Genomic DNA, 57,671 nt, shown 5'->3' on the forward strand with positions numbered 1-57,671 from the left:
GGAGCTTCAGTAGTTGTTGGAGCTTCAGTAGTTGTTGGAGCTTCAGTAGTTGTTGGAGCTTCAGTAGTTGTTGGAGCTTCAGTAGTTGTTGGAGCTTCAGTAGTTGTTGGAGCTTCAGTAGTTGTTGTAGCTTCAGTAGTTGTTGGAGCTTCAGTAGTTGTTGGAGCTTCAGTAGTTGTTGGAGCTTCAGTAGTTGTTGGAGCTTCAGTAGTTGTTGGAGCTTCAGTAGTTGTTGGAGCTTCAGTAGTTGTTGGAGCCTCAGTAGTTGTTGGAGCTTCAGTAGTTGTTGGAGCTTCAGTAGTTGTTGGAGCTTCAGTTGTAGTTGGAGCTTCAGTTGTAGTAGGAGCTTCAGTTGTAGTAGGAGCTTCAGTTGTAGTTGGAGCTTCAGTTGTAGTAGGAGCTTCAGTTGTAGTTGGAGCTACAGTCGTAGTAGGAGCTTCTGTTGTAGTAGGAGCTTCTGTTGTAGTAGGAGCTTCTGTTGTAGTAGGAGCTACAGTCGTAGTAGGAGCTTCTGTTGTTTCGTCACTATTATAAACTTGAGCATCTGCTGAAGCAGCTTTGTTAACCCAGTTATTTTCTTTCGAAACAGAAGTTTTGTGTTGATCACTTGTTAGAGAAGCAACGTTTGTTACGCTCTTGATTCGATCAGCATGTTGTAGAAGTGTTTGGTATGATAGTGTAATTTCGTCAGTAGATTCAACTTTAAATTTGTCGCTGATCTTAGTCAAATCAAGTTTAAATCCACGGGCTGTCCACTCAATGTATGGTTCTAATCCAAGACCTGCCATTGGTTTTCCATCAACTACAAAAGTTTTTCCGTTAACTTTTAAGTCGAATGATGCAGGCAAGTAGTATCCACCTTTGAAGTATTGAGAAACATCTTGTCCTTTAGCTGATGTTAGACGGCTAAAGTCAAGCGCTGGTAGATTTGGCATTTGGTCAGTAAATACGATTCCTGATGCTGGTGCTTTTTTATCAACTGCGCTATTGACTGAGATATGCCAGTATAAGAAACCATCTTTAGCTGGATCTGTTACTGTGAGAGTGTCTCTCCAGTCTGGAATTCCCAGAGGTCCCCAGATTTTTTGAGCATGCTGGAGTGTTGTATGGTCAATTCCACCTGAGTTGTACTTCTTGATTGGAAGTAATACTGGAACTGGTCCAGTTCCAGAACGTTTTACGATTACAGACTCTGAACCAACTTTAAGAGTTCGGTCCTGGTCTTTACCAGTTGTGTTTTCTTTGTCCCATTTATACCAGAAAGATACATTACCTGAAGCTCCTTTATTTCCTCCTTTAACGAAGGTAATAGTAAGAGTCTTACCATCTTCTGATACTTGTCCTGTTGCAATCTCTTCGCCACTAGCATTTTTCATTGAGCTAAAGACTTTTGACGCAAAACTAACATCTTCTGGCATGGAAATTTTGAATGTATCTCCAACTTCCACACCTCCATCAATTTCCCAGTGATAAGAAATCTTATCCCCTTCAGCTTGAAGCTGAGAAATCTTCACTTGGCTGGTTAATTCTTTTGCTTGCGTTCTATATGCACCGATAGAAATTAGAAGTGCAAGGGCCGCAAACGCAGAAAAAACAGCAAAAAATAATTTTTTCATTGGTCCTCCTTATTATTTAATATACCAAACAAACCAATTTTAGCACTAACCTCTTCATTAGTCAACGAAATAGATGTAAAATTCCTATTATTTTTGGTGTTTTTTGGCTTTTTTTGATGAACTACCAAAACAGGCTTGAAATATAGAAAATTTAGGCGTTTACAAAATTTTTTCTTATTATTTAAGTTCATAAAGACAAAAATTGTATAAATGAACTTTCAAAGCTTTTTTCTGACTTAGAATATGATAAAATAGGTATGTTTGAAATAGAGCCCATGCTCAGAAATTTAGAATAGGAGAATATGATGCAAGCAGTAGAACATTACATTGAAAAATTTGTTCCTGAACATTATGATTTATTTTTGGACTTGAGTCGCGAGACCAAGACTTTTTCAGGGAAAGTAACCATCACTGGTCAAGCTAAAAGCGACCGTATTTCCCTTCACCAAAAAGACTTGGAGATTGCTTCTGTAAAAGTAGCTGGTCAGGCTCGTCCATTTACAGTTGATAATGAAAACGAAGCTCTTCATATCGAACTTGCGCAGGCAGGTCAAGTTGAATTGGTTCTTTCATTTTCAGGTAAAATCACAGACAACATGACAGGAATCTACCCATCTTACTACACAGTTGATGGGGTTAAGAAGGAAGTCTTGTCAACTCAGTTTGAGAGCCACTTTGCCCGCGAAGCCTTTCCATGTGTGGATGAGCCAGAAGCTAAAGCAACTTTTGACCTATCTCTTCGTTTTGACCAGGCAGAAGGCGAATTGGCCTTGTCAAACATGCCTGAGATTGACGTTGAAAACCGCAAGGAAACTGGTATCTGGAAATTTGAGACAACTCCACGTATGTCTTCATACTTACTCGCTTTTGTGGCTGGAGACTTGCAAGGAGTTACGGCTACAACTAAGAACGGTACTCTTGTAGGAGTATACTCAACCAAAGCACACCCACTCTCTAACCTTGACTTCTCACTAGACATCGCTGTTCGTTCGATCGAATTTTACGAAGACTACTATGGAGTCAAATATCCAATTCCTCAATCTCTCCACATTGCTCTCCCTGACTTCTCAGCAGGCGCTATGGAAAACTGGGGTCTTGTCACTTACCGTGAAGTTTACTTGGTTGTGGATGAAAACTCTACCTTTGCTAGCCGTCAACAAGTAGCTCTTGTCATTGCCCATGAACTTGCTCACCAATGGTTCGGTAACCTTGTAACGATGAAGTGGTGGGATGACCTTTGGCTCAATGAAAGTTTCGCTAACATGATGGAATACGTCTGTGTGGATGCCATCGAGCCAAGCTGGAATATCTTTGAGGACTTCCAAACAAGTGGTGTCCCATCAGCTCTAAAACGCGATGCGACAGACGGTGTTCAGTCAGTTCACGTAGAAGTCAGTCATCCAGACGAAATCAATACTCTCTTTGACCCTGCAATCGTTTATGCTAAGGGTAGCCGTCTCATGCATATGCTTCGTCGTTGGCTAGGAGATACCGATTTTGCGAAAGGATTGCATGCCTACTTTGAAAAACACCAATATGGAAATACTATTGGTCGTGACCTATGGAATGCTCTTGGTCAAGCATCAGGTCGCGACGTAGCAGCCTTTATGGATTCTTGGTTGGAGCAACCTGGTTATCCAGTATTGACTGTCAAGGTTGAAAATGATGTCTTGAAGATTTCACAAAAACAATTCTTCATCGGTGAGCACGAAGATAAGAACCGTCTATGGGTAGTACCACTTAACAGTAACTGGAAAGGTTTGCCAGATACTCTTGAAACTGAAAGTATCGAGATTCCTGGCTATGCTGCTTTGCTTGCTGAGAACAAAACAGCCCTTCGACTAAACACAGAAAATACAGCCCACTACATTACAGATTATCAAGGTGAGTTGCTGGATGCTATCCTTTCAGAATTAGTAGAACTTGATAATACAAGTAAACTTCAAATCGTCCAAGAACGTCGTTTGTTGGCTGAAGCTGGTCACATTTCATTTGCGGACTTGCTTCCGGTTGTAGATCAATTGGCACAAGAAGAATCTTACCTAGTTGTTGCAGCAGTTTCTCAAGTTATTTCAGCTCTTGAACGCTTTATCGATGAAGGAACTGAGACTGAGAAAGCCTTTAAAGCACTTGTTGCGAAACTTGCTCGTTACAACTATAATCGCCTTGGATTTGAAGCAAAAGATGGAGAAGCAGATGAGGACGAATTGGTTCGTCAATTGACAATCTCAATGATGATTCGCTCAAATGATGAGGAAGCGAGCCAAGTCGCAAGTCAAATCTTTGCAGCTCACAAGGACAATCTTGCAGGTCTTCCAGCAGCTATTCGTTCACAAGTTCTCATCAATGAAATGAAACAACATGAGACTAAAGACTTGGTAGCTCTTTACCTCGACTTATATACTCATGCTACAGATGCAGTCTTTAAACGTCAGTTAGCTGCAGCCCTATCATACAGCACAGACGCTGAAAATATCCAAACGCTTCTTGCAACTTGGAAGGATAAATTTATCGTCAAACCACAAGACCTGGCATTGTGGTACCTCCACTTCCTTGGACACAAGGCTACTCAAGAAACTGCTTGGACATGGGCGCGTGAAAACTGGGATTGGGTTAAGGGAGCTCTTGGTGGTGATATGAGCTTTGATCGATTTGTCATCTACCCTTCTAACGTCTTTAAGACGGAAGAACGCTTGGCAGAATACAAAGCTTTCTTCGAGCCACAAGTATCTGACCTAGCCCTTAGCCGTAATATCCGCATGGGTATCAAGGATATCGCAGCTCGCGTTGAATTGATTAAGCGTGAAAAAGCAGCCGTTGAAGCAGCAGTTGCACAATATAGCAAGGCTTAACACATTCAAGTCTAAATAGATGATAAAAACTCAACTTTTTCCTAGAAAAACAAGGAAAGTTGAGTTTTTTTTAAGATATTTTTGTTATAATAAGCTTAATAAGGAGGAATTTTTGATGATCAAAATTCTATTAGTGGAAGATGACCTAGGCCTGTCAAATTCAGTCTTTGATTTTTTGGATGATTTTGCTGATGTCATGCAGGTTTTTGATGGAGAAGAAGGTCTTTATGAGGCTGAAAGTGGCGTGTATGATTTGATTCTATTGGACTTGATGTTGCCTGAGAAAAATGGATTCCAAGTCTTGAAAGAATTGCGTGAAAAAGGTATTTCGACTCCTGTTCTCATCATGACAGCAAAGGAAAGTATCGATGACAAAGGACATGGATTTGAACTTGGGGCAGACGATTATCTAACAAAACCTTTCTATTTAGAAGAACTCAAGATGCGTATCCAAGCCCTCCTCAAACGTTCTGGAAAATTTAACGAAAATACTCTTTCATATGGCGACTTGACAGTCAACCTCTCTACAAATGAAGTTAAGGTTCATGATAGCTCTGTTGAGTTACTCGGTAAGGAATTTGAACTCTTGGTCTATTTCCTCCAAAACCAAAATGTTATCCTACCTAAGACACAGATTTTTGACCGTCTATGGGGATTTGATAGTGATACGACTATTTCAGTAGTAGAAGTTTATGTATCAAAAGTTCGTAAGAAATTAAAGGGGACAGCCTTTGCTGAAAATCTCCAAACCTTGCGTAGTGTTGGGTATATTTTAAAACATGTTTAATAAGTTAAAAAAGAATTGGTACGCAGAGGATTTCAGCTACTTTATCCGTAATTTTGGAGTTTTTACACTGATTTTCTCTGCAATGACCTTGATTATCCTGCAGGTTATGCACTCCAGTCTTTACACGTCTGTAGATGAGAAACTTATAGCGCTTAGCAATAATCCTCAGGATATTATTCAATTGGCAGTCAATCGTGCAACAGAAGATGTAAAGGATATAAACGGTGGAAATGTCACCACAAATCCGGATAAAAGAGTCACAATTAGCTCCAATACGGAAGTCATTTTGCTGGATTCAAATCTGAATCAATTAGTGACTGGAAATCGCTTTTTAGGATTAGATAGGATAACCTTCAATAAAAAGGATTTAAACCATATTCGCCAACTTCATATTGTCAATAGCTATGGTCAGGATGAGGTTTACCGTGTTGTCCTGACGGAAATGAATATTGATTCGGTTTCGACTAATATCAAGTATGCTGCAATCTTGGTAAACACTAGCCAACTAGAGCAGATTAGTCAAAATCACGAGCAGTTAATTGTGGTGGTCATGGCAAGCTTCTGGATTCTATCTATCTTAGCCAGTCTCTATCTTGCTCGTGTCAGTGTTAAGCCCCTACTCGAAAGTATGCAAAAGCAGCAGAGCTTTGTGGAAAATGCCAGTCATGAATTACGCACTCCACTAGCAGTTCTTCAAAATCGTCTGGAAACACTTTTTAGAAAACCAGAAGCGACTATTATGGAGTCTAGTGAGAGCATTGCTTCGAGTTTGGAAGAAGTTCGAAACATGAGATTCCTAACGACGAATTTGCTCAATTTAGCGCGTAGAGATGACGGGATTAAGCCGGAGCTTGGAGAAGTCGAGCCCGACTTCTTTAATACAATCTTTACCAACTATGAAATGATTGCATCTGAAAATGATCGTGTCTTTCGTTTCGAAAACCGTGTGCATCGAACCATTATTACAGATAAACTTCTCCTCAAGCAGTTGATGACCATTCTGTTTGACAATGCTGTCAAGTATACGGAAGAAGAAGGAGATATATATTTTGAGATTTCAACGACGGAACGCAGTCTATATTTAACAGTAGCAGATAATGGAATCGGGATTTCTGCAGCAGATAAAAAGAAAATCTTTGACCGATTTTATCGTGTTGATAAGGCACGTACACGTCAAAAGGGAGGTTTTGGTCTTGGTTTGTCATTAGCCAAGCAAATCGTTGATGCCCTTAAGGGAACTATCAACGTTAAGGACAACAAACCAAATGGAACCATCTTTGAAGTCAAGATAGCTATCTCAACTCCATCAAAACGTAAAAATAAATAAAAAAACCTTCGATTTATCGAAGGTTTTTATTTGAATTTTTTCTTGATAAACGTACGCTGAAATTGCAATGCTACAAGACTAAGGCCGATAGCCAAAGCAAATGATAAAACAGTATTGACTTTTAGTGATAAGAACAAAAAGCTAAAGATAGCTAAAAAGACGCAGAAGCAAGCAATGTTCACAAAAAATAGGACTTCCTTTACGCTAGCGACAGAAGCACTTTCTGGAACATATTCTTGGAATTGAGCGGTTTTTACACTTTCTTGTTCTAACTCATACGGGTGTAATTTTCTAGCGGGCATATTTCTCTCCTTAACAATACATTACTATTTTATCACTTTTTAAAGAGAGAATTATTACAGGATTGTTACAAATTGCATAAAATCTGTTATCAAGGGCAATTTCAGTTTTCTTGACATGCTGATGGGAAAATGATAGGATGAGTAAACCGTTTAAACTTTATTATTTTTCTCTTATTTCAACGAGGGGAAATTTGATAGTTGAAACGAATAAAAATCATACACAGATGCAAATAAATTCAATTTTGAAGTAAGGACAGGATTCTTTTAAATTGATTCTAGTTGTTCATGACGAGATAGTTTTCTATCTTTAGTGCTATGGTGAAGAGGAGATTTGTTCCCTCGACAACAGAATACTTAAAGGAGATTGGCATGTATCTTGCTATCAAAGAAATTTTACAGAATAAACTGAGATACAGTTTAATTCTAACTACCATTTTTCTCATTGCTTTTATGGTCTTTTTTATGACCAGCTTGGCTCTTGGGCTTGTTCGAAATAATAGGGCTGCTATCGATAATTGGCAAGCAACAGGAGTTGTTCTATCCGATTATGCAAATGACAATTTGACTGCATCCTTTATACCTGAAAAAGACTACAAAGATAAAGTGTCTGAGGATGCTGTTCCTCTAAGCTATATGTTTGCGGTGACAAACCTTGTCGATAGTAGTGACAAGTTGAATGTCTCTATTTTCGGTCAAGAGTGGGACAGTTTTATCTCTCCGTCCTTGATTGAAGGGCATTACCCAGAAAATGACCAAGAAGTTGTAGTGGATCAGTCTTTTGAAAATTATGGCATCAAACTTGGGGACGCAATTCAACTCAACGGGAGTGAGACAAGTTTTAAGATTGTAGGTTTGACAAAAGAAAATAAATTTTTCACAGAACCTGTTGTCTTTACGAGCTTAACAACGTATTGGGATTTACAAGGAACAACAAAAGCCAATCGCTCTATCTCTGCATTGGTATTGCAAAATGATGTAGAAGTGACTGGTGATGGCTTGAAGCAGATTTCTATTCAAAAAATGATTTCAAAAATTCCTGGTTATACACCTCAGGTCAATGTATTCTCAGGAATGATTCTAGCAATGATAGTCATAACGGGTCTGATTGTAGGGATTTTTATTTATATCATTACCATTCAAAAATTAGGCCTCTATGGTATTATGCGAGCACAAGGAATTCAGATAAAATCCATCGTTTGGTCCCTTTTCTGTCAGATTTTTCTTTTATCTGCTTTGGGTATCGGATTGGCCTTACTAGCCATTTGGGCTGTCATTTTAGTCTTACCTGCAACCTTCTTTTTCTATCCTAGTTGGTTAGCATACTTTGTGTTAAGCCTGATCATCTGCTTAATGGCTCTTCTAGGTGGCGTCATTTCGCTTCCTCGTCTGCTAAAAGTAGATCCAATTACGGCCATTGCAGAATGATAAGGAGAATGACATGACTAGATTAATTGAGATGATTCAAGTGACAAAAACTTATGGCGAAGGCAATATGAAAGTGACAGCTCTTCATGAGACCAATTTTCAGCTGAATGCTGGTGAGTTTGTAGCGATTGTGGGGCCTTCTGGGTCGGGCAAAACAACCTTTTTAACGACTCTAGGCCAACTACAGGAAGTTTCAACTGGCAAGATTCTGGTAAAGGGAAAAGAGACTGGAAACCTAACCGAAAAAGAAAAAACGGATTTGCGCTTTAGTGAATTTGGCTTTATCCTCCAGGCTTCAAATCTGATTCCCTTTTTAACAGTCAAGGAGCAATTAGATTTAATTGACCGTTTGGATAAAAAGAAATCTATAAAAAGTAACCGACAAGAGTTGTTCAGTCTGTTGGATTTGGACAAGGTTCAAAACCACTATCCCAAAGCTCTCTCAGGTGGAGAACGGCAACGAGCTGCAATTGCTAGAGCTCTATACAATAATCCGAGTATTGTACTTGCAGATGAGCCAACAGCTAGCCTAGATACACAGCGTGCTTACCAGGTTACAGATATGCTGGCTTCAATTGCCCATGAGCAAGGCAGGGGAGTTGTCATGATTACGCATGATACTCGCTTGCTGGATAAGGTTGACCGTGTTTATGTTATGGATGATGGACGACTTGTTGAAAAGACACAAGTATAATACGAAAAAGTGAACTGCCATTGATGCAGTTCACTTTTTTGAAATTTCGCATCATAAGACTCACTTTTCTATATAGCTGATTTTTTTGAAATGTGGTATAATTTTGTCTATGGAAAAGATTATCATTACAGCAACTGCTGAAAGTATTGAACAAGTAAAACAGCTACTCGAGGCTGGTGTCGATCGCATTTATGTCGGTGAAAAAGATTTTGGACTTCGTTTGCCGACAACATTTAGTCATGAAGAATTGCGTGAAATCGCAAAAATCGTTCATGATGCAGGAAAGGAATTAATCGTTGCGGTCAATGCCCTCATGCACCAAGATATGATGGACCGTATCAAGCCATTCTTGGACTTTCTAGAGGAAATCAAGACGGACTACATTACTGTTGGGGATGCAGGGGTATTTTATGTGGTCAACCGTGATGGCTATTCTTTTAAAACCATTTATGATGCGTCAACAATGGTCACTAGCAGTCGTCAGATTAATTTCTGGGGACAAAAAGCAGGAGCGTCAGAAGCAGTTTTGGCGCGTGAAATCCCATCTGCAGAACTTTTCAAAATGCCTGAAATTTTAGAAATTCCTGCTGAAGTCTTGGTATACGGTGCTAGTGTTATCCACCATTCGAAGCGTCCGCTCTTGCAAAACTACTACAATTTCACACAGATTGATGATGAAAAATCTCGTCAACGTGACTTGTTCTTGGCTGAGCCAAGTGACCCAGAGAGCCATTATTCTATTTTTGAAGACAATCATGGAACTCATATCTTTGCGAATAATGACCTTGATTTGATGACCAAGTTGACTGAGTTGGTAGAACATGGCTTCACTCATTGGAAGCTTGAAGGCCTTTATACACCTGGCCAAAATTTTGTAGAAATTGCCAAACTCTTTGTCCAAGCTCGCAACTTGATTCAAGAAGGGAACTTCACACATGACCAAGCCTTTTTGCTAGATGAAGAAGTTCGTAAGCTACATCCTAAAAATCGTTTCCTTGATACTGGATTTTATGACTACGACCCTGATATGGTTAAATAAGCATCAAAAACCCGAAATAAAATGTTCGGGTTTTTCTGATATTTGGATGAATTTGAAGCGTATTCATGATATAATAGAAGTAGCTCTATTTGGAGGTATATAAGTGGAAAATCTGAAAAAAATGGCAGGGATTAAGGCTGCCGAGTTCGTCAAAAATGGTATGGTTGTCGGACTTGGGACTGGCTCCACTGCCTACTATTTCGTCGAAGAAATAGGTCGTCGTATCAAAGAAGAAGGTTTACAGATTACAGCTGTAACGACTTCTAGTGTAACCAGCAAACAGGCAGAAGGCCTCCAGATTCCTCTTAAGTCGATTGACCAAGTGGATTTTGTAGATCTGACCGTGGATGGTGCGGATGAAGTAGATAGTCAGTTTAATGGCATCAAAGGTGGTGGTGGTGCCCTTTTCATGGAAAAGGTTGTCGCAACTCCATCAAAAGAATACATCTGGGTCGTTGATGAGAGCAAACTGGTCGAGAAACTGGGTGCTTTTAAATTGCCAGTAGAGGTTGTTCAGTACGGTGCCGAACAAGTCTTTCGTCGATTTGAGCGTGCTGGCTATAAACCGAGCTTCCGTGAAAAGGACGGCCAACGTTTTGTGACAGATATGCAGAACTTTATCATTGATTTAGACTTGAAAGTGATTGAAGAACCAACAGCTTTTGGGAAAGAGTTAGACCACGTCGTTGGTGTCGTTGAGCACGGCTTGTTTAACCAAATGGTGGATAAGGTCATCGTTGCTGGACAAAATGGCGTTCAGATTTTAACTTCAACAAAAGCAAAATAATTAAAACAATAAGGAGACACACTATGACAAAATTTAATCGTATTCACTTGGTAGTATTGGATTCTGTAGGGATTGGTGCAGCGCCAGATGCTAATAACTTTGTCAATGCAGGAGTGCCAGACGGGGCTGCAGACACACTTGGACACATTTCAAAAGCTGTAGGTTTGGATGTACCAAACATGGCAAAACTTGGTCTTGGAAACATCCCTCGTGAAACACCATTGAAGACTGTTCCAGCTGAAAGCAACCCTACTGGTTATGCGACTAAGTTAGAAGAAGTTTCTCTCGGGAAAGATACCATGACTGGTCACTGGGAAATCATGGGGCTTAATATCACTGAACCATTTGATACTTTCTGGAATGGATTCCCTGAAGAAATTATCACAAAAATTGAAGAATTTTCAGGCCGTAAGGTTATTCGTGAAGCTAACAAGCCTTATTCTGGTACAGCTGTTATTGATGATTTCGGACCACGCCAAATGGAAACTGGTGAGTTGATTATCTATACTTCAGCTGACCCAGTTCTTCAAATTGCAGCCCACGAAGACATCATTCCTTTGGATGAATTGTACCGTATTTGCGAATACGCTCGTTCGATTACTTTAGAGCGTCCAGCTCTTCTTGGTCGTATCATTGCTCGCCCATACGTTGGGGAGCCAGGAAACTTCACACGTACTGCCAATCGTCGTGACTTGGCTGTATCACCATTTGCGCCAACTGTTTTGGACAAATTGAATGAAGCCGGTATTGATACTTATGCGGTTGGTAAGATTAATGATATCTTTAACGGTGCTGGTATCAACAATGACATGGGACATAATAAATCTAACAGCCATGGTATTGATAATTTGATTAAAGCTATGAAATCTGAAGACTTTAAAGAAGGTTTCTCATTCACAAACTTGGTAGACTTCGATGCCCTTTATGGTCACCGTCGCGATCCTCATGGTTACCGTGATTGCTTGCATGAGTTTGATAAGCGCTTACCAGAAATTATGGCAGCCATGAGAGAAGATGATCTTCTTTTGATTACTGCTGACCATGGGAACGATCCAACCTATGCTGGTACTGACCATACTCGTGAATATATCCCACTCTTGGCATACAGCCCATCCTTTAAAGGAAGTGGTCTAATTCCAGTCGGAAACTTCGCTGATATCTCAGCAACTATTGCTGATAACTTTGGCGTTGAAACTGCCATGATTGGTAAGAGCTTCCTAGATCAATTAGTTTAAGATGACTCGCTACGCTCTTCTCGTAAGAGGAATCAATGTTGGTGGAAAGAATAAGGTAGTGATGGCTCAACTACGTCAGGAATTGGCAGAGTTGGGATTAGAAAATGTTGAAACTTACATTAATAGTGGCAACATTTTCTTTGATAGCAGTAAGGCTAGAACTCTCTTAGTTGAGAGTCTGCAGGGCTTCTTTGAAGTGCATTATCCATTTATCAAAAGTTTTTCCTTGGTATCTCAAGAAGACTATGAAGAGGAGCTTAGAACTCTCCCTGCTTGGTGGTTCCAAGAAATGGCTCGAAAGGATGTTCTCTTTTATACCGAGGTCTTAGATAGGGAATCCGTAGAAGAGAAGTTGCGTGTTTTGAAGCTAAGAAATGAAGTGCTTTACTTTGGCAAAGTAGCGGTTTTCTGGGGTAAATTGTCAGAAGAAACCTACGCTAAAACAGCCTATCACAAGCAACTGCTGAAGCTGCCTTTTTATCGCAAAATTACTATTCGTAACGCGAATACCTTTGACAAAATTGGCCAATTTTTAAGGAAAACATAAAGGAGATATGCAATGACATTATTAGCAAAAATCAATGAAACAGCTGCTTTTTTGAAAGGTAAAGGAATGGAAGCACCTGAGTTTGGCTTGATCCTTGGATCAGGTCTTGGAGAACTGGCTGAAGAAATCGAAAATGCCGTCGTAGTAGACTACTCTGAAATTCCAAACTGGGGTCGTTCAACGGTTGTCGGCCATGCTGGTAAATTGGTCTACGGTGACCTTGCGGGACGAAAGGTTTTAGCCCTTCAAGGACGTTTCCACTTCTACGAAGGAAACCCACTAGAAGTGGTGACTTTCCCAGTTCGTGTCATGAAAGTTTTGGGCTGTGAAGGGGTTCTTGTTACCAACGCTGCCGGTGGTATCGGCTTTGGTCCTGGTACTTTGATGGCTATCACAGACCACATCAACATGACTGGTCAAAACCCATTGATCGGTGAAAACTTGGATGATTTTGGTCCACGTTTCCCAGATATGTCGAAAGCTTACACACCTGAATACCGTGAGACAGCTCATCAAGTAGCAGACAAATTGGGTATCAAATTGGATGATGGGGTTTATATCGGTGTGACAGGTCCTACTTATGAAACTCCAGCTGAAATCCGTGCGTTTAAGACTCTTGGTGCAGATGCTGTCGGAATGTCAACTGTTCCGGAAGTCATCATTGCAGCGCATTCTGGCTTGAAGGTTCTTGGTATTTCATGTATTACCAACTTTGCGGCTGGTTTCCAAGAAGAGCTCAACCACGAAGAAGTAGTGGAAGTGACAGAGCGCGTCAAAGGCGACTTCAAAGGATTGCTAAAAGCGATTCTTGCTGAACTCTAATCCAATGAAAGTACGACTCCAAAATCTGCCCTACGGACTGAGGTTGCTTCTAGCCACCTTATCATTAGGGATTGGGACGGGCCTGGTCGGAATTGCCTGTCATTATCTACTAGAAGGGGTGCAAGAGCTGGCTTTTGACCAAGCTAGTTCCGATTTGCTCCAGCAATTTCAAGAAGCTGGAGGTATCCGTAGATTTTTGATCTTATGTGTGACTGGGTGCTTGGCAGCTGGCTTCTGGTATGTCCTGCAAAAGCGTTATCAGATCCTGTCTATTCGCCAGCAAATTGACTTAGCTGGAGACAGGGAACCAGCGCTCTTCGCACACCTCCTTCATTCAGGGATGCAGGTGGCAATTGTTGGAGCAGGCGCATCGGTCGGAAAAGAAGGAGCCCCACGTGAGGTCGGGGCTCTTCTAGCTGGTCGCTTGGCGAAGGGATTCTCACTAGCCCTCAAAGAGCGAAAAGTCTTGATCGCCTGTGGTGCTGGAGCTGGTTTGGCTGCCGTCTATCAGGTTCCCTTTGCCAGTAGCTTGTTCGTCTTTGAGACCTTAGGGCTCGCCTTCAGTTGGCAGAACTTTCTACTGGTTTTGACCAGTACTTATCTGGCAACCTGGGTCGCTCAGTCCATCGTTGGTCAGGAGGCTGTTTATCACCTGTCCGCAGTCTCATGGTCGGCTAGCGGCTTCTTACAGGCTATTGTGATTGCTTTCTTGGTCACTCCCTTGGCTTTGGTCTTTGCTTTCCTCGCAAAGCGGGCTAGTCACAAACGGCGGAAGGATAGGACGATTCTTTGGGCTCTTCCTCTAGCCTTTCTAGTGCTGGGGAGCCTAGTAGCCTTTTTCCCTATCTTTATGGGAAATAGCCAGGTACTAGCGCAAGCCCTCTTGTCTAGCCAGTCGATTCCTTATCTTCCACTGACTCTTGTAGTGAAGGGGCTTCTGGTTTATCTCCTCTTGCGCAATGGTGCTTATGGGGGAACCTTGACACCATCATTTGCCTTAGGGATTGGATCTGGCTATCTAGTGACCTTGCTTTTGACTGTAGTTGGGATTCATCTGGATCCTGCTCTAGGGATGTTACTAGGAGCGACCGTCTTTTTAGGGACGACCTTAAAAGCCCCTCTGACAGCCATTACCCTGAGCCTTGGATTTACAGGCCAAAATTGGAATTTGACTATCCCGCTTGTACTTGCAGCTAGTCTGTCTTACGTGATTCGAAAGAGATGGGAGGAGAAACAATGAAGGTACATTTTGTACTGCATGAAACATTTGAAGTACCGGGCGCTTATCTAAAATGGGCGCAGGAGCGTGGCCATCAGGTGACCACGACAAAAGTCTATGAGAATGAAACCCTACCTGAGTCAGTGGATGATATTGACTTTTTGATAGTCATGGGAGGACCTCAATCACCAGATGAAGATAGGGAAGCTTTTCCATACTACGATCCTCAGGCAGAGATCCAGTTGATTCAAAAAGCCATCAAGTCAGATCGTTATATTGTTGGGGTCTGTCTTGGTGCCCAGCTCTTATCTGTTGCCTATGGTGCAAAGTATGAGCACAGTCCAGAACGTGAGATTGGGGTTTATCCAATAACGCTTACTGAAGCTGCTTTAAAAGATGAACATGTCAAAGTTATTGGACCGACTCTAAATACAGGACACTGGCATGGCGATATGCCGGGATTGACAGAGGATATTGTTGTTCTTGCGACCAGTCAAGGGTGTCCACGTCAGATTATTCGCTTCAGTCCTAAACACTATGCCTTCCAAAATCACTTAGAATTTGATTCAGAAGCAGTTGATCTCTTGATCGCTGCAGATGGTGAAGAAGTTTTAAAAGAACAAAGTTCAAAATTGACCTTTGTTCAAAACCCTCAAGACATTCGTGATTACGATTATCGAGAAATGAATGCTAAACTCTATGCATTTTTGGACTCATTAACAAAATAAATATAAAAAAGAAAGGAAAGGGAGTTCGGGTTTGAAATTGAACCCGGGGTAGCCCCAACTTTCAAAACCAAATTACATTGAACCCGCCCTAAAAGCTGTGTGAAAAAGATTGATTGACTTGCAAGTCCAGTACTTGCTGCGTCCATCCCCTATTTTCACTGTGCTTTTTACGGGCTTGGAATCTTATAGAAAGGTAGAGCATGTGTTCTAATTTGAACACGAGCGGAAAGCTCTCCTAATTACTCAATAAAAAAAGAAAGGATGGGTTTACCGTATTCGCTGAACTGAATACTGTTTACTCTTCTCTAAATCATAAAAATTAAGAAAGAAAGGAATTGAACCCACCCTAAAAGCAGTGGAAAAAAGATAGTTGGTCTAGCGAGCATCGCTCACTGCGCCCAACTCCTATTTTCCCTTCGCTTTTTGACGGGTTTGGTATCTTATATTATGTCTATCCATATTGCTGCTAATCAAGGTGAAATTGCTGATAAAATTCTTCTTCCTGGAGATCCTCTTCGTGCGAAATTTATTGCTGAGAACTTCCTTGAGGATGCTGTTTGCTTCAATGAAGTCCGTAACATGTTTGGTTACACAGGTACTTATAAAGGTCACCGTGTATCTGTCATGGGAACTGGGATGGGAATGCCCTCAATCTCTATCTATGCGTGTGAGTTGATTGTCGACTACGGCGTGAAGAAATTGATTCGTGTCGGAACTGCTGGTTCTTTAAATGAGGATGTTCACGTCCGTGAATTGGTCTTGGCGCAAGCTGCTGCAACCAACTCAAACATCATCCGCAACGACTGGCCTCAATACGACTTCCCACAAATCGCTAGTTTTGATTTGCTAGATAAAGCCTACCATATTGCCAAAGACCTTGGCATGACGACCCACGTTGGGAATGTCTTGTCATCAGATGTTTTCTATTCAAACTACTTTGAAAAGAACATCGAGCTTGGTAAATGGGGTGTGAAAGCTGTAGAAATGGAAGCAGCAGCCCTCTACTACCTTGCTGCTCAACACCATGTGGATGCCCTTGCCATTATGACCATTTCTGATAGCTTGGTCAATCCAGATGAAGATACAACGGCTGAAGAACGTCAAAATACTTTCACAGATATGATGAAGGTTGGTCTAGAGACCTTGATTGCAGAATAAGACTCTTGGCTTTGAAGCTAATCTTCTTGCTTGCGATTTTTAATGGCTGTGAGCTTGATATCCAATAATCATCAAATAAAGTTGAAAGCCCAGTTGGTAATAGCTAATGGTTTTCAACTTTTTTCGAACTAAAGACTGAAGGAGAAGTAAGATGGATAAAATTGAACAATTACAGGAACTGATAGACCAAAGTCAAAGCATTGTTTTTTTCGGTGGAGCTGGGGTTTCTACTGAATCTAATATCCCTGATTTTCGTAGTTCAGATGGCTTATATAGTCTTAAGTTAGGTAGGCATTTTTCTGCGGAACAATTAGTTTCTCATACTATGTTTGTACGTTATCCAGAGGAATTTTTCGATTTTTACAAAAAACATCTCGTATATCCAGAAGCTAAGCCAAATTTAGCCCATTATTATCTGACTTCATTAGAAAAGGCCGGTAAGCTGAAGGCTGTTGTAACTCAAAATATCGATAGTCTTCACGAGATGGCAGGTTCGCAGAAGGTTTTGAAACTACATGGTTCTGTGGACCGTAATTACTGTCTCGGTTGTCATCGATTTTATAATTTAGATAGTTTTTTGGCTCTCGAAGGTCCTGTTCCATACTGCCTAGATTGTGGCCAGGTTGTTAAACCCGATGTGACCCTTTATGAGGAGCCTCTTGATATGGATGTTTTTAGTCAAGCGGCTCAAGTTATCCAGAAAGCTGATTTATTGATTATTGGTGGGACTTCTTTGGTTGTTTATCCTGCAGCTAGTTTGATTAATTACTTCTCAGGTTCAAAACTTGTTGTTATAAACAAGTCAAGTACTCCTCAAGACAGTAAAGCTGATTTAGTAATTGAGGGAAAAATTGGAGAAATCTTTTCTAAATTGAGACAATAAAATATACAAAAATATATATAAAATGAGGGCTCAATTTTTGAGTCCTCATTTTTGATTTAAGAATTGATCTAGTTCTCTTTGATTGTTAATAATCGTAATTTTTCGAGTATAATCGAGACAAATTCTTTTGTACTGATTTTTGTGTACAGAGCTACGACCATCCCAGAGAATCCAGCGGATAAACTCCCAGTTGAATTGTTCAGGGCAGCCAACTGCCATGCTTTCTCTAACTTTGCCTCTATATTTGAGATAGCGTCTAAAGGCTCTAAAAATACAAGACCAGGACGAAAAATTAAGAAAGATAATTTGGTCAGCCTCTTCCATCCTTTCTTCATAGCAACACCAAGTATAGTTGCCATCAATAACCCAGTTCTCGTTTTTCGCTAAAAAAGTCTGCATTTCTTTTAGCATCCAATCTCGATTACTTTCTTGCCATCCTGGTTGAAATTGGAGAGTATCTATATGGAGTTTAGGAATGGAGTAGTAAGTGGCAAGTTTATCTGCTAGAGTTGATTTTCCTGACCCAGAGTATCCAATTATAGAAATTTTCATGTTATTCCCTCTAAAATTTGGTACAAAAAAAGCTCCGTAGAGCTCATTTTGTTTTTAGTCTTGATTAACCAAGTTTAGCAGCAAGACGTGCTTTATCACGGCTAGCTTTGTTTTTGTGGATCAAACCTTTAGTTTCTGCTTTATCGATAGCTGAGCTTGCAGCACGGTAAAGTTCTTCAGATGGGTTTGCTTCAAAAGCTTTGATAGCAGTACGCATAGCTGATTTTTGTGCTGAGTTCTTTTCGTTTTGTTTAACGTTCAATTCAGCGCGTTTGATAGCTGATTTAATGTTTGCCAATGTTCTTACCTCCATATTTACTAACTATACCATTATATCTGAAAACTGTTATTTTGACAAGGGGAAATCATTTTTTTAAATAAATTTCATCAATTTCGTGATTTTTAGACTTATGAAGAATAACTTCAGCCCGATTTCGTGTCGGTTCTATATAGTTTTGGAGGTTAATCAGATTAATACTTGTCCAAACTTGGTGAGCTAAATCCTTTACTTCACCTAAAGGTAGCTGAGTGTAGCTATAGTAGTAGCTATCAGGATCATCCTGAGCCAAACTTAATAATTTTAGGAATCTATCTAAATACCAACTCTCGATATCCTCTACAGATGCGTCAACATAAATTGAAAAATCAAAGAAATCAGTTATATAGAGACGAGCATTTTGAGGATTTTGGAAAACATTAATTCCTTCAACAATTACAAAATCAGCGGCTTCTACTCGTTGCTTTTGCTCTGGGACGATATCGTAGATTTCATGAGAGTAGACTGGGATATCAACATCTTGACCATTCTTAAGTTGATCAAGGAAATTGATGAGAGCTTCCATGTCATAACTTTCTGGGAAACCTTTCCTAGTCAAAATACCTCGTTCGATTAAGGTATCATTAGGGAATAGGAAACCATCAGTTGTAACTAACTCTACTGTAGCTCCAGGAACAATACGTGAAAGCAATATTTGTAAAAGACGACTTGTAGTAGATTTTCCAACAGCCACACTCCCTGATACACCAATGATAAAGGGCTGGATTTTACTTTCTCTTTGAAGGAAAATACTTTTAGAGAATGCAAGGTCTTCTTTTGAACGCTTGTAGATTTGAATCAGATTCGCAAGTGGTAAATAAATGTCTGTTACATCATCTAAGCTAATTTGGTCATTAAAACTCTTGATTGAATCCAATTCGTCTTCAGTCAAAGGTGGAGTTGTTTTACGATGTAAAGATTGCCATGTTCTTCGGCTGATTTTTTCATAATGCAAAAATTCGTTCGTCATAATTTTTCCTCATTAACCCCCCTAGTATAACATATTTCTAATTTAAAGGGGGAATAAAAGATTTGAATCAGAGCGCTTTCTTTGTTAAAATAAAGCTAAGAAATACCGATAAAGGAGTGTGGGGTTATGGCAAAATTTTTAACTGATAAAAAATTGGCTGGCTCTATTTTATTAGTCATCCTTTTATGGATATCGGCGATTTTATGGAACCTTGATATTTCTATTGGAAAATTTAATATCAACTGGCTCTATTTTGTATTTTTTAAGCTATTACCAGCTTTAGGCATTCTCTATATTTTCTTAGCTTTTTTGTTAAAGAAATGGTGGCTGATTTTGATTGGTCTAGCTTGTCTATTTTCATTTTTTATTAGTATGTTCCTAGGTTATCTCTTCTTAGGGCCTTAGTTGGTATAGACCGTGTAAACGATTTATAATATCTAAATTTTATGGTAAAATAATCCTATGAGTAAAATGTATTATGCAGAAAATCCAGATGCAGCCCATGATGTTCACGAACTAAAGATAGAACTATTAGGGGAAAAGATGACCTTTTTGACGGATGCCGGTGTCTTCAGTAAAAAAATGATTGATTTCGGTAGTCAGTTATTGCTAAGATGTCTCGATGTTGAAAAAGGTGAAAAAATTCTGGATGTTGGTTGTGGCTATGGTCCTATTGGCTTGTCTTTAGTCAAGGCATATGGTGTTCAAGCGACTATGGTGGATATCAATAATCGTGCCCTGGATTTAGCCCAGCAAAATGCAGTAAAGAACAATGTTCAAGCGACTATTTTTCAGTCCAATATTTATGAGCAAGTAGAAGGACAATTTGACCATGTCATTTCGAATCCACCCATTCGTGCTGGTAAGCAAGTAGTCCACAAAATTATCGAGAAGAGTATTGACTATCTCGTAGATGGTGGTGATCTGACCATCGTTATTCAAAAAAAACAAGGAGCTCCAAGTGCCAAGAACAAGATGGAAGAAGTCTTTGGCAATTGTGAAGTTGTAAAGAAAGATAAGGGATATTATATCCTTAGAAGTGTGAAAGAATGAGAGCAGTAGACCTAATCCAGAAAAAAAGAGATGGCCAAGAACTCAGCTCAAGTGAAATTCAATGGCTGATCGAAGGTTATGTTGCAGGGACTGTTCCTGACTACCAGATGTCGGCCTTTGCTATGGCTGTTTATTTTAAAGGTATGACTACACGTGAAATTTCTGACTTGACGATGAATATGGTCAAGACAGGTCAGGAATTTGATTTATCAGCTATTGAAGGTATTAAAGTTGATAAACACTCTACCGGGGGAGTAGGAGATAAGGTTACCTTGATTTTAGCTCCCTTAGTCGCTAGTTTTGGTGTGACTGTTGCCAAGATGAGTGGTAGAGGTCTAGGTCATACTGGTGGTACGATTGATAAATTAGAATCCATCAAAGGATTTCAAGTTGAACGCAGTCAGGATGACTTTATCAAACAGGTTCAGGATATTGGGGTTTCAGTTATTGGCCAGTCTGATCAATTAGTTAAAGCGGATAAACTTCTCTATGCACTACGAGATGTCACTGCGACAGTTGATACGATTCCCTTGATTGCTAGTTCTGTCATGAGTAAAAAAATTGCAGCTGGAGCCGATGCTATTTTGCTGGATGTAACAGTCGGTGAAGGTGCCTTTATGAAGACAGTTGATGAGGCGCGTGAATTGGCTCAAACCATGGTAAACCTTGGTAAGGCTGTTGGCCGTAAGACAGTAGCAGTCATTACGGATATGAGTCAACCTTTGGGACGTGCCATTGGGAACCGCTTGGAAATTCTAGAAGCACTAGAAATTCTTCAAGGTAAAGGACGCGAGGATATCAGCAACTTTATCTGTGAGTTAGCCCAGATTATGCTATCTTTGGCAAATGTTGAAAAAACAGTCGAGGAAGTAAGGCAACATCTTGAAAATGGTCAGGCACTTAAGAAGTTTGAAGAGATGGTCCTCGCTCAAGTTGGAGATTTAGAAGATCTTTATCGACCTGTAATAGTTGATCATGTGGTAGAAATTCCAGCTCAGGAAGATGGTGTTATTGAGGTGCTGCCAGCCATGGAGTTCGGTCTTTTCGCTATGAGATTAGGTGCTGGTCGTGCAGTCAAAACCGATGCTCTTGACTATGAGACAGGGATTGTTTTTGAGAAGAAAGTTGGAGATTCGGTCAAAAAAGGTGAAATTGTCGCAAAAGTATATGCAAATGGCAAAATTTCTCCGGAACTAGTTACAGATTTCCAAAAATATGTTAAAATTAAGGTAAGTGATGAAGCGATAAAAACGCGTGAAATCATTGAAATTATCTCCTGATTTAAGGAAAAACCAAAATGAAATTAAATAAATACATTGATCATACGCTTTTAAAGCAAGATGCAACGGTGGAACAAATTGATCGTTTGTTATCTGAAGCCAAAGACTATGATTTTGCCAGTGTTTGTGTTAATCCGTGCTGGGTTGCTCATGCCAAATCTGGTCTAGAAAATACTGATGTCAAGGTTTGTACAGTTGTAGGCTTTCCTCTTGGAGCCACAACATCTGCTGTTAAAGCCTTCGAAACTAAAGAAGCTATTCAAAATGGTGCTGATGAGATTGATATGGTCATCAATGTTGGAGCACTCAAGTCTGGGAATGCTGATTTAGTTGAGTCAGATATTCGAGCAGTTGTTGAAGCAAGTGGAGACAAACTGGTTAAGGTTATTATTGAAGCTTGTTTGTTAACGGATGAAGAAAAAGTTCTAGCTTGTCAGCTAGCCCAGAAAGCAGGAGCAGACTTTGTCAAGACTTCTACTGGTTTCTCAATAGGTGGTGCAACCCTACCGGATGTTAAATTAATGCGCCAGACAGTTGGACCTTATATGGGGGTTAAGGCTGCTGGTGGAGCTCGTTCTTATGCAGATGCTGTTGCCTTTGTTGAAGCTGGAGCTACTCGTATCGGAACATCTTCTGGTGTAGCAATCTTAAAAGGAGAGTTAGCAGATGGCGACTACTGAGTTGATTGACTTAGCGATTGAGACTAGTAAAAACGCCTATGTACCCTATTCACACTTTCCAATCGGTGCCGTTCTGGTTGCCAAGGACGGCAGTGTTTACACAGGATGCAATATTGAAAATGCTAGCTACCCCTTGACCAACTGTGGTGAGAGAACAGCCATTTTTAAAGCTGTCTCTGAAGGACAACGAGACTTTTCAGAATTGATTGTTTATGGTCAAACTGAGAAACCTATTTCTCCATGTGGAGCTTGTCGCCAAGTTATGGTCGAATTTTTTGAACAAGATCTAAAGGTGACTCTAGTTGCCAAAGATAAAACGACGGTCGAGATGACGGTCGGGGAATTACTTCCATATTCTTTTACAGACTTACATTAGTCTGAGTCACTCTTTCTGTGACAAGGTCCTAGTGACCAATCTATCCATACTTGCAACTTAGTTGCGCATCTTATTTAGGAGGTTCAGTAATGAACAAGAAACAATGGCTAGGCCTTGGTCTAGTTGCAGTAGCAGCATTTGGACTTGCTGCATGTGGTAATCGCTCTTCTCGTAACGCAGCTTCATCTTCTTCTGATGTGAAGACTAAAGCAGCTATCGTTACAGATACTGGTGGTGTTGATGATAAATCCTTTAACCAATCAGCTTGGGAAGGGCTTCAAGCTTGGGGTAAAGAGCACAATCTTTCAAAAGATAATGGCTTTACTTACTTCCAATCAACAAGTGAAGCTGACTACGCTAACAACTTGAACCAAGCAGCTGGAAGCTACAACTTGATTTTTGGTGTTGGTTTTGCCCTTCACAACGCTGTTGAAGAAGCAGCAAAAGAACACGCAGATAAAAACTATGTTTTGATTGACGATGTGATTAAAGATCAAAAGAACGTTGCCAGCGTAACATTTGCTGACAACGAAGCAGCTTACCTTGCTGGTGTAGCAGCTGCTAAAACTACAAAAACTAAACAAGTTGGTTTTGTAGGTGGTATGGAATCTGAAGTTATTTCTCGTTTCGCAGCTGGTTTCAAAGCTGGTGTTGAGTCAGTTGACCCATCTATCAAAGTACAAGTTGACTACGCTGGTTCATTTGGTGATGCCGCTAAAGGTAAAACAATCGCTGCTGCTCAATACGCTGCAGGTGCAGACGTTATCTACCAAGCAGCTGGTGGTACTGGAGCAGGTGTCTTCTCAGAAGCTAAATCTTTGAATGAAAGCAAAAATGAAGACGAAAAAGTTTGGGTTATCGGTGTAGACCGTGACCAAGTTGAAGAAGGTAAATATACTTCTAAAGACGGTAAAGAAGCTAACTTCGTGCTTGCTTCTACATTGAAACAAGTTGGAACAACAGTTCAAGATATCTCAAACAAGGCTGAAAAAGGTGAATTCCCTGGTGGTCAAGTTATCGTTTACTCATTGAAGGATAAAGGTGTTGACTTGGCAGTAACTAACCTTTCTGAAGAAGGTAAAAAAGCTGTTGAAGATGCAAAAGCTAAAATCCTTGATGGTAGCATCAAAGTTCCTGAAAAATAATTGAAGGAAGTCATTTCTTAGGAAGCGGCCTTGGGCCGCTTCTTTAAGAATTGGGGCAAATTAATTTTGTCTCAATAGAGCTTGTTAAGATTTCATTTTAATAAGTTTTATTGAAATAAAATAAAACTCTGAAAGGAAGAGCACATGGCACACGAAAATGTCATTGAGATGCGTGAGATTACCAAGGTCTTTGGTGAGTTTGTCGCTAACGACAAGATCAACCTAGAACTTCGCAAAGGTGAGATTCATGCACTTTTAGGAGAAAATGGAGCTGGGAAGTCTACGCTTATGAATATGCTAGCGGGGCTACTTGAACCAACTAGTGGTGAAATTGTGGTTAACGGTCAAGTTGTAAAACTAGACTCGCCATCAAAAGCAGCTAGCCTAGGGATTGGGATGGTTCACCAGCACTTTATGTTGGTAGAAGCTTTCACTGTTGCTGAAAATATCATTTTGGGAAGTGAATTGACCAAAAACGGTGTGCTAGATATTGCTCGCGCAACTCGAGAAATCAATGAGTTGTCTGAACGTTATGGCCTTACTGTGGATCCTTCTGCCAAAGTTGCAGACATCTCTGTTGGGGCTCAACAACGTGTTGAAATCTTGAAGACACTTTATCGTGGAGCAGATATTCTTATCTTTGACGAACCTACTGCTGTTTTGACGCCATCAGAAATTGATGAGTTGATGGCTATCATGAAGAACTTGGTTAAAGAAGGTAAATCAATTATCTTGATTACCCATAAGTTGGATGAGATTCGTGCTGTATCAGATCGTGTTACAGTTATCCGTCGTGGTAAATCTATTGAAACAGTTGAGATTGCTGGTGCGACTAATGCTGACTTAGCTGAGATGATGGTAGGACGTTCTGTTTCCTTTAAAACTGAGAAACAGGAAGCTCAACCTAAAGAAGTTATTCTGTCTATTAAAGACCTAGTAGTAAACGAAAACCGTGGTGTTCCTGCTGTTAAAAATCTCTCACTCGATGTTCGAGCTGGTGAGATTGTCGGAATTGCCGGTATTGATGGAAATGGTCAATCTGAATTAATCCAAGCTATCACTGGTCTTCGTAAGATTGAGTCTGGTAGCGTGGAGTTGAAAGGCCAGTCTATCGTAGGTTTACACCCTCGTCAAATTACAGAAATGAGTGTAGGCCACGTTCCAGAAGATCGCCACCGTGATGGTTTAGTTTTAGAAATGATGATTTCTGAAAATATCGCTCTTCAAACCTACTATAAGGAACCTCTTAGCAAGAAGGGAATCTTAAACTACACCAATATCATCGGGTACGCTAAACAGTTAATGCAAGAATTCGATGTGCGTGCTGCTAGTGAGATTGTTCCAGCATCAGCTCTTTCTGGAGGAAATCAACAAAAAGCAATTATCGCTCGAGAAGTCGATCGAAATCCTGATCTCCTAATCGTCAGTCAACCTACTCGTGGTTTGGACGTCGGTGCTATTGAGTACATTCACAAACGCTTGATTCAAGAACGTGATAATGGGAAAGCTGTCCTTGTAGTCAGCTTTGAACTAGATGAGATTCTAAATGTCTCTGATAGAATTGCCGTTATCCATGATGGTAAGATTCAAGGGATTGTAACGCCAGAAACAACCAACAAGCAAGAGCTTGGTGTCTTGATGGCTGGTGGTGAATTGGAAAAGGAGAAGAGTGATGTCTAAAAAATTACAACAAATTTCGGTTCCTTTGATTTCTGTTATTTTAGGAATTCTACTCGGAGCCATCGTCATGTGGATTTTCGGCTACGATGCTATCTGGGGCTATGAAGAACTGTTCTACACAGCATTTGGTAGTGTTCGTGGAATCGGTGAAATCTTCCGTGCTATGGGACCTTTAATTCTGATTGCCCTTGGATTTGCAGTTGCAAGTCGTGCTGGTTTCTTTAACGTTGGTCTTCCAGGACAAGCTCTCGCAGGTTGGGTTATGAGCGGCTGGTTTGCTCTCTCTTTCCCAGATTTACCACGACCATTGATGATTCTTGCGACGATTGTAATTGCCTTAGTTGCAGGAGGGATCGTTGGTGCTATTCCTGGTATCTTAAGAGCCTATCTTGGGACATCTGAAGTTATTGTAACCATTATGATGAACTACATTGTTCTTTATGTGGGCAATGCCTTTATTCATCACTTCCCTAAAGAAATCATGCAAAGTACTGACTCATCCATTCGAGTAAGTGCAAATGCAACTTATCAAACACCATGGCTTGCTGAGTTAACTGGAAACTCTCGTATGAACATTGGGATTTTCTTTGCTATCATAGCAGTAGCAGTTATCTGGTTCTTGCTCAAGAAAACAACTCTTGGTTTTGAAATCCGTGCAGTTGGTCTCAATCCAAATGCTTCTGAATACGCAGGTATTTCAGCGAAACGCACCATTATTCTATCAATGATTATTTCTGGTGCCCTTGCAGGACTTGGTGGCGCAGTAGAAGGACTTGGTACCTTCCAAAACGTTTATGTTCAAGGTTCATCATTGGCAATCGGATTTAACGGTATGGCAGTAAGCCTACTTGCTTCAAACTCACCAGTTGGAATTCTATTTGCAGCCTTCCTTTTCAGTGTCCTTCAAGTTGGAGCCCCTGGTATGAATGCTGCACAAGTACCATCTGAGCTTGTAAGTATCGTTACAGCCTCAATTATCTTCTTTGTCAGCGTTCACTACATCATCGAACGCTTTGTCAAACCAAGAAAACAACTTAAAGGAGGTAAATAAGGATGTCGATTACAACAATGTTAACCCTTATGGTTTCTTCGATGTTGATTTATGCAGCACCACTTATTTTCACAAGTATCGGAGGAGTTTTCTCAGAACGTGGTGGAGTTGTTAACGTTGGTCTTGAAGGAATCATGGTCATGGGTGCCTTTTCTGGAGTTGTTTTTAACCTTGAATTTGCTCAAGATTTGGGAGCATTAACTCCTTGGTTAGCTCTTCTAGTTGGTGGATTAGTCGGAGCTATCTTCTCGCTCATTCACGCAGTGGCTACAATTCATTTCCGTGCAGACCATGTCGTCAGTGGTACTGTGCTTAACTTGATGGCGCCAGCCTTGGCAGTTTTCTTGGTGAAGGTGCTTTATAATAAGGGACAAACGGATAACTTAACGCAAACTTTTGGTCGTTTTGACTTCCCGGTATTAGCTAATATCCCTGTTATCGGAGATATCTTCTTCAAGTCAACTAGTCTACTAGGTTACCTAGCAATTGCTTTCTCATTCCTAGCTTGGTTTGTCCTCTTTAAGACTCGCTTTGGACTTCGCCTTCGTTCAGTTGGTGAACACCCACAAGCAGCAGATACTTTAGGTATCAATGTCTACAAGATGAGATATCTTGGAGTTGTGATTTCAGGCTTCCTTGGAGGAATCGGTGGAGCTATTTACGCTCAATCAATTTCCGTTAACTTCTCAGTTACAACCATCGTCGGACCTGGATTTATCGCACTTGCTGCTATGATCTTCGGTAAATGGAATCCTGTTGGTGCTATGCTTTCAAGTCTCTTCTTTGGACTATCACAAAGTTTAGCAGTTATCGGTTCTCAACTTCCTTTCTTGCAAGGAGTTCCAGCCGTTTACTTGCAAATTGCGCCATATCTTTTGACCATTGTCGTATTAGCAGCTTTCTTTGGTAAAGCAGTTGCACCGAAGGCAGATGGTATCAACTATATCAAGTCTAAATAACATAAAAAAACGTCAGTTGAAACTGACGTTTTATTTTTTTGGTTCTTGGTGTGTTAAGTTAAGTCCCCAAGGAATGATATTTTCTGTTTTATTTTGGATCCGTTTGATGTTGTCCTTATGTCGCACAATTACCAGACTTGCAAGACCAATAATAATTAAAGTGAAGAGTAGGTCATAACTAGTTAAAATAAATCCAAAGAGAGGGAATAGAAGGACGCCAATAATTGCAGCAATAGCAGCTGAAATACTAGAGAGAGAAATCATACTTCCCAGATAAAGGATTCCAAAGAAAATGACTGCAAGGTAAAGGCAAAAGAGAGGAGCAAATCCAAAAATAACTCCAGCACTGGTTGCAACAGCCTTGCCACCCTTGAATTTGGCAAAGATAGGGAAGGTATGCCCAATGACTGCTAAGAGTCCAAAGACGATAGGTGAAACTCCCTGCACATGAAAGATGAGTGGAAGTAGAGTCGCCAAAGTACCTTTGAAGAAATCAATTGCAAAGGTTACCATACCAGCTTTCTTTCCTAAGATTCGGAAGGTATTGGTCGTTCCAGTATTACCGGACCCATGTTCTCTAAGATTGATATTAAAGAAGGCTTGTCCAATCCAAAGTCCTGAAGGGATTGAACCCAATAAATAAGCTAAAATTAATAATACTATTGTCATCATGTTTCTATTATACCATGAAATGAGAGAGAATCCGAACTAAATTTTTCCTCAGTTTGTGACATCTGATACTTTATGCAACTAGAAATTTTTCAGATAAACGCTTTGGTTAATCCAAAAACCAAGGAAAAGTTTTAAAAATTCATGAAAGTTTCAGAAATGCTTTATATTTATGTTTATTTATGCTATAATGGGAACAATTATTTTTAGGAGGTGGAATATGTCTTACTTATTCGAGATATTGCCAAGTTTATTGAGCGGTGCGACAATGACTTTACAAGTTTTTGCACTGGTCTTACTCTTTTCAATCCCTTTAGGCATTTTGGTTGCCTTTTGCGTACAGGTCCATTGGAAACCCCTCCATTACATGATTGATGTTTATATCTGGGTGATGCGTGGAACACCCTTACTTTTGCAGTTGATTTTTATTTATTATGTCCTGCCAAGTATCGGAATTCGACTCGACCGAGTACCAGCAGCCATTATTGCCTTCACGCTTAATTATGCAGCTTATTTTGCAGAAATATTCCGTGGAGGGATTGCAACCATTTCTCAGGGTCAATATGAGGCAGCGAAAGTTTTGAAATTCAATCCTATCGATACCGTTCGCTATATCATCTTGCCACAGGTGACCAAGATTGTCCTACCAAGTGTATTTAACGAGGTTATGAGTTTGGTTAAGGATACTTCTTTGGTTTATGCACTCGGTATTTCAGATTTAATCCTAGCCAGTCGAACTGCGGCCAATCGAGATGCTAGCTTGATTCCGATGTTTCTAGCGGGAGCTATCTATCTTCTAATGATTGGTATCGTTACAATCCTAGCTAAAAAACTTGAGAAGAAGTTCAGCTACTATAGATAGGAGGTCATCCATGTTAGAGTTAAGAAATATCAGCAAAAAATTTGGAAAAAAAGAAATTTTATCCAATTTCAGTTTAACAATTCCTGAAAAGCAGATTTTGGCCATCGTTGGTCCTTCTGGTGGTGGAAAGACAACCTTGCTTCGAATGCTAGCTGGACTTGAGACCATTGATTCAGGAGAGATTTTTTATAATGGAGAATCTCTACCATTGGATGAACTTGAAAAGCGTCACTTGTTAGGTTTTGTATTTCAAGATTTTCAGCTATTTCCTCATTTATCCGTTATGGAAAATTTGATTTTGTCACCTATCAAGACTATGGGGATGTCTGAAGCAGATGCTAAGAAGAAGGCAATCGACTTACTCACTCGTCTGGGACTCGAAGCTCATGCAGATGCCTATCCTTATTCCTTATCTGGTGGTCAAAAGCAACGTGTTGCCTTAGCACGTGCTATGATGATAGATCCTGAAGTGATTGGTTATGATGAACCGACTTCAGCCCTTGATCCAGAGTTGCGTCTCGAAGTTGAAAAACTGATTTTACAAAATCGAGAATTAGGTATGACTCAAATTGTCGTAACCCACGATCTCCAGTTTGCAGAGAATATCGCTGACCAAATTCTCAAAGTAGAGCCTAAGTAGGAGGTGTCTATGAATCGAAAGAAAATCAGTCTTGTTTTGGTATTCTTTCTTGCTTTTTTCCTCGTAGGATGCACGCAAAAAGCTAGCAATCCTAAAGTAGATAATTGGGAAAAATACCAACAACAGGGAACAATTACTATCGGATTTGACAATACTTTTGTTCCTATGGGATTTGAAGAAAAGAATGGACAATATGTTGGATTTGATATTGATTTAGCCCAAGCCGTTTCTGAAAAACTTGGGTTCAAGGTTCAGTTTCAACCCATTGATTGGGATATGAAGGAAACAGAGCTTCAAAATGGAACTATTGATGCTATTTGGAACGGCTATTCTGCGACAGATGAACGTCGTGAGAAGGTAGCTTTTAGCATCCCTTACATGGAAAATCAGCAGGTTCTTGTCTCTAAGAAATCACAAAATATCCAATCAGTGTCTGATATGGCAGGTAAAGTTTTAGGTGCTCAGGCAGGTTCTTCGGGTTATCTAGATTTTGAAGCTCAGCCTGAACTCTTGAAAAATATCGTAAAAGATCAAAAGGCTAACCAATATCAAAGTTTTAATGAAGCCTTGATTGACTTACAAAATGACCGGATAGATGCTCTTTTAATTGACCGTGTTTATGCCAACTATTATCTTAAAACTGAAGGAATCTTAGACCAGTATGAGATTTTCCCAGCTGGTTTTGAGAGTGAATCCTTTGCAGTTGGAGTAAGACCGGCTGATGAGACCTTGTTAGACAATTTAAATAAAGCTTTTAAGGAACTCTATCAAGAAGGGAAATTCCAAGAAATCAGCCAGAAATGGTTTGGCGAAGATGTGGCTACAACCCAAATTAAAGGAAAAGAAAACTAGGATGTATATCTTAGTTTCTTTTTTGGTGAAGATGTACTATTTTTTGCTAAAAAGGACTTGGGAATAGGCTTTTTAACTAGAAAAGCTTTGCAAAATCCCTAGAAAACCTGTAAAATAGAAAAGATGAACAAATAGGAGGTTCCTTGTGTCAAAAAAGGAAATCAATATTAACAATTATAATGATGACGCCATCCAGGTGCTAGAAGGGTTGGATGCGGTCCGTAAACGTCCAGGGATGTATATCGGATCGACAGACGGTGCTGGACTCCATCACCTAGTCTGGGAAATCGTGGATAATGCGGTTGACGAAGCCTTGTCTGGATTTGGTGATCGTATTGACGTAACGATTAATAAAGACGGGAGTTTAACGGTTCAAGACCACGGACGTGGGATGCCGACTGGAATGCACGCTATGGGGATCCCAACCGTTGAGGTCATCTTTACCATTCTTCATGCCGGAGGAAAATTCGGTCAGGGTGGTTATAAGACCTCTGGTGGTCTTCACGGAGTTGGTTCTTCTGTCGTCAATGCCCTCTCTAGTTGGCTTGAAGTAGAAATTACTCGTGATGGTGCTGTTTATAAACAACGCTTTGAAAATGGTGGGAAGCCAGTAACAACTCTTGAAAAGATTGGCACAGCACCGAAGTCTAAGACAGGTACAAAAGTGACCTTCATGCCGGATGCTAGTATCTTTTCTACGACTGATTTCAAGTACAATACCATTTCAGAGCGTCTTAATGAGTCTGCCTTTCTCTTGAAAAATGTAACCTTGTCATTAACGGACAAGCGAACAGACGAAGCAATTGAATTCCATTATGAGAATGGGGTGCAGGACTTTGTTTCCTACCTTAACGAAGACAAGGAAACCTTGACACCAGTTCTCTACTTTGAAGGGGAAGACAATGGTTTCCAAGTAGAAGTAGCCCTCCAGTATAACGATGGATTTTCAGATAACATCCTGTCCTTTGTTAATAACGTCCGTACCAAAGACGGTGGAACGCATGAGACGGGACTTAAGTCTGCTATTACCAAAGTCATGAACGACTATGCGCGAAAAACTGGCCTTCTCAAAGAAAAAGATAAAAATCTTGAAGGGTCCGATTACCGCGAAGGATTAGCGGCTGTTCTTTCTATCTTGGTTCCTGAAGAACACTTGCAATTTGAAGGACAGACCAAGGATAAACTAGGTAGTCCCCTTGCTCGTCCAGTTGTGGATGGGATTGTAGCTGATAAGTTAACCTTCTTCCTCATGGAAAATGGAGAACTAGCTTCTAACCTGATTCGCAAGGCTATCAAGGCTCGTGACGCTCGTGAAGCAGCGCGTAAGGCGCGTGATGAGAGCCGAAATGGCAAGAAAAACAAAAAAGATAAGGGCTTGCTTTCTGGTAAATTAACGCCAGCCCAGTCTAAAAATCCAGCTAAGAACGAACTCTACCTAGTCGAGGGTGACTCTGCCGGTGGTTCTGCTAAGCAAGGTCGTGACCGCAAGTTCCAAGCTATCTTGCCTCTTCGTGGTAAGGTTATCAATACAGCCAAGGCTAAAATGGCAGATATCCTGAAAAATGAAGAAATCAATACCATGATTTATACCATCGGTGCTGGTGTGGGGGCAGACTTCTCTCTTGAAGATGCCAACTATGATAAGATCATTATCATGACCGATGCGGACACCGATGGTGCCCATATCCAGACTTTGCTCTTGACATTTTTCTACCGTTACATGCGTCCGCTGGTTGAGGCAGGTCATGTCTATATCGCCCTTCCTCCTCTTTACAAGATGTCAAAAGGGAAAGGCAAGAAAGAAGAAGTGGCTTACGCTTGGACGGATGGTGAACTAGAAGAACTACGTAAGCAGTTTGGTAAAGGTGCTACCCTCCAACGCTACAAGGGACTTGGTGAGATGAATGCGGACCAACTATGGGAAACAACTATGAATCCAGAAACTCGTACCCTCATCCGTGTCACAATCGAAGACCTAGCACGCGCAGAACGTCGCGTCAATGTCCTCATGGGGGACAAGGTCGAACCACGCCGAAAGTGGATTGAGGATAACGTGAAGTTTACGCTGGAGGAAGCAACAGTATTTTAAGTAAATCTTCGTCCTTCAAAATCTTAGCTCTCTAAAAGAGGTATAAATCATGATAAGTTTATTGTTTGATAGTCCATTTCTTGTCATAGTCTTAGCTTTAGCTGCAGTTATGTATATAATTGCCAAACAAGGTAAACCTGAGCAAAGCCGCTATCTTGAATTTTTACTATTAACCATAGTAACTACCTGTGTCTTTTTATTTGATAATCCATTAAGATCCAATCCTTATGCAGGTTTGCTCTTTTATGTTTTTGACTTTTATATTTTCACATCAGCTAGCTTAGCATTCAGTTTTACAGCTATTTATAAAAGTACCAAACATCACAAGTATTATCCTAGTAGTTACTCAAAACTTCTTAAGATAAATGCATGGTTTTTGGCAATCTTATCAGGGATGAATCTACTATTTATAATGCTGACGCTAGAAATGGGAATTATTTTGCTATTACCAATTTTTGGTATTAGTTTTATCATTCAATTCTTGGTCGGAGAGCTTGAAAGAAAAAGAGTTCAGAAGCTTCTTAAGCAAAGAAATGAAGATGCTGTTATTCAGAACTTAGAGGCAACTGAGGATGAACCACATGAGAACTGACCAGGAAATGCTTGACCTGATTTTACAAATAGCTAAAAAGATACAGGTTGATGCTGTGGCGCTATCTGGTTCACGAACAAACCAAAAGATTCAAACAGATGAATTTCAAGACTATGATGTTGTCTATATTGTGGATGACTTAGATTATCTGTCGAGTGACTTTTCTTGGCTGGACCAGTTCGGTGAACGCATCATTGAGCAAGAGGTGACTCTTGGACATCGCCGTCTATTTCTCATGCTTTTCGAAGATGGCAATCGGCTTGATTTGACCCTCTGCCCCGAAGACCACATTCAAGAGTGGGTAGAAAGCGAAGCGGATTTCACGGTGCTAGAGGACACTAAGGGCTTGTTTGAGACCTATTCTCCAAGTCCAGAGCGTTACTGGATAACCCCAGCTACTGAGACGGATTTTGAAAAATCTTGTAATGAATTTTGGTGGGTGTCAGCCTACGTGGTCAAAGGAATTTGTCGTAATCAAGTTATCTATGCGACAGACCATCTCTACGGTATTTGTCAGCAGGAACTCTTGAAAGTCTTGGCCTGGCAGGTGGCAAGTGATAGGGGAAAGGTCGATATCGGTAAAAACTACAAGTACCTCTTTAATTACTTGCCTGCTGAGAAGAAGAAGGAATTCTCAAATCTACTTGATTTCTCGAGTTTAGACAAAATCATTCAGTCTTTATTGGCTACGATGCAAATTTTTCATCAAGAAGCTCAAAGTCTTTCCCAAAAGATGGGCTTTGAATACGATAGGGAAGTAGCTGAGAAGATGATTCAGTATGCTGAGTCAAAACTTCCTAATTACTAAGAAATAAAGAACTCTATTTATCAATTTAAACTATAGCAAGGATAGTTTGGTTATTTATAGTAACTGAACACCTTTGTCTATAAAAAAACTACTCTACATTCTTTGAAAGGAGTTGAACACGCCCTAAATACTGTGTGAAAAAGATAAATTCTCTTGTGAGCATCGATCACTGCAAGAATTTCCTAATTTCACTTTGCATTTTACGGGCTTTGTATCCTATATGAGTAATATCCAAAACATGTCCTTAGAGGACATCATGGGAGAGCGCTTTGGGCGCTACTCCAAATACATCATTCAAGACCGGGCTTTGCCAGACATTCGTGATGGATTGAAGCCGGTTCAACGCCGTATTCTTTATTCGATGAATAAGGATGGCAATACTTTTGATAAGAGCTACCGTAAGTCGGCCAAGTCTGTCGGGAACATCATGGGTAATTTTCACCCACACGGGGATTCTTCTATCTATGATGCCATGGTCCGTATGTCTCAGGACTGGAAGAACCGTGAGATTCTAGTTGAAATGCACGGTAACAATGGTTCTATGGACGGAGATCCGCCTGCGGCTATGCGTTATACGGAAGCTCGTTTATCTGAGATTGCAGGCTACCTTCTTCAAGATATAGATAAAAAGACAGTTCCCTTTGCTTGGAACTTTGACGATACCGAGAAAGAGCCAACTGTCTTACCAGCAGCCTTTCCAAACCTCTTAGTCAATGGTTCAACAGGTATTTCAGCTGGCTATGCCACAGATATTCCACCTCATAATTTGGCTGAAGTTATTGATGCGACAGTCTACATGATTGATCACCCAACTGCTAAGGTTGATAAGTTGATGGAATTCTTGCCTGGGCCAGACTTTCCTACAGGAGCTATCATCCAAGGTCGTGACGAAATCAAGAAGGCCTATGAAACTGGTAAGGGGCGCGTGGTCGTTCGTTCCAAGACTGAAATTGAGAAGCTAAAAGGTGGTAAGGAACAAATCGTTATCACTGAGATTCCTTATGAAATCAATAAGGCTAACTTGGTCAAGAAAATCGATGAAGTCCGTGTCAATAACAAGGTGGCAGGTATCGCTGAGGTTCGTGATGAGTCTGACCGTGACGGTCTTCGCATCGCTATAGAACTCAAAAAAGATGCGAACACGGAACTTGTTCTCAACTACCTTTTCAAGTATACTGACTTGCAAATCAACTACAACTTCAACATGGTGGCGATTGACAATTTCACCCCTCGTCAGGTTGGGATTGTGCCTATCTTATCTAGCTATATTGCCCACCGTCGTGAGGTAATCTTGGCACGTTCTCGCTTTGACAAGGAAAAGGCTGAAAAACGTCTCCATATCGTGGAAGGTTTGATTCGTGTCATCTCCATCCTGGATGAAGTTATTGCCCTTATCCGTGCTTCTGAGAACAAGGCTGACGCTAAGGAAAACCTCAAGGTTAGCTATGAATTTACGGAAGAACAGGCAGAAGCTATCGTTACCTTGCAACTGTATCGTTTGACCAATACTGACGTTGTTGTCTTGCAGGAAGAAGAAGCAGAACTTCGTGAGAAGATTGCTATGCTTGCGGCTATCATCGGTGATGAACGAACCATGTACAATCTCATGAAGAAAGAACTTCGTGAGGTCAAGAAGAAGTTTGCGACTCCACGTTTGAGTACTTTAGAAGATACAGCAAAAGTCATCGAGATTGATACAGCTAGTCTGATTGCTGAAGAAGATACTTACGTCAGTGTGACTAAGGCAGGTTACATTAAGCGCACTAGTCCTCGTTCTTTCGCAGCTTCGACCTTAGAAGAAATTGGTAAACGGGATGACGACCGCTTGCTATTCGTTCAATCTGTCAAAACTACTCAGCATCTCTTAATCTTTACAACGCTTGGGAATGTCATTTACCGCCCTGTCCATGAATTAGCAGACATTCGTTGGAAGGATATCGGGGAGCATCTGAGCCAGTCTATTACAAACTTTGAAACCACTGAAGAAGTACTTTACGTCGAAGTGGTGGATCAGTTTGACGATGCGACGACCTACTTTGCAGCAACTCGCCTTGGACAAATCAAACGAGTAGAACGCAAAGAATTCTCTCCATGGAGAACTTATCGTTCTAAGTCTGTCAAGTATGCTAAGTTGAAGGACGATAGTGACCAGATTGTAGCAGTAGCACCAATCAAGCTAGATGACGTCCTATTAATCAGTAAGAATGGCTACGCTCTTCGCTTTAATATCGAAGAGGTTCCAGTTGTCGGAGCCAAGGCTGCAGGGGTCAAAGCTATGAATCTGAAAGCAGATGATGAACTTCAATCTGCCTTTATCTGCAGTACTTCATCCTTCTATCTGTTAACCCAACGTGGAAGCTTGAAACGTGTTTCAACAGAGGAAATTCCAGCAACCAGTCGTGCTAAGCGTGGCCTTCAGGTTCTGAGAGAATTGAAGAGCAAACCACATCGCGTATTTGTGGCTGGTGCGGTTTCTGAACAAGGATTTATCGGAGATCTCTTCAGTACAGAAGTAGAGGATGGAGAACAAACTCTAGTTGTTCAATCAAATAACGGAACAATTTATGAGTCAATCCTGCAAGATTTGAATCTATCAGAACGTACTAGCAACGGAAGCTTTATCTCAGATACTATTTCTGATGAAGAAGTTTTTGATGCATACATCAAAGAAGTCTTTAAAGAAGAAAAAGAAGATTAAAAATCAGTCCTAGTGACTGATTTTTTATAAGCAAAATTTTCAGAAAATTACAAATAATACTTGAATTTTTAGGAGAATAGTGTAGAATAGAACACAAAGCTTGATTAGAATAAAGGAGAAATGGATGACAGTTACAATCGATTGGGAAAATCTCGGTTTTTCCTATATGAAACTACCTTATCGTTATATCGCTTATTATAAAAATGGACAATGGACTCAAGGAGAATTAACCGAGGACTCAACTCTTCACATTTCAGAATCATCTCCAAGTCTTCACTATGGACAACAAGCATTTGAAGGATTAAAAGCCTATCGTACCAAAGATGGCAGTATTCAACTCTTTCGTCCAGATGAAAATGCCAAACGTCTGCAACGCACCTGTGATCGTCTCTTGATGCCACAAGTTCCAACAGAAATGTTTGTAGAAGCATGTAAAGCAGTTGTTCGTGCTAATGAAGAATACGTACCCCCTTATGGAACTGGTGGAACCCTCTACCTCCGTCCGCTCTTGATTGGTGTCGGAGATATCATTGGTGTAAAACCAGCAGAGGAGTATATTTTCACCATCTTTGCCATGCCAGTTGGAAATTACTTTAAAGGTGGTTTGGTTCCAACAAACTTCTTGATTCAAGATGAGTATGACCGTGCTGCACCTAATGGAACAGGAGCTGCCAAGGTCGGTGGGAACTATGCCGCTAGTCTTTTGCCAGGAAAAATGGCTAAATCCCGTCATTTCTCAGACGTTATTTATCTTGACCCATCAACCCACACTAAGATTGAAGAAGTAGGCTCAGCAAACTTCTTTGGGATTACAGCTGACAACGAGTTCGTAACGCCACTGAGTCCATCAATCTTGCCATCCATTACCAAGTATTCATTGCTTTACTTGGCAGAGCATCGTTTAGGCTTGAAGCCTGTTGAGGGAGATGTACCAATTGATAGTCTGGATCGATTTGTAGAAGCAGGTGCCTGTGGTACTGCAGCCGTAATTTCACCTATTGGGGGAATCCAACACGGTGATGACTTCCATGTTTTCTACAGTGAAACAGAGGTTGGTCCAGTGACTCGTAAACTATACGATGAATTGACAGGTATCCAATTTGGTGACATTGAAGCACCAGAAGGCTGGATTGTAAAAGTAGATTAAACATTATTAAAGGAGATCTTTATGAAAACGAAAAAGTGGATGTTGACAACAGGAGTTGTCCTGAGTACAGCAGTTCTTCTTGTGGCTTGTGGTAAAGCTGACAAGGAAGCAGACGCACCTACTACCTTCTCTTATGTCTATGGAGTAGACCCATCATCTTTGGACTACAGTATTGCAACTCGTACTTCAACAACGGATATCATCGGTAACGTTGTTGATGGTTTGTTGGAAAATGACGAATATGGAAATTTGGTTCCATCTCTAGCTGAGGATTGGAGCGTCTCACAAGACGGTTTGACTTATACTTATAAACTTCGTAAAGGAGTTAAATGGTATACTTCTGAAGGAGAAGAATACGCTGAAGTAACTGCGCATGACTTTGTTACTGGGTTGAAACACGTAGCAGATGGCAAATCAGACGGTGTCACTCTTATTCAAAACTCCATCAAGGGCTTGAATGAATATATGACTGGTGAGACTAATGACTTCTCTACAGTTGGTGTTAAGGCGTTGGACGATTACACAGTCCAGTACACTCTTAATGCACCTGAAAGTTTCTGGAATTCAAAAGTGACTTCAGCAACTATGTTACCTGTAAATGAAGAATTCCTTAAAGCTTCAGGTAAAAATTACGGAGCTGTCAGCCCATCAGGTATCCTTTATAACGGTCCATATATCTTGAAGACTTTGACTTCAAAATCTTTAATCGAATACGAAAAGAATCCAAATTATTGGGATAAAGAGAAGGTTAAAATCGAGAAGGTTAAATTGACTTACTATGATGGTTCAGACCAAGAATCATTAATCCGTAGTTTCTCTTCAGGTGTTTATACAACAGCTCGTATCTTCCCAAGTAGCTCAAACTTTGCTTCTACTTTAGAACAATACGGAGATAAAATCACCTACAGTCCACAGGATTCAACTAGTTATTACTTTACCTTTAACGTAAACCGTCAATCATACAATAAGACAGCAAAAACAAGTGAAGAACAAAAAACTTCTACAAAAGAAGCAATGCTGAACAAGGACTTCCGTCAAGCAATCAACTTTGCCTTCAACCGTCATTCTTATGCTGCACAGCTCAATGGTGAAGATGGTGCGGATAAGATTATTCGTAACAGCTTAGTTCCGGATAACTTTGTACAATCTGGTGGCAAAAACTTTGGTGATATCGCTCAAGCAGAATTGGTTAACTACGGCGACCAATGGAAAGGCGTTGAGCTTGTAGACGGAAAAGATACCATCTACAACCCTGATAAAGCAAAAGCTTCATTTGAGAAAGCTAAGAAAGAATTGGAAGCAAAAGGTGTAACCTTCCCAATTCACTTGGATGTTCCAGTTGAACAGACAGATACCATTGCCGTTCAACAAAGCAATTCCTTTAAACAATCAATCGAGTCAACTCTTGGTTCTGAAAATGTCGTGATCGATGTTCTTCAGATGACTGATAACGAGAAGGAAAGTATTACATCTCAAGCACGTGTTCCTGCTCAGAAAGACTATGACTTGAATAGCACTGGTTGGGCTCCAAGCTATCAAGACCCAGCAAGTTATCTAAATATCATGGATCCTAAAACTGGTTCTGCTATGAAACACCTTGGTATTACGAAAGGTAAAGACAAGGAAGTAGTAGCTCAACTTGGTTTGGATGAATATAAGAAACTCTTGGATGATGCAGTTTCTGAGACAAATGACTTGGACAAGAGATATGAAAAATATGCCAAAGCTCAAGCATGGCTTACTGATAGTTCTCTCTTGATGCCGACAGCTTCATCAGGAGGCTCACCAGTAGTCAGCAACGTCGTTCCATTCTCTAAACCATACTCACAAGTAGGTATCAAGGGTGATCCATATATCTTCAAGGGCATGAAATTGCAAAAAGAGATTGTAACAGCTAAAGAATATCAAGCAGCTCTTGAAAAATGGCAAAAAGAGAAATTGGAATCAAACAATAAATACCAAAAAGAACTAGAAAGTCATGTCAAATAAACCATACTAGTATTTTGGAAAAGGAGCCTATATGGAATGGATTAAACTAATAGGGATACTTATCATTGTGGTTGGTTTTATCTATAAATTAGATACCATTGCAACAGTAGTCTTAGCTAGTTTAGTTACAGCTCTAGTTTCTGGAGTTTCTCTTGTTGAGTTCTTGGAAATTTTGGGAAAAGAATTTAGTAATCAACGAGTTCTGACGATTTTTATAGTGACTTTGCCACTGGTAGGTTTATCTGAAACTTTTGGGCTCAAGCAACGTTCGATTGACTTGATTCAAAAGATTAAAGGACTGACTGTAGGAAGTTTTTATACAGTGTATTTCTTTTTTCGGGAACTCGATGGTTTCTTTGCTATTCGTATCGGAGGACATCCGCAGTTTGTAAGACCCTTGGTTCAACCCATGGGACAGGCAGCAGCAGAGTTACAATTAGGTAGAAAATTAACAGAGAAGGAAAGCGAAGCGCTAAAAGCGCGTGCAGCAGCAAATGACAATTTTGCAAATTTCTTTGCTCAGAATACTTTCGTTGGTGCAGGTGGTGTCCTCTTAGTTGGGGGCACTCTGGACCAATTGGGTTACGAAAGCAATTATGCAGGAATTGCTTCAGCTTCTCTTATAGTTGCTGGGGTAGCCCTTCTTGTAGTAGGGATTTACAATTACTTGTTTGATAAAAAACTGCTAGCTAATAAGCTTAGTAAAGGGAAAGAAGAATGACCAATCTAGCAAGACAGTTATTAGAGTTGACCTATATTGTGATTGGTTGTCAATTCCTTCATACGGCTTATTGTAGCTATAGAGATAAAACAAACCCAGTTCGCTTTGGAACAGCTGGGTTTTGGGCTTTATTGGGTATCAGTTTTATTGGTGGTTCCTATTTACCATCGATCTTGATTGGTACTATTGTAGTGTTATTGGCTTTACTGACTCTTTTTAAACAGGTTCGTATCGGAACCTTACCGACTCTGGATGAAGTCAAGGCAAATATTGAATCCAAACGATTAAAGAATAAAATTTTTATCCCAGTCATGTTAATGGCTTTGATTGCTTTAGTATTAGCAAAAGTAATTCCTGAGTTTAGTAAGATAGCTATCAGCCTTGCAGCATTTTTTGCAACCCTGTCTCTTCTTTTCATTACCAAGAGTTCTCCTAAGAGCTTATTAGCAGAAAACAATCGAATGGTCCAACAAGTTTCAACCAGTGGTATTGTTCCTCAGCTTTTAGGAGCTTTGGGTGCGATTTTTACCGTAGCAGGAGTGGGAGACTTGATTTCGCATTTGATAAGCGGTCTAGTGCCTTCGGGTAGTCGTTTTATGGGTGTGGTAGCTTATGTCCTTGGTATGGTTCTATTTTCCATGATAATGGGTAATGCATTTGCTGCTTTCACAGTCATTACAGCTGGGATTGGTGTTCCCTTTGTATTTGCCTTGGGAGCTGATCCAATCGTAGCCGCTGCACTTGCAATGACAGCAGGTTGCTGTGGGACCTTACTGACTCCAATGGCTGCTAACTTTAATGCATTACCGGCAGCACTTTTGGAGATGAAAGATCCAAATGGCGTTATCAAAGCGCAAGTAGGAGTGGCTGTTATCATGATAATCCTACATGTATTTTTAATGTACTATTTGGCGTTTTAGCAAAGGAAATAAAATGAAAATATTAGTTACAGGTTTTGATCCTTTCGGTGGTGAAAAGGTCAATCCAGCTCTGGAAGCAGTTAAATCATTGCCGTCTGTAATTCATGGAGCGGAGATACGCTGGGTAGAGATTCCAACAGTCTTTTATCAATCAGCAGAGGTTTTAGAAGCAGAAATTGTCCGTTATCAACCAGATGTGGTACTCTGCATCGGACAAGCAGGAGGTAGAGCTAGTTTAACTCCTGAACGAGTTGCCATCAATCAAGATGATGCAAGAATTCCAGATAACCAAGGGAATCAACCGATTGACACACCTATTCGCCTAGATGGAGAAGCTGCCTATTTTAGCACGCTCCCTATCAAAGCAATGGTACAAGCCATAAACGAGGTAGGGCTGCCAGCTACAGTATCCAATACAGCTGGAACCTTTGTTTGCAACCATTTGATGTATCAGGCTCTCTATTTAGCGGATAAGAAATTTCCCAATATGAGAGCAGGCTTTATGCATATTCCCTATATGACCGAACAAGTGGTAAATAAGCCTAATACTGCATCCATGTGCTTAAGAGATATTGTCCGAGGTATCGAAGCTGCGATTGGTGCTATCGTAGACTACAAAGATAAGGACTTGAAAATAGTTGGTGGAGCAACCCATTAATTGACTAAAATTCAAGGGAAAAATTTCTCTAGACGATTCAAGGAACTCTTTACCAAGATTAGCTTGGTAGAGAGTTTTTTCTTGCGAGATCGGGGAATTTCTTGTAAAATAGAGAAAGTGAAAAGAGGTATCGTATGAGTAAAAAAGATAAAAAAATTGAGATTCAGTTGTCAGATGCTAAAGTAGCAGTTGGAAAAGATAACTACGATGGTTATACCTTAATGATTGGTAAAAAGTTAATCGGTGAAATTGCCGAACTAGATAACCAATTTGCAATCATAAAGAATGGAAATGTCGATAGTTTTTACAAGAATCTTGAAAAAGCTGTGGAAATATTGATTGAAAACTATAATTTAGCAAAATAATGCTTGTTTTTTGCAATTTTTCATGATATAATAGGTTTTGTTCATTATCGGAGAGATAGCGAAGAGGCTAAACGCGGCGGACTGTAAATCCGCTCCTTCGGGTTCGGGGGTTCGAATCCCTCTCTCTCCATTTCACTTTTGGGGTATAGCCAAGCGGTAAGGCAAGGGACTTTGACTCCCTCATGCGTTGGTTCGAATCCAGCTACCCCAGTTCTTAGGTAATAAATTCAAGATGAAAAGAAAAATATCTTAGGGTATTTTATTTTTATAATTGAAGGACGTTCGAGATGTTCATGTCGTTGCGGGTGCTTAGGAAAAAAATTATAAGTATGTCAAGTTAAAAAACTTGATTGTTGGAGGATTTTTTAGATGAATGAATTTGAAGATTTGCTAAATAGCGTTAGCCAAGTTGAACCTGGTGATGTTGTTAGTGCTGAAGTATTGACAGTTGATGCTAATCAAGCTAACGTTGCAATCTCAGGAACTGGTGTTGAAGGTGTCTTGACTCTTCGCGAATTGACAAACGATCGCGATGCAGATATCAATGACTTTGTAAAAGTAGGTGAAGTATTTGATGTTCTTGTACTTCGTCAAGTAGTTGGTAAAGATACTGATACAGTAACATACCTTGTATCTAAAAAACGCCTTGAAGCTCGCAAAGCATGGGACAAACTTGTAGGACGTGAAGAAGAAGTTGTTACAGTTAAAGGAACTCGCGCTGTTAAAGGTGGACTTTCAGTAGAATTTGAAGGTTTGCGTGGATTTATCCCAGCTTCAATGTTGGATACACGTTTCGTACGTAACACTGAGCGTTTTGTAGGTCAAGAATTTGAAGCTAAAATTAAAGAAGTTGACCCTAAAGAAAACCGCTTCATCCTTTCACGTCGTGAAGTTGTAGAAGCAGCTACTGCTGCAGCTCGTGCTGAAGTATTCGGTAAATTGGCTGTTGGTGATGTTGTAACTGGTAAAGTTGCACGTATCACAAGCTTCGGTGCTTTCATCGACCTTGGTGGTGTTGATGGATTGGTTCACTTGACTGAATTGTCACACGAACGTAACGTTTCACCTAAATCAGTAGTAACTGTTGGTGAAGAAGTTGAAGTGAAAATCCTTGATCTTAACGAAGAAGAAGGACGTGTATCACTTTCACTTAAAGCAACAACACCTGGACCATGGGATGGCGTTGAGCAAAAATTGGCTAAAGGTGACGTTGTAGAAGGTACAGTTAAACGTTTGACTGACTTCGGTGCATTTGTTGAAGTATTGCCAGGTATTGATGGACTTGTTCACGTATCACAAATTTCACACAAACGTATTGAAAATCCAAAAGAAGCTCTTACAGTTGGTCAAGAAGTTACTGTTAAAGTTCTTGATGTTAACGCTGATGCAGAACGCGTTTCACTTTCTATCAAGGCTCTTGAAGAACGTCCAGCTCAAGAAGAAGGACAAAACGAAGAAAAACGTGCTCCACGTCCACGTCGTCCAAAACGTCAAGAAAAACGTGACTTTGAACTTCCAGAAACTCAAACTGGATTCTCAATGGCTGACTTGTTTGGAGACATCGAACTTTAATCAATCAGATTTAATTACAAATCCTTTGTTGTTAAAACAAGGGATTTTTCTTTTTTCAACTAGTATTTTTTGATATAATGGTTTTATGTTATATTCCGAAAAAGAATCAATTTATCAAATGGTCAATGCTCAGCTCACGGCACTTTTAGAAGGTGAGACCAATGTGTTGGCTAATCTATCAAATGCCAGCGCTCTCTTAAAAATGAACTTTCCTCGTACTGTCTTTGCAGGTTTCTATTTATATGACGGAAATGAGCTTATTTTAGGGCCTTTTCAAGGTGGAGTTTCATGTGTTAGAATCTCACTTGGGAAAGGCGTTTGTGGAGAGTCTGCGGCTAGTTGTCAAACGGTTATCGTTGGTGATGTGAAGACCTATCCCAACTATATTTCTTGTGATAGTAGTGCTCGTAGTGAGATTGTTCTTCCAATGGTAAAAAATGGACAGCTTCTTGGAGTATTAGATTTAGATTCATCTCATGTTGATGATTATGATGAAATTGATCAACGCTATTTAGAAGAATTTGTTACCATCTTGTTGGAAAAAACAGAATGGATATTTTCAATGTTTGAGGAGAAAGCATAATGTATCAGGCGCTTTATCGAAAATATAGAAGTCAAAATTTTTCACAGTTAGTGGGCCAGGATGTTATTGCTCGAACACTTAAACAGGCTGTGGAACAGGATAAGATTAGTCACGCCTACCTATTTTCAGGGCCTCGTGGAACTGGCAAAACCAGTGTAGCCAAAATATTTGCCAAGGCTATGAACTGCCCTAATCAAGTAGGGGGAGAACCTTGTAATAACTGTTATATCTGTCAAGCGGTAACGGAAGGAAGTTTAGAAGACGTTATCGAAATGGATGCTGCTTCTAATAATGGGGTTGATGAAATTCGTGATATCCGTGATAAATCAACCTATGCTCCAAGTATAGCTCAGTATAAGGTCTATATCATTGACGAGGTCCATATGCTTTCAACAGGTGCCTTTAATGCTCTTTTGAAAACACTGGAAGAACCTACTCCAAATGTCGTTTTTATTCTGGCAACGACAGAGTTGCATAAAATTCCTGCAACGATTTTATCTCGTGTTCAACGATTTGAGTTTAAGTCTATTAAGACTCAGGATATTCGTGATCATATCTTCCAGATTTTGGAAAAAGAAGGAATTGATTACGAGACAGAAGCTGTCGAAATTATTGCTCGACGAGCTGAAGGTGGTATGCGGGACGCCTTATCTATCTTAGACCAGGCATTAAGCTTAACACAGGAAACTACTCTTACTACAGCAGTTTCTGAGGAAATCACTGGGACCATTAGTTTAAGTGCTTTGGACGATTATGTTGCTTCTTTAGCACAAAAGAATGTAACAGGTGCTTTGGAACAACTTGATCTGATTTTTGAGAATGGAAAGAGCATGACACGGTTTGTAGTGGATTTACTACAATACTTACGTGATATCTTAATTGTTCAAGCAGGTGGAGAGAATACTCACCATAGTGATGTATTTGAGAGAAATTTAGACCTTCCGCAGGATATCTTGTTTGAGATGATTAGTCTTGCTACTAAAAGTCTGGCTGATATTAAGGCTAGCTTACAACCTAAGATTTATGCTGAAATGATGACTATTCGTTTAGCAGAAATCGATTCACAGCCAGAACTTTCAGGTGAGGTGGCCGAAGAGCTATCTTCTCTACGAGAAGAAGTTGCACGGTTAAAACAAGCTCTTGCTAATGTAGGGTCTACCCCAAAACAATCTGTTTCGACACCGAGTCGTCCGACGAACAATAAGTCCATCTATCGTGTAGACCGAAATAAGGTACAGTCTATTCTTCAAGAAGCAGTAGAAAATCCAGACTTAGCCCGTCAAAACTTAATCCGTCTTCAGAATGCTTGGGGAGAAGTCATCGAAAGCTTATCAGGACCAGATAAGGCACTCTTGGCTGGTTCTCAACCAGTTGCTGCTAATGAACACCATGCGATTTTGGCTTTTGAATCGAATTTCAATGCTGGTCAAACCATGAAACGAGACAATCTCAATACCATGTTTGGCAATATTCTTAGTCGTGCTGCTGGATTTTCTCCAGAGATTCTTGCTATTTCTATGGATGAATGGAAGGAAGTTCGAGCTGCATTTTCAAGCAGAGCTAAAGGTTCTCAAGAACAGGTCAATAAGGAAGAACCCGAAGAATCCATACTTCCTCAAGGCTTTGAATTTTTAGCAGATAAAGTGACCATAGCAGAAGACTAATAGGAAGTTGTGGTAAAAGACTATGAACAGACAACAATTTATTATCATGGCCTTATTTACTGCTGCTGAGACTTATTTCTTTAATGAATCCATCATGGAGCAACGGTATACCGTGGCCTTGCTTTGGGCTATTTTGATCCTGAGAAATTTTCGCGTGAGCTATATCATGGGTAAAATTGTGAGCGCTATAGATGATCATTTTCAAGGGAAGAAGTAGCTCCTAGCTTCTAGACAAAATCAAAGCCTTTTAGGCTTTTTTTTGTTATACTATAAAGGTATATTTATTGACATTTTACCGTATTTTCTAAGACTTTAAAAAGTTGAATTTTAGTGGGTACTGTAAAAAGGATTGAAAAGAAAGGAACTATCATGTCAGTATTAGAGATCAAAGATCTTCACGTTGAAATTGAAGGAAAAGAAATTTTAAAAGGAGTCAACCTGACTCTTAAAACAGGGGAAATTGCAGCTATCATGGGACCAAATGGTACCGGTAAGTCTACTCTTTCAGCTGCAATTATGGGAAACCCGAACTATGAAGTCACTAAAGGTGAAGTCTTGTTTGACGGTGTAAATATCCTTGAATTGGAAGTGGACGAGCGTGCGCGCATGGGACTTTTCCTTGCTATGCAATACCCATCAGAAATTCCTGGAATCACAAATGCTGAATTTCTTCGTGCAGCCATGAATGCTGGTAAAGAAGATGACGAAAAGATTTCAGTTCGCGAGTTCATCACTAAATTGGATGAAAAAATGGAATTGCTCAACATGAAAGAAGAAATGGCTGAGCGTTACCTTAACGAAGGATTCTCTGGTGGTGAGAAAAAACGTAATGAAATTCTACAACTCTTGATGTTGGAACCAACTTTTGCCCTTCTTGATGAGATTGACTCAGGTCTTGATATCGATGCTCTTAAAGTTGTCTCTAAAGGTGTTAATGCTATGCGTGGCGAAGGCTTTGGTGCAATGATCATTACTCACTATCAACGTCTCTTGAACTATATTACGCCAGATGTAGTACACGTTATGATGGAAGGTCGTGTTGTTCTTTCTGGTGGTCCAGAATTGGCTGCACGTTTGGAACGTGAAGGATACGCAAAATTAGCTGAAGAACTTGGCTATGACTACAAGGAAGAATTGTAATTCGCTCGTATCTTTTAGGAGAAGTAAATGACTAAAGAAACTATTAAACTTTTTTCAGAAATGCATGCTGAACCAAGCTGGTTGGCTGACCTCCGTCAAAAAGCCTTTGATAAGATTGAGAGTTTAGAATTACCAGTTATTGAGCGTGTTAAATTTCACCGTTGGAATCTGGGTGATGGAACTATTACAGAAAGTGAACCGTCAGCAAATGTACCTGACTTCACTGATCTAGACAATCACTTGAAGTTGGTGCAAGTAGGAACCCAGACTGTTTTTGAACAAATTCCAGTTGAGTTGGCTGAACAAGGAGTGGTCTTTACAGACTTCCACTCAGCTTTAGAAGATATTCCAGAACTCGTAGAAGAATTTTTCATGTCATCAGTGAAATACGATGATGATAAGTTGGCAGCCTACCATACAGCATACTTTAACAGTGGTGCTGTTCTCTACATTCCAGATAACGTAGAAATCACAGAACCAATTGAAGGTATTTTCTACCAAGACAGCGATAGCGATGTGCCATTTAACAAGCATATCCTCATTATCGCTGGTAAGAACAGTAAGTTTAGCTACCTTGAGCGTCTGGAGTCACGTGGAGAAGGTAGTGCTAAGGCAACTGCCAATATCACAGTAGAAGTCATTGCACGTTCAGGCGCACAAGTGAAGTTTGCAGCGATCGACCGTCTTGGCGAAAATGTTACAGCCTACATTAGCCGCCGTGGTAAATTGGGCAACGATGCAAGTATTGACTGGGCTATCGGTGTCATGAATGAAGGAAATGTTGTTGCTGACTTTGATAGTGACTTGATTGGAAATGGTAGCCATGCAGACCTTAAGGTTGTAGCGCTTTCAAGTGGCCGTCAGGTTCAAGGGATTGATACTCGAGTGACTAACTATGGTTGCAACTCTATCGGTAATATCCTTCAACATGGGGTTATCCTTGAAAAAGCAACTTTGACCTTCAACGGTATCGGACACATCATCAAGGGTGCTAAGGGAGCAGATGCTCAACAAGAAAGCCGTGTTCTCATGCTTTCTGACCAAGCTCGTTCAGATGCTAACCCAATTCTTTTGATTGATGAAAATGATGTCACTGCAGGACACGCGGCTTCTATTGGTCAAGTTGATCCTGAAGACATGTACTACCTCATGAGTCGTGGTTTGGATAAAGCGACTGCGGAACGCTTGGTTGTACGTGGATTCCTTGGATCAGTTATCGTTGAGATTCCTGTCAAGGAAGTTCGTGATGAAATGATTGCGACGATCGAAGAAAAATTGTCAAAACGCTAAGGGGAAGCCTATGTTAGATATAGAAGTGATTCGCAAGGATTTTCCGATTTTAGACCAGATTGTCAACGACGAGCCTTTGGTCTATCTGGACAATGCTGCGACGACACAAAAACCATTAGCAGTTCTGGAAGCCATTAATCACTACTATGAGCAGGACAATGCCAATGTTCACCGTGGAGTTCACACTTTGGCAGAACGAGCGACAGCATCCTATGAAGCTGCTCGTGAAACTATTCGTAAGTTCATCAATGCAGGTTCGACAAAGGAAGTTCTCTTTACCAGAGGTACCACAACTGGTCTCAACTGGGTAGCGCGCTTCGCTGAGGAGGTCTTGACCGAGGGAGACCAGGTCTTGATTTCAGTCATGGAACACCATTCCAACATCATTCCTTGGCAGGAAGCTTGCCGAAAGACTGGGGCTGAGCTTGTTTATGTCTATCTCAAGGATGGAGCTCTTGATATGGATGATTTACGAGCTAAATTAACAGATAAAGTTAAGTTTGTCTCGCTAGCTCATGCTTCCAATGTTCTTGGAGTGGTCAATCCTATCAAAGAAATCACGCAAATGGCTCATAAAGTTGGAGCTATTATGGTGGTAGATGGTGCTCAGTCTACGCCGCATATGAAGATTGATGTTCAGGACTTGGATGTAGACTTCTTTGCCTTCTCAGGTCACAAGATGGCTGGTCCGACTGGTATTGGTGTTCTTTACGGTAAAGAAAAATATCTGGAACAAATGTCACCGGTGGAGTTTGGTGGCGAGATGATTGATTTCGTATATGAGCAATCTGCTAGTTGGAAAGAATTGCCTTGGAAATTTGAGGCTGGAACTCCCAATATGGCAGGTGCGATTGGACTTGCAGCTGCAGTAGATTATCTTGAAAATCTTGGGATGGATGCGATTGAAACTCATGAACAGGAATTGATCGCATATGTCTTTCCAAAATTGCGGGCCATTGAAGGATTGACCATTTACGGTTCGCAAGATTTGGCTCAACGTTCAGGTGTTATTGCCTTTAACCTAGGAGACCTTCACCCACACGACCTTGCGACAGCTCTGGATTATGAAGGAGTAGCGGTTCGTGCCGGTCACCATTGTGCTCAACCTTTGCTCCAGTATTTAGAAGTTCCAGCAACAGCTCGTGCAAGTTTTTATATCTACAATACCAAGGCAGATTGCGACAAGTTAGTCGATGCTTTACAAAAGACAAAGGAGTTTTTCAATGGCACTTTCTAAACTAGATAGCCTTTATATGGCAGTGGTAGCAGACCATTCGAAAAATCCCCATCACCAAGGGAAGCTAGAAGATGCTGAACAAATCAGTCTTAACAATCCAACCTGTGGTGATGTCATCAATCTCTCTGTCAAGTTTAACGCTGAAGATCGCTTGGAAGATATCGCTTTTCTAAATTCAGGTTGTACTATTTCAACTGCCTCTGCCAGTATGATGACGGATGCAGTTCTAGGTAAGACAAAGCAAGAGATTTTAGAATTAGCAACTATTTTTTCAGAAATGGTTCAAGGTCAAAAAAAAGATAGACAAGACAGTCTTGGAGATGCAGCTTTTTTATCTGGTGTAGCTAAATTCCCACAAAGAATTAAGTGTGCAACCTTAGCTTGGAACGCTCTCAAAAGAACAATTGAAAATCAAGAAGATAAATAAGAAACATAAAAACACATAATGAAAGAAAGGATATTATGGCTGAAGAAAGAGTAGAACCAAAACCAATCGATCTTGGTGAATATAAATTTGGTTTCCATGATGATGTAGAGCCTGTCCTATCGACAGGAAAAGGATTGAATGAAGATGTCATTCGTGAACTATCAGCTGCTAAGGGAGAGCCTGAGTGGATGTTAGAATTCCGTTTGAAATCTTATGAAACCTTCAAAAAAATGCCCATGCAAACATGGGGAGCAGACTTGTCAGAGATTGATTTTGATGACTTGATTTACTACCAAAAACCATCTTATAAACCAGCCCGTTCTTGGGATGAAGTTCCTGAAAAAATCAAAGAAACCTTTGAACGTATTGGGATTCCTGAAGCTGAGCGTGCTTATCTTGCTGGAGCTTCTGCCCAGTATGAGTCAGAAGTGGTTTACCATAACATGAAGGAAGAATTTGAGAAGTTAGGTATCATCTTTACAGATACAGATTCTGCCCTCAAGGAATACCCAGACTTGTTTAAACAATACTTTGCTAAGTTGGTACCGCCGACAGATAACAAGTTAGCTGCCCTCAATTCAGCAGTATGGTCAGGTGGAACCTTTATCTATGTACCAAAAGGAGTTAAAGTGGATATTCCACTTCAAACTTACTTCCGTATCAACAACGAAAATACTGGTCAGTTTGAACGTACCTTAATCATCGTTGATGAGGGAGCAAGTGTCCACTATGTAGAAGGATGTACAGCGCCAACTTATTCAAGTAACAGTTTGCATGCTGCCATTGTAGAAATCTTTGCCTTGGACGGAGCTTACATGCGTTATACAACCATCCAAAACTGGTCTGATAACGTCTATAACTTGGTAACAAAACGTGCCAAAGCCTTGAAAGATGCGACTGTTGAGTGGATCGATGGAAACTTAGGTGCCAAAACAACCATGAAATACCCATCTGTTTACCTTGATGGAGAAGGTGCGCGTGGAACCATGCTTTCAATTGCCTTTGCCAATGCTGGTCAACACCAGGATACTGGTGCCAAGATGATTCACAACGCGCCACATACAAGTTCATCAATCGTATCTAAATCCATCGCCAAAGGCGGAGGGAAAGTTGACTATCGTGGACAAGTAACCTTTAACAAGAACTCTAAGAAATCTGTTTCTCACATCGAGTGTGATACCATTATCATGGATGACTTGTCAGCATCAGATACTATTCCGTTCAATGAAATCCACAACTCACAAGTAGCTTTGGAGCACGAAGCTAAGGTTTCTAAGATTTCAGAAGAACAACTCTATTATCTCATGAGCCGTGGTTTGTCAGAGTCTGAGGCAACTGAGATGATCGTTATGGGATTTGTAGAGCCCTTCACTAAAGAACTACCAATGGAATATGCTGTTGAGCTTAACCGCTTGATTAGCTATGAAATGGAAGGATCTGTCGGATAAAACCCAAAAGGAGAAGCAAATGGGATTCTTAAAAAAGTTATTTGGTAATATCGAAAAAGCGAATAAAGGCGAAATTTCTGCCGAGGAAATTGTTCCACCTTTTACAGTTGATTTAGTAGAAGAAGCTGATGATTATTGGAGACAAATGGAAGAAAATCTCCTTATAAACGCTGTCATGTTGGTGGTCCAGAGGCAGTGGAACGTGCTTTTGTTCTTACCAATTTTAAGAAAAATCAAGAAACCTTTGAGCTCTTTTATCAGGTGGATGGTCAATTACTTTCTTGGAGAGAGATGGATGCAAGTGTTGTCGATAAAATCAGCAATCAACTTCTACCACAAGCAGCAGAAGTGGCGCGTGCGGTAAATGAAAATTATGAAGAGGCAAATGTACCAGTAATCCAGTACGCTATGCTTCAGTTTGAAACTGCAACCATGGCTTGGTTTGGTCGGAAGATTACAATAACTTCTCCAGAAGCCAAATTAACTTTTTAAGAATTAGTATCTGGATGGCGCGCTATTTTGGAACAAGAAATTCCAAATCGTCCTTTAGATAGTGACCGTCCGTTCCCATACTACGAAGTCTAATAACTGTCGAATTTTAACTAGAAATAAAAACTGAGCAAATACTAATTTGTTCAGTTTTTTAATATACAATTTTATAAATATTCACAAAATCCATTATTTGTGGTAAAATAAAACAATAATTGTTAGTGGAGATCAATTATGAATATTTTTAGAACGAAAGACGTAAGTCTAGGAAAAACAGAGATGCATCGTCATCTGAAATTATGGGATTTAATTCTCTTGGGAATTGGAGCCATGGTGGGAACAGGTATCTTTACCATTACAGGAACAGCTGCAGCTACATTAGCAGGTCCAGCCCTTGTTGTTTCTATCGTTATCTCAGCTATCTGTGTTTCCTTATCGGCGCTCTTTTTTGCAGAATTTGCTTCTCGTGTTCCAGCAACTGGTGGCGCTTATAGTTATCTATATGCAATTTTGGGAGAATTTCCTGCTTGGATTGCCGGTTGGTTAACTATTATGGAATTTATGACAGCAGTCTCTGGTGTCGCTTCTGGATGGGCAGCCTATTTTAAAGGTTTGCTTAGTCATTATGGAATTTCCTTGCCACAAACCTTAAACGGGACATTTAACCAAGAAAATGGTACTTATATTGATCTTTTACCAATTTTAGTGATTATCCTTGTTACAGGTGTTGTTCTATTGAATTCGAAAACTGCTCTTCGTTTTAATTCGATTCTTGTTGTTTTAAAATTTTCTGCTCTTGCCTTATTTATCTTAGTTGGAATTTGGTATATTAAACCTGAGAACTGGTCCAATTTTGCTCCATTTGGTTTTGGTCAGATTTATGGTGGAAGCACAGGGATTATGGCTGGAGCTTCCCTCATGTTCTTTGGATTCTTAGGTTTTGAGTCCATTTCTATGGCAGTTGATGAAATTCAACGACCGCAAAAGAACATCCCTCGTGGAATTGTCTTATCCTTGATGATCGTAACCATACTTTATGCCTTGGTAACCTTAGTTTTAACAGGTGTTGTCCACTATAGCAAGCTCAATGTCGATGATGCGGTTGCTTTTGCTCTTAGAAATATTGGTATAGGATGGGCAGCAAACTATGTTTCTATTGTTGCTATTTTTACCTTGATTACAGTATGTATTTCAATGACTTATGCCTTATCTCGCATGATTTATAGTTTGGCACGTGATGGACTCTTGCCTCAAAGTTTCAAACAAGTAACTAAGACAAGTCGAGTCCCTAAGAATGCTACTATTTTAACGGGAGTCGTTTCAGCGATTGCAGCAGGGATTTTTCCTCTATCTAGTATTGCAGCCTTTCTTAATATCTGTACTTTGGCTTATCTTATTTTATTAGCCTATGGGATTATCAAGCTAAGAAAAGATAAGGGAGAGCCTAAAGAGGGAGAATTTAAAACACCCCTGGTTCCCTTTCTACCAATCTTATCGATTCTTATTTGTCTATCCTTTATGCTACAATATACTATTGAAACATGGATAGCATTTGGTTTAGCCTTAATTATAGGAGTTATTATTTACTTTACTTATGGCTATAAACACTCAACTTTATCAAAAAGAAAATAAAAAAATCGCGATTACTCGCGATTTTTTTATAATTTTTCATTTACAAATCGAACGAAGCGATTCCACCATACTTTTAAGAAGAAGGCCTTTTCGACATTTTTATCAGAAACCATTTCGAAGCTTGGTTTGTCAGAGGTAATATAGCCTTGACCAACTAAGTCTTTATCTTCATAGGTTAGATGACCAACCACAGTACCTGCTTCAAGTGGAGCGGTATGTTCAGTAGTATCAGGCGTGTAGGTGACAGATGACTGAGCTCGACTTCCAAGGCGTTGAACAATTTTTATATCTTCTTTAGCAACTGCTGTAACGGTATCTTGTTTTCCATCTAGGACAGGAGATTTACTATCTTGGTAGCTTTCTCCTTGTTTTACAATTGTTTGGAGAGCAAAGTTTGATGAGATATAATCTAGAAGTGCAGAAGTTGCTGTGAAACGAGCATAAGGATTTGTATCTTGGTTATCAGCATTGAGGACAACTGTGATGATACGCATTCCTTTTTCTACAGTCGTACCGACAAAAGAAGCACCCGCTTTATCAGTTGTTCCAGTTTTAAGACCATCGACACCACCGCGGTAAGCAGGCATTCCTTCCAACATATAGTTAGTAGAAGTAATGGTCATTCCTCTGAAAGTAGAGGAAGGTTTCTTGGTAATTTCTAAGACCTGAGGGTACTTGAGGATAAGATTACGAGCGACGACAGCTACATCATAGGCGCTCAATTTATTTTCATCGTCTTTCTTAGAACCTGGATAGATATTGTTTCCAAGAGTTTCATTGTTGAGACCGGTTGTATTGACTAGGGTAGCATCTTGGATTCCCCATTCAAGAAGTTTGGCCTTCATCATATCTACAAAGTCTTTTTCAGATCCCGCAATCTTTTCGGACAAAGCGATAGCTGCACTATTGGCACTAGATACCAATGTTGCTTCTAGTAACTCTTCAACAGTATAGTTACGAGCTTCCATAGGAACGTTACTTGCTTCGGAGTTGGTTGTGAGCTGATATGGGAAATCTGAAATTTCTACCGGAGTGGAAAGAGTGATTTTTCCTTGTTCCAGTGCTTCATAGACTAGGTAAACAGTAAGTAGCTTACTAATAGAAGCAATTTCAACAGGTTGAGTCGCATCTTTTTCATATAAAATCTTACCAGTAGTCGCTTCAACAGCGATGGCATGTTTTGCGGCGACATCAAAATCCTGAGCAAAAGCAGTAGTAGCAGAACCAAATGAAATAAGTGTGATTAATGTTAAAAATAATTTCTTCATAGTAACTTTATTCTATCATAAAGACAAAAAATATTCTTATTTTTATGATGAAGGTTATCAATCTTTTTCGAATTATGGTAAAATAGGAAAAAGAGGAGGTGGCCTATGTTTCGAAGAAATAAATTATTCTTCTGGACAACTGAGATTTTATTAATAACCTTAATTTTCTACCTATGGAGGGAAATGGGGGCAATTATTACACCATTTGTAAGTGTCGTTAATACCATCATGATTCCCTTTTTATTAGGAGGATTTTTATACTATTTGACCAACCCAATTGTTATCTTTTTAGAGAAAGAGTGCAAGATTAACCGCATCATCGGAATTTTGTTGACCCTATTTGTTCTCTTTGGGTCACTTGTCATTGGTTTTGTCTATCTCTTACCGATTTTAATCAATCAGTTGAGTAGCTTGATTATATCTAGTCAAGGAATCTATGGTCGACTCCAAGATTTAGTAATAGAATTATCAAAATATCCTACTTTCCAAGAGCTTGATATTCAACAAACAATCCAGCAATTAAATCTTTCTTATGTTGATATTCTGCAAAATATCTTAAATAGCGTAACAAACAGTGTCGGTAGTGTTCTGTCAGCATTAGTAAGTACAGTTTTAATTATCATTATGACGCCGGTTTTCTTGGTATACTTCCTACTAGATGGGCATAAGTTCTTACCGATGTTAGAAAGAACTGTTTTAAAAAGAGATAGACTGAATATTTCTGGTTTATTAACAAACTTGAATACGACTATTTCCCGTTACATTAGCGGTGTATCAATTGATGCATTCATAATCGGATGTCTGGCCTTTATCGGATATAGTGTCATTGGACTCAAGTATGCATTGGTTTTTGCTATTTTCTCTGGTTTAGCCAATTTGATTCCTTATGTTGGACCGAGTATTGGACTAATACCGATGATTATTTCAAATCTGTTTACGGATCCACAAAAGATGATAATAGCAGTTATCTATATGCTGATTATCCAACAAGTAGATGGGAATATCCTCTACCCTCGAATTGTGGGTGGTGTTATGAAGGTTCATCCGATTACAATTCTCGTCCTATTATTGTTATCAAGTAATATCTATGGTGTCGTTGGTATGATTGTTGCCGTTCCTACCTACTCGATTCTCAAAGAAATATCCAAATTCCTAGTTCGACTTTATGAAAAACATAAAGAAGTACAAGAAAAATAAAGATTTTCAAAAAGAAACAGATTCATCTGTTTCTTTTTTTATCAATAAATCGAGTACTGAGAAGAAGAATAAGAATAATTCACAAAATCTTTGTAAAACACTTGCAATTTAGCTAAAATTTGATAAAATAGTAAGGAAAGTTAGACTGTATTGCCTACTGTCTATCTATAAAATATATTTTATTGGAGGCTTTTACTCAAATGGCAAAAGAAAAATACGATCGTAGTAAACCACACGTTAACATTGGTACTATCGGACACGTTGACCACGGTAAAACTACCCTAACTGCAGCTATCACAACTGTTTTGGCACGTCGCTTGCCTTCATCAGTTAACCAACCAAAAGACTATGCGTCTATCGATGCTGCTCCAGAAGAACGCGAACGCGGTATCACTATCAACACTGCGCACGTTGAGTACGAAACTGAAAAACGTCACTACGCTCACATCGACGCTCCAGGACACGCGGACTACGTTAAAAACATGATCACTGGTGCCGCTCAAATGGACGGAGCTATCCTTGTAGTAGCTTCAACTGACGGACCAATGCCACAAACTCGTGAGCACATCCTTCTTTCACGTCAGGTTGGTGTTAAACACCTTATCGTCTTCATGAACAAAGTTGACTTGGTTGACGACGAAGAATTGCTTGAATTGGTTGAAATGGAAATCCGTGACCTTCTTTCAGAATACGATTTCCCAGGTGACGATCTTCCAGTTATCCAAGGTTCAGCTCTTAAAGCCCTTGAAGGTGACACTAAATACGAAGATATCGTTATGGAATTGATGAACACAGTTGATGAGTACATCCCAGAACCAGAACGTGACACTGACAAACCATTGCTTCTTCCAGTCGAAGACGTATTCTCAATCACTGGACGTGGTACTGTTGCTTCAGGACGTATCGACCGTGGTGTCGTTCGTGTCAACGACGAAATCGAAATCGTTGGTATCAAAGAAGAAATCCAAAAAGCAGTTGTTACTGGTGTTGAAATGTTCCGTAAACAACTTGACGAAGGTCTTGCAGGAGACAACGTAGGTGTGCTTCTTCGTGGTATCCAACGTGATGAAATCGAACGTGGACAAGTTATCGCTAAACCAGGTTCAATCAACCCACACACTAAATTCAAAGGTGAAGTTTACATCCTTACTAAAGAAGAAGGTGGACGTCACACTCCATTCTTCAACAACTACCGCCCACAATTCTACTTCCGTACTACTGACGTTACAGG

General features: G+C 40.1%; 55 protein-coding genes, 2 tRNA genes and 1 pseudogene (1 of these 58 running past the window's edge). 51 read left to right on the forward strand and 7 right to left on the reverse strand.

All coding sequences use genetic code 11. The features are described from left to right. The coding region (locus ACTO1Y_RS01255; RefSeq protein ID WP_441348057.1) for an Ig-like domain-containing protein at positions 1-1,616 on the reverse strand (1,616 nt) is incomplete at its 3' end. Between the two features lie 305 nt (positions 1,617-1,921). Between ACTO1Y_RS01255 and ACTO1Y_RS01260 the strand changes: the two genes are divergently transcribed. The 3 genes from ACTO1Y_RS01260 to ACTO1Y_RS01270 all read left to right on the forward strand — a co-directional run bounded on the left by ACTO1Y_RS01260 (position 1,922) and on the right by ACTO1Y_RS01270 (position 6,582). Next, the gene (locus ACTO1Y_RS01260) at positions 1,922-4,468 is read left to right on the forward strand and encodes a M1 family metallopeptidase (RefSeq protein ID WP_441348615.1); all 2,547 of its coding nucleotides are present in this window, start codon (positions 1,922-1,924) and stop codon (positions 4,466-4,468) included. A gap of 115 nt (positions 4,469-4,583) precedes the next feature. Next, positions 4,584-5,255 carry a response regulator transcription factor gene (locus ACTO1Y_RS01265; RefSeq protein ID WP_441348058.1) on the forward strand — a complete coding sequence of 224 codons (672 nt, stop codon included), beginning with the start codon at positions 4,584-4,586 and terminating at the stop codon, positions 5,253-5,255. Continuing rightward, positions 5,248-6,582 carry a sensor histidine kinase gene (locus tag ACTO1Y_RS01270; RefSeq protein WP_441348059.1) on the forward strand — a complete coding sequence of 445 codons (1,335 nt, stop codon included), beginning with the start codon at positions 5,248-5,250 and terminating at the stop codon, positions 6,580-6,582. Before ACTO1Y_RS01265 ends, ACTO1Y_RS01270 begins: the two co-directional genes overlap by 8 nt. 26 nt (positions 6,583-6,608) lie before the next feature. On the opposite strand, the gene ACTO1Y_RS01275 is transcribed toward ACTO1Y_RS01270, so the two are convergent. Continuing rightward, positions 6,609-6,884, reverse strand: coding sequence for a DUF3270 family protein (locus tag ACTO1Y_RS01275; protein WP_441348060.1), 276 nt, complete (start codon positions 6,882-6,884; stop codon positions 6,609-6,611). 369 nt (positions 6,885-7,253) lie between these two features. Here ACTO1Y_RS01275 and ACTO1Y_RS01280 point away from each other — a divergent pair, with 369 nt between their 5' ends. From ACTO1Y_RS01280 to ACTO1Y_RS01330, 11 genes are all read left to right on the forward strand, one after another. Next, complete coding sequence (locus ACTO1Y_RS01280; protein ID WP_441348061.1) at positions 7,254-8,309, forward strand: ABC transporter permease; 1,056 nt, start codon at positions 7,254-7,256, stop codon at positions 8,307-8,309. Positions 8,310-8,322: 13 nt separating this feature from the next. Then, positions 8,323-9,003, forward strand: a complete 681-nt coding sequence (locus ACTO1Y_RS01285) for an ABC transporter ATP-binding protein (protein WP_441348062.1) — start codon at positions 8,323-8,325, stop codon at positions 9,001-9,003. Between the two features lie 109 nt (positions 9,004-9,112). After that, the gene (locus ACTO1Y_RS01290; RefSeq protein ID WP_441348063.1) at positions 9,113-10,042 is read left to right on the forward strand and encodes a peptidase U32 family protein; all 930 of its coding nucleotides are present in this window, start codon (positions 9,113-9,115) and stop codon (positions 10,040-10,042) included. Positions 10,043-10,145: 103 nt separating this feature from the next. Next, positions 10,146-10,829: a ribose-5-phosphate isomerase RpiA gene (gene rpiA / locus ACTO1Y_RS01295; RefSeq protein WP_441348064.1), complete on the forward strand. Its 684-nt coding sequence runs from the start codon at positions 10,146-10,148 to the stop codon at positions 10,827-10,829. A 23-nt stretch (positions 10,830-10,852) separates the two neighbouring features. Continuing rightward, positions 10,853-12,064 carry a phosphopentomutase gene (locus tag ACTO1Y_RS01300; protein WP_441348065.1) on the forward strand — a complete coding sequence of 404 codons (1,212 nt, stop codon included), beginning with the start codon at positions 10,853-10,855 and terminating at the stop codon, positions 12,062-12,064. 1 nt (position 12,065) lies between these two features. After that, complete coding sequence (locus ACTO1Y_RS01305; RefSeq protein ID WP_441348066.1) at positions 12,066-12,611, forward strand: DUF1697 domain-containing protein; 546 nt, start codon at positions 12,066-12,068, stop codon at positions 12,609-12,611. Between the two features lie 12 nt (positions 12,612-12,623). Next, positions 12,624-13,433 (forward strand): purine-nucleoside phosphorylase, encoded by an 810-nt coding sequence (locus tag ACTO1Y_RS01310; RefSeq protein ID WP_441348067.1) that lies wholly within the window; start codon positions 12,624-12,626, stop codon positions 13,431-13,433. Positions 13,434-13,437: 4 nt separating this feature from the next. Further along, positions 13,438-14,673, forward strand: a complete 1,236-nt coding sequence (locus ACTO1Y_RS01315) for a chloride channel protein (protein WP_441348068.1) — start codon at positions 13,438-13,440, stop codon at positions 14,671-14,673. After that, the gene (locus ACTO1Y_RS01320; protein ID WP_441348069.1) at positions 14,670-15,380 is read left to right on the forward strand and encodes a type 1 glutamine amidotransferase; all 711 of its coding nucleotides are present in this window, start codon (positions 14,670-14,672) and stop codon (positions 15,378-15,380) included. The genes ACTO1Y_RS01315 and ACTO1Y_RS01320 overlap by 4 nt, the downstream gene beginning before the upstream one ends. A 447-nt stretch (positions 15,381-15,827) precedes the next feature. Then, entirely contained in the window at positions 15,828-16,538 is a 711-nt protein-coding gene (deoD, locus tag ACTO1Y_RS01325) for a purine-nucleoside phosphorylase (protein ID WP_441348070.1), read from the forward strand. A 151-nt stretch (positions 16,539-16,689) separates the two neighbouring features. After that, positions 16,690-17,421, forward strand: coding sequence for an NAD-dependent protein deacylase (locus ACTO1Y_RS01330; protein ID WP_441348071.1), 732 nt, complete (start codon positions 16,690-16,692; stop codon positions 17,419-17,421). A 45-nt stretch (positions 17,422-17,466) separates the two neighbouring features. Here the strand turns inward: ACTO1Y_RS01330 and ACTO1Y_RS01335 are convergent, their stop codons facing one another. From ACTO1Y_RS01335 to coaA, 3 genes are all read right to left on the reverse strand, one after another. Further along, the gene (locus ACTO1Y_RS01335) at positions 17,467-17,973 is read right to left on the reverse strand and encodes a DNA topology modulation protein (RefSeq protein ID WP_441348072.1); all 507 of its coding nucleotides are present in this window, start codon (positions 17,971-17,973) and stop codon (positions 17,467-17,469) included. 64 nt (positions 17,974-18,037) lie between these two features. Next, positions 18,038-18,286, reverse strand: a complete 249-nt coding sequence (gene rpsT / locus ACTO1Y_RS01340; protein WP_029689628.1) for a 30S ribosomal protein S20 — start codon at positions 18,284-18,286, stop codon at positions 18,038-18,040. Between the two features lie 52 nt (positions 18,287-18,338). Beyond that, complete coding sequence (gene coaA, locus ACTO1Y_RS01345; RefSeq protein WP_441348073.1) at positions 18,339-19,259, reverse strand: type I pantothenate kinase; 921 nt, start codon at positions 19,257-19,259, stop codon at positions 18,339-18,341. A 126-nt stretch (positions 19,260-19,385) separates the two neighbouring features. On the opposite strand from coaA, the gene ACTO1Y_RS01350 reads away from it, so the two are divergent. The 9 genes from ACTO1Y_RS01350 (at position 19,386) to ACTO1Y_RS01390 (ending at position 27,483) form a co-directional block, all read left to right on the forward strand. Beyond that, positions 19,386-19,664 carry a 1,4-dihydroxy-2-naphthoate prenyltransferase gene (locus ACTO1Y_RS01350; protein ID WP_441348074.1) on the forward strand — a complete coding sequence of 93 codons (279 nt, stop codon included), beginning with the start codon at positions 19,386-19,388 and terminating at the stop codon, positions 19,662-19,664. A 57-nt stretch (positions 19,665-19,721) separates the two neighbouring features. Then, a complete protein-coding gene (locus ACTO1Y_RS01355; protein ID WP_441348075.1) occupies positions 19,722-20,312 on the forward strand; it encodes a class I SAM-dependent methyltransferase in 591 nt (196 codons plus the stop codon). Continuing rightward, the gene (locus ACTO1Y_RS01360; protein ID WP_441348076.1) at positions 20,309-21,592 is read left to right on the forward strand and encodes a pyrimidine-nucleoside phosphorylase; all 1,284 of its coding nucleotides are present in this window, start codon (positions 20,309-20,311) and stop codon (positions 21,590-21,592) included. The genes ACTO1Y_RS01355 and ACTO1Y_RS01360 overlap by 4 nt, the downstream gene beginning before the upstream one ends. Positions 21,593-21,609: 17 nt before the next feature. Next, entirely contained in the window at positions 21,610-22,272 is a 663-nt protein-coding gene (gene deoC, locus ACTO1Y_RS01365; protein ID WP_441348077.1) for a deoxyribose-phosphate aldolase, read from the forward strand. After that, the gene (locus tag ACTO1Y_RS01370; RefSeq protein WP_441348078.1) at positions 22,259-22,648 is read left to right on the forward strand and encodes a cytidine deaminase; all 390 of its coding nucleotides are present in this window, start codon (positions 22,259-22,261) and stop codon (positions 22,646-22,648) included. Before deoC ends, ACTO1Y_RS01370 begins: the two co-directional genes overlap by 14 nt. Positions 22,649-22,737: 89 nt before the next feature. Next, the gene (locus ACTO1Y_RS01375; protein WP_414270228.1) at positions 22,738-23,793 is read left to right on the forward strand and encodes a BMP family lipoprotein; all 1,056 of its coding nucleotides are present in this window, start codon (positions 22,738-22,740) and stop codon (positions 23,791-23,793) included. A 144-nt stretch (positions 23,794-23,937) separates the two neighbouring features. Beyond that, complete coding sequence (locus tag ACTO1Y_RS01380; protein ID WP_441348079.1) at positions 23,938-25,473, forward strand: ABC transporter ATP-binding protein; 1,536 nt, start codon at positions 23,938-23,940, stop codon at positions 25,471-25,473. Further along, complete coding sequence (locus ACTO1Y_RS01385) at positions 25,466-26,524, forward strand: ABC transporter permease (protein ID WP_225750201.1); 1,059 nt, start codon at positions 25,466-25,468, stop codon at positions 26,522-26,524. Before ACTO1Y_RS01380 ends, ACTO1Y_RS01385 begins: the two co-directional genes overlap by 8 nt. A gap of 2 nt (positions 26,525-26,526) precedes the next feature. Next, the gene (locus tag ACTO1Y_RS01390; protein WP_036754516.1) at positions 26,527-27,483 is read left to right on the forward strand and encodes an ABC transporter permease; all 957 of its coding nucleotides are present in this window, start codon (positions 26,527-26,529) and stop codon (positions 27,481-27,483) included. 30 nt (positions 27,484-27,513) lie between these two features. Here ACTO1Y_RS01390 and plsY read toward each other — a convergent pair whose 3' ends face one another. Further along, positions 27,514-28,155, reverse strand: coding sequence for a glycerol-3-phosphate 1-O-acyltransferase PlsY (gene plsY, locus ACTO1Y_RS01395; protein WP_441348080.1), 642 nt, complete (start codon positions 28,153-28,155; stop codon positions 27,514-27,516). Positions 28,156-28,372: 217 nt separating this feature from the next. Between plsY and ACTO1Y_RS01400 the strand changes: the two genes are divergently transcribed. The 26 genes and pseudogenes from ACTO1Y_RS01400 to ACTO1Y_RS01525 all read left to right on the forward strand — a co-directional run bounded on the left by ACTO1Y_RS01400 (position 28,373) and on the right by ACTO1Y_RS01525 (position 53,975). After that, the gene (locus ACTO1Y_RS01400) at positions 28,373-29,014 is read left to right on the forward strand and encodes an amino acid ABC transporter permease (RefSeq protein WP_441348081.1); all 642 of its coding nucleotides are present in this window, start codon (positions 28,373-28,375) and stop codon (positions 29,012-29,014) included. Between the two features lie 10 nt (positions 29,015-29,024). Continuing rightward, complete coding sequence (locus ACTO1Y_RS01405) at positions 29,025-29,654, forward strand: amino acid ABC transporter ATP-binding protein (protein WP_414282749.1); 630 nt, start codon at positions 29,025-29,027, stop codon at positions 29,652-29,654. 9 nt (positions 29,655-29,663) lie between these two features. Beyond that, positions 29,664-30,506 (forward strand): amino acid ABC transporter substrate-binding protein, encoded by an 843-nt coding sequence (locus ACTO1Y_RS01410; RefSeq protein ID WP_441348082.1) that lies wholly within the window; start codon positions 29,664-29,666, stop codon positions 30,504-30,506. 145 nt (positions 30,507-30,651) lie between these two features. Continuing rightward, positions 30,652-32,595, forward strand: a complete 1,944-nt coding sequence (gene parE, locus ACTO1Y_RS01415; RefSeq protein WP_254725639.1) for a DNA topoisomerase IV subunit B — start codon at positions 30,652-30,654, stop codon at positions 32,593-32,595. A 49-nt stretch (positions 32,596-32,644) separates the two neighbouring features. Next, positions 32,645-33,187, forward strand: coding sequence for a hypothetical protein (locus tag ACTO1Y_RS01420; RefSeq protein WP_254725641.1), 543 nt, complete (start codon positions 32,645-32,647; stop codon positions 33,185-33,187). Beyond that, positions 33,177-33,995, forward strand: a complete 819-nt coding sequence (locus tag ACTO1Y_RS01425) for an aminoglycoside 6-adenylyltransferase (RefSeq protein WP_441348083.1) — start codon at positions 33,177-33,179, stop codon at positions 33,993-33,995. Before ACTO1Y_RS01420 ends, ACTO1Y_RS01425 begins: the two co-directional genes overlap by 11 nt. Before the next feature lie 220 nt (positions 33,996-34,215). Then, positions 34,216-36,693, forward strand: coding sequence for a DNA topoisomerase IV subunit A (gene parC, locus ACTO1Y_RS01430; protein WP_441348084.1), 2,478 nt, complete (start codon positions 34,216-34,218; stop codon positions 36,691-36,693). A gap of 124 nt (positions 36,694-36,817) precedes the next feature. Beyond that, positions 36,818-37,840 carry a branched-chain amino acid aminotransferase gene (locus tag ACTO1Y_RS01435; protein WP_441348085.1) on the forward strand — a complete coding sequence of 341 codons (1,023 nt, stop codon included), beginning with the start codon at positions 36,818-36,820 and terminating at the stop codon, positions 37,838-37,840. Positions 37,841-37,861: 21 nt separating this feature from the next. Next, positions 37,862-39,829 (forward strand): peptide ABC transporter substrate-binding protein, encoded by a 1,968-nt coding sequence (locus ACTO1Y_RS01440; protein ID WP_441348086.1) that lies wholly within the window; start codon positions 37,862-37,864, stop codon positions 39,827-39,829. Positions 39,830-39,860: 31 nt separating this feature from the next. Next, a complete protein-coding gene (locus tag ACTO1Y_RS01445; protein ID WP_441348087.1) occupies positions 39,861-40,550 on the forward strand; it encodes a DUF969 domain-containing protein in 690 nt (229 codons plus the stop codon). Then, on the forward strand, positions 40,547-41,470 hold the full coding sequence (locus ACTO1Y_RS01450) for a DUF979 domain-containing protein (RefSeq protein WP_441348088.1): 924 nt from the start codon (positions 40,547-40,549) through the stop codon (positions 41,468-41,470). Before ACTO1Y_RS01445 ends, ACTO1Y_RS01450 begins: the two co-directional genes overlap by 4 nt. Before the next feature lie 13 nt (positions 41,471-41,483). After that, the gene (pcp, locus tag ACTO1Y_RS01455; protein WP_373113202.1) at positions 41,484-42,128 is read left to right on the forward strand and encodes a pyroglutamyl-peptidase I; all 645 of its coding nucleotides are present in this window, start codon (positions 41,484-41,486) and stop codon (positions 42,126-42,128) included. Positions 42,129-42,262: 134 nt separating this feature from the next. Next, on the forward strand, positions 42,263-42,493 hold the full coding sequence (locus ACTO1Y_RS01460) for a DUF2969 domain-containing protein (protein WP_178894876.1): 231 nt from the start codon (positions 42,263-42,265) through the stop codon (positions 42,491-42,493). A 49-nt stretch (positions 42,494-42,542) separates the two neighbouring features. Then, a tRNA-Tyr gene (locus ACTO1Y_RS01465) sits at positions 42,543-42,623 on the forward strand. A 9-nt stretch (positions 42,624-42,632) separates the two neighbouring features. Continuing rightward, positions 42,633-42,704, forward strand: a tRNA-Gln gene (locus ACTO1Y_RS01470). Positions 42,705-42,862: 158 nt separating this feature from the next. Next, positions 42,863-44,065 (forward strand): 30S ribosomal protein S1, encoded by a 1,203-nt coding sequence (gene rpsA / locus ACTO1Y_RS01475; RefSeq protein ID WP_006145742.1) that lies wholly within the window; start codon positions 42,863-42,865, stop codon positions 44,063-44,065. Between the two features lie 85 nt (positions 44,066-44,150). After that, positions 44,151-44,648: a GAF domain-containing protein gene (locus ACTO1Y_RS01480; RefSeq protein WP_441348089.1), complete on the forward strand. Its 498-nt coding sequence runs from the start codon at positions 44,151-44,153 to the stop codon at positions 44,646-44,648. Then, complete coding sequence (gene dnaX, locus ACTO1Y_RS01485) at positions 44,648-46,312, forward strand: DNA polymerase III subunit gamma/tau (protein WP_441348090.1); 1,665 nt, start codon at positions 44,648-44,650, stop codon at positions 46,310-46,312. The genes ACTO1Y_RS01480 and dnaX overlap by 1 nt, the downstream gene beginning before the upstream one ends. A gap of 22 nt (positions 46,313-46,334) precedes the next feature. Further along, positions 46,335-46,529, forward strand: coding sequence for a DUF3272 family protein (locus tag ACTO1Y_RS01490; protein WP_441348091.1), 195 nt, complete (start codon positions 46,335-46,337; stop codon positions 46,527-46,529). 152 nt (positions 46,530-46,681) lie between these two features. Continuing rightward, positions 46,682-47,452 carry a Fe-S cluster assembly ATPase SufC gene (sufC, locus tag ACTO1Y_RS01495; protein ID WP_000114489.1) on the forward strand — a complete coding sequence of 257 codons (771 nt, stop codon included), beginning with the start codon at positions 46,682-46,684 and terminating at the stop codon, positions 47,450-47,452. A gap of 27 nt (positions 47,453-47,479) precedes the next feature. Beyond that, entirely contained in the window at positions 47,480-48,742 is a 1,263-nt protein-coding gene (gene sufD / locus ACTO1Y_RS01500) for a Fe-S cluster assembly protein SufD (protein WP_441348092.1), read from the forward strand. Between the two features lie 10 nt (positions 48,743-48,752). Continuing rightward, positions 48,753-49,979 carry a cysteine desulfurase gene (locus ACTO1Y_RS01505; RefSeq protein ID WP_441348093.1) on the forward strand — a complete coding sequence of 409 codons (1,227 nt, stop codon included), beginning with the start codon at positions 48,753-48,755 and terminating at the stop codon, positions 49,977-49,979. Beyond that, on the forward strand, positions 49,966-50,406 hold the full coding sequence (sufU, locus tag ACTO1Y_RS01510) for a Fe-S cluster assembly sulfur transfer protein SufU (RefSeq protein WP_441348094.1): 441 nt from the start codon (positions 49,966-49,968) through the stop codon (positions 50,404-50,406). The genes ACTO1Y_RS01505 and sufU overlap by 14 nt, the downstream gene beginning before the upstream one ends. A 35-nt stretch (positions 50,407-50,441) precedes the next feature. Continuing rightward, the gene (gene sufB, locus ACTO1Y_RS01515; protein WP_441348095.1) at positions 50,442-51,854 is read left to right on the forward strand and encodes a Fe-S cluster assembly protein SufB; all 1,413 of its coding nucleotides are present in this window, start codon (positions 50,442-50,444) and stop codon (positions 51,852-51,854) included. Positions 51,855-51,873: 19 nt separating this feature from the next. Then, positions 51,874-52,439, forward strand: a pseudogene (locus ACTO1Y_RS01520) (hypothetical protein). 138 nt (positions 52,440-52,577) lie between these two features. Then, positions 52,578-53,975 (forward strand): APC family permease, encoded by a 1,398-nt coding sequence (locus ACTO1Y_RS01525; RefSeq protein ID WP_235083307.1) that lies wholly within the window; start codon positions 52,578-52,580, stop codon positions 53,973-53,975. 26 nt (positions 53,976-54,001) lie between these two features. On the opposite strand, the gene pbp3 is transcribed toward ACTO1Y_RS01525, so the two are convergent. Further along, on the reverse strand, positions 54,002-55,243 hold the full coding sequence (pbp3, locus tag ACTO1Y_RS01530) for a D-alanyl-D-alanine carboxypeptidase PBP3 (RefSeq protein WP_441348096.1): 1,242 nt from the start codon (positions 55,241-55,243) through the stop codon (positions 54,002-54,004). A 105-nt stretch (positions 55,244-55,348) separates the two neighbouring features. Between pbp3 and ACTO1Y_RS01535 the strand changes: the two genes are divergently transcribed. Together ACTO1Y_RS01535 and tuf are read left to right on the forward strand one after the other, a co-directional pair. After that, a complete protein-coding gene (locus ACTO1Y_RS01535) occupies positions 55,349-56,440 on the forward strand; it encodes an AI-2E family transporter (protein ID WP_441348097.1) in 1,092 nt (363 codons plus the stop codon). Positions 56,441-56,640: 200 nt separating this feature from the next. Continuing rightward, positions 56,641-57,671 carry the 5' portion of an elongation factor Tu gene (gene tuf, locus ACTO1Y_RS01540; RefSeq protein ID WP_006150925.1) on the forward strand. The gene runs 166 nt beyond the window's last position, so 1,031 of the gene's 1,197 nt are visible here — the first part of the coding sequence; its start codon is at positions 56,641-56,643; the stop codon falls past the right edge of the window.

It is taken from the genome of Streptococcus sp. V728 (genome assembly GCF_052077995.1).
Classification (GTDB): domain Bacteria; phylum Bacillota; class Bacilli; order Lactobacillales; family Streptococcaceae; genus Streptococcus; species Streptococcus infantis_B.

Coding starts and splice junctions, on each gene's coding strand:
- ACTO1Y_RS01460 (WP_178894876.1), top strand. CDS start 42,263: ATGAGTAAAAAAGATAAAAAAATTGAGATTCAGTTGTCAGATGCTAAA.
- rpsT (WP_029689628.1), bottom strand. CDS start 18,286: ATGGAGGTAAGAACATTGGCAAACATTAAATCAGCTATCAAACGCGCT.
- ACTO1Y_RS01375 (WP_414270228.1), top strand. CDS start 22,738: ATGAACAAGAAACAATGGCTAGGCCTTGGTCTAGTTGCAGTAGCAGCA.
- ACTO1Y_RS01310 (WP_441348067.1), top strand. CDS start 12,624: ATGACATTATTAGCAAAAATCAATGAAACAGCTGCTTTTTTGAAAGGT.
- ACTO1Y_RS01315 (WP_441348068.1), top strand. CDS start 13,438: ATGAAAGTACGACTCCAAAATCTGCCCTACGGACTGAGGTTGCTTCTA.
- pbp3 (WP_441348096.1), bottom strand. CDS start 55,243: ATGAAGAAATTATTTTTAACATTAATCACACTTATTTCATTTGGTTCT.
- ACTO1Y_RS01535 (WP_441348097.1), top strand. CDS start 55,349: ATGTTTCGAAGAAATAAATTATTCTTCTGGACAACTGAGATTTTATTA.
- ACTO1Y_RS01400 (WP_441348081.1), top strand. CDS start 28,373: ATGTCTTACTTATTCGAGATATTGCCAAGTTTATTGAGCGGTGCGACA.
- ACTO1Y_RS01490 (WP_441348091.1), top strand. CDS start 46,335: ATGAACAGACAACAATTTATTATCATGGCCTTATTTACTGCTGCTGAG.
- ACTO1Y_RS01290 (WP_441348063.1), top strand. CDS start 9,113: ATGGAAAAGATTATCATTACAGCAACTGCTGAAAGTATTGAACAAGTA.
- sufB (WP_441348095.1), top strand. CDS start 50,442: ATGGCTGAAGAAAGAGTAGAACCAAAACCAATCGATCTTGGTGAATAT.
- ACTO1Y_RS01370 (WP_441348078.1), top strand. CDS start 22,259: ATGGCGACTACTGAGTTGATTGACTTAGCGATTGAGACTAGTAAAAAC.
- ACTO1Y_RS01410 (WP_441348082.1), top strand. CDS start 29,664: ATGAATCGAAAGAAAATCAGTCTTGTTTTGGTATTCTTTCTTGCTTTT.
- ACTO1Y_RS01350 (WP_441348074.1), top strand. CDS start 19,386: ATGGCAAAATTTTTAACTGATAAAAAATTGGCTGGCTCTATTTTATTA.
- ACTO1Y_RS01385 (WP_225750201.1), top strand. CDS start 25,466: ATGTCTAAAAAATTACAACAAATTTCGGTTCCTTTGATTTCTGTTATT.
- ACTO1Y_RS01405 (WP_414282749.1), top strand. CDS start 29,025: ATGTTAGAGTTAAGAAATATCAGCAAAAAATTTGGAAAAAAAGAAATT.
- sufC (WP_000114489.1), top strand. CDS start 46,682: ATGTCAGTATTAGAGATCAAAGATCTTCACGTTGAAATTGAAGGAAAA.
- ACTO1Y_RS01425 (WP_441348083.1), top strand. CDS start 33,177: ATGAGAACTGACCAGGAAATGCTTGACCTGATTTTACAAATAGCTAAA.
- ACTO1Y_RS01390 (WP_036754516.1), top strand. CDS start 26,527: ATGTCGATTACAACAATGTTAACCCTTATGGTTTCTTCGATGTTGATT.
- ACTO1Y_RS01380 (WP_441348079.1), top strand. CDS start 23,938: ATGGCACACGAAAATGTCATTGAGATGCGTGAGATTACCAAGGTCTTT.
- ACTO1Y_RS01435 (WP_441348085.1), top strand. CDS start 36,818: ATGACAGTTACAATCGATTGGGAAAATCTCGGTTTTTCCTATATGAAA.
- ACTO1Y_RS01420 (WP_254725641.1), top strand. CDS start 32,645: ATGATAAGTTTATTGTTTGATAGTCCATTTCTTGTCATAGTCTTAGCT.
- ACTO1Y_RS01260 (WP_441348615.1), top strand. CDS start 1,922: ATGCAAGCAGTAGAACATTACATTGAAAAATTTGTTCCTGAACATTAT.
- ACTO1Y_RS01445 (WP_441348087.1), top strand. CDS start 39,861: ATGGAATGGATTAAACTAATAGGGATACTTATCATTGTGGTTGGTTTT.
- sufD (WP_441348092.1), top strand. CDS start 47,480: ATGACTAAAGAAACTATTAAACTTTTTTCAGAAATGCATGCTGAACCA.
- ACTO1Y_RS01265 (WP_441348058.1), top strand. CDS start 4,584: ATGATCAAAATTCTATTAGTGGAAGATGACCTAGGCCTGTCAAATTCA.
- ACTO1Y_RS01450 (WP_441348088.1), top strand. CDS start 40,547: ATGACCAATCTAGCAAGACAGTTATTAGAGTTGACCTATATTGTGATT.
- rpsA (WP_006145742.1), top strand. CDS start 42,863: ATGAATGAATTTGAAGATTTGCTAAATAGCGTTAGCCAAGTTGAACCT.
- dnaX (WP_441348090.1), top strand. CDS start 44,648: ATGTATCAGGCGCTTTATCGAAAATATAGAAGTCAAAATTTTTCACAG.
- ACTO1Y_RS01360 (WP_441348076.1), top strand. CDS start 20,309: ATGAGAGCAGTAGACCTAATCCAGAAAAAAAGAGATGGCCAAGAACTC.
- deoC (WP_441348077.1), top strand. CDS start 21,610: ATGAAATTAAATAAATACATTGATCATACGCTTTTAAAGCAAGATGCA.
- ACTO1Y_RS01355 (WP_441348075.1), top strand. CDS start 19,722: ATGAGTAAAATGTATTATGCAGAAAATCCAGATGCAGCCCATGATGTT.
- sufU (WP_441348094.1), top strand. CDS start 49,966: ATGGCACTTTCTAAACTAGATAGCCTTTATATGGCAGTGGTAGCAGAC.
- plsY (WP_441348080.1), bottom strand. CDS start 28,155: ATGATGACAATAGTATTATTAATTTTAGCTTATTTATTGGGTTCAATC.
- ACTO1Y_RS01285 (WP_441348062.1), top strand. CDS start 8,323: ATGACTAGATTAATTGAGATGATTCAAGTGACAAAAACTTATGGCGAA.
- ACTO1Y_RS01480 (WP_441348089.1), top strand. CDS start 44,151: ATGTTATATTCCGAAAAAGAATCAATTTATCAAATGGTCAATGCTCAG.
- ACTO1Y_RS01275 (WP_441348060.1), bottom strand. CDS start 6,884: ATGCCCGCTAGAAAATTACACCCGTATGAGTTAGAACAAGAAAGTGTA.
- ACTO1Y_RS01270 (WP_441348059.1), top strand. CDS start 5,248: ATGTTTAATAAGTTAAAAAAGAATTGGTACGCAGAGGATTTCAGCTAC.
- ACTO1Y_RS01280 (WP_441348061.1), top strand. CDS start 7,254: ATGTATCTTGCTATCAAAGAAATTTTACAGAATAAACTGAGATACAGT.
- ACTO1Y_RS01505 (WP_441348093.1), top strand. CDS start 48,753: ATGTTAGATATAGAAGTGATTCGCAAGGATTTTCCGATTTTAGACCAG.
- ACTO1Y_RS01305 (WP_441348066.1), top strand. CDS start 12,066: ATGACTCGCTACGCTCTTCTCGTAAGAGGAATCAATGTTGGTGGAAAG.
- ACTO1Y_RS01300 (WP_441348065.1), top strand. CDS start 10,853: ATGACAAAATTTAATCGTATTCACTTGGTAGTATTGGATTCTGTAGGG.
- ACTO1Y_RS01335 (WP_441348072.1), bottom strand. CDS start 17,973: ATGAAAATTTCTATAATTGGATACTCTGGGTCAGGAAAATCAACTCTA.
- ACTO1Y_RS01525 (WP_235083307.1), top strand. CDS start 52,578: ATGAATATTTTTAGAACGAAAGACGTAAGTCTAGGAAAAACAGAGATG.
- ACTO1Y_RS01320 (WP_441348069.1), top strand. CDS start 14,670: ATGAAGGTACATTTTGTACTGCATGAAACATTTGAAGTACCGGGCGCT.
- coaA (WP_441348073.1), bottom strand. CDS start 19,259: ATGACGAACGAATTTTTGCATTATGAAAAAATCAGCCGAAGAACATGG.
- parC (WP_441348084.1), top strand. CDS start 34,216: ATGAGTAATATCCAAAACATGTCCTTAGAGGACATCATGGGAGAGCGC.
- deoD (WP_441348070.1), top strand. CDS start 15,828: ATGTCTATCCATATTGCTGCTAATCAAGGTGAAATTGCTGATAAAATT.
- ACTO1Y_RS01330 (WP_441348071.1), top strand. CDS start 16,690: ATGGATAAAATTGAACAATTACAGGAACTGATAGACCAAAGTCAAAGC.
- pcp (WP_373113202.1), top strand. CDS start 41,484: ATGAAAATATTAGTTACAGGTTTTGATCCTTTCGGTGGTGAAAAGGTC.
- ACTO1Y_RS01440 (WP_441348086.1), top strand. CDS start 37,862: ATGAAAACGAAAAAGTGGATGTTGACAACAGGAGTTGTCCTGAGTACA.